The sequence below is a fragment of the Shewanella sp. A22 genome, from assembly GCF_053850585.1.
Map to the genome: position 1 here is coordinate 1 of NZ_JBSQBN010000025.1, position 41,981 is coordinate 41,981.

The 41,981-nt window shown below is 42.1% G+C and carries 36 protein-coding genes; 14 read left to right on the plus strand and 22 right to left on the minus strand.

Annotation, left to right across the window (positions count from 1 at the left end; translation table 11 throughout):
* Positions 1-410: 410 nt before the first annotated feature.
* The 3 genes from ACWXWT_RS06650 to greB all read right to left on the minus strand — a co-directional run bounded on the left by ACWXWT_RS06650 (position 411) and on the right by greB (position 3,619).
* Positions 411-1,727: an anaerobic C4-dicarboxylate transporter gene (locus ACWXWT_RS06650; RefSeq protein WP_456040835.1), complete on the minus strand. Its 1,317-nt coding sequence runs from the start codon at positions 1,725-1,727 to the stop codon at positions 411-413.
* A gap of 287 nt (positions 1,728-2,014) precedes the next feature.
* Entirely contained in the window at positions 2,015-2,872 is an 858-nt protein-coding gene (locus tag ACWXWT_RS06655; RefSeq protein ID WP_456040866.1) for a DMT family transporter, read from the minus strand.
* Between the two features lie 267 nt (positions 2,873-3,139).
* On the minus strand, positions 3,140-3,619 hold the full coding sequence (gene greB / locus ACWXWT_RS06660; protein WP_456040836.1) for a transcription elongation factor GreB: 480 nt from the start codon (positions 3,617-3,619) through the stop codon (positions 3,140-3,142).
* A 217-nt stretch (positions 3,620-3,836) separates the two neighbouring features.
* On the opposite strand from greB, the gene ACWXWT_RS06665 reads away from it, so the two are divergent.
* The 6 genes from ACWXWT_RS06665 to ACWXWT_RS06690 all read left to right on the plus strand — a co-directional run bounded on the left by ACWXWT_RS06665 (position 3,837) and on the right by ACWXWT_RS06690 (position 13,159).
* Entirely contained in the window at positions 3,837-6,209 is a 2,373-nt protein-coding gene (locus ACWXWT_RS06665) for a Tex family protein (RefSeq protein WP_456040837.1), read from the plus strand.
* Positions 6,210-6,413: 204 nt separating this feature from the next.
* Positions 6,414-8,081: a phosphoethanolamine transferase gene (locus ACWXWT_RS06670; protein ID WP_456040838.1), complete on the plus strand. Its 1,668-nt coding sequence runs from the start codon at positions 6,414-6,416 to the stop codon at positions 8,079-8,081.
* Positions 8,082-8,181: 100 nt separating this feature from the next.
* Complete coding sequence (locus ACWXWT_RS06675) at positions 8,182-8,520, plus strand: diacylglycerol kinase (RefSeq protein ID WP_456040867.1); 339 nt, start codon at positions 8,182-8,184, stop codon at positions 8,518-8,520.
* A 137-nt stretch (positions 8,521-8,657) separates the two neighbouring features.
* Entirely contained in the window at positions 8,658-9,332 is a 675-nt protein-coding gene (locus ACWXWT_RS06680; protein WP_456040839.1) for a response regulator transcription factor, read from the plus strand.
* Complete coding sequence (locus ACWXWT_RS06685; RefSeq protein ID WP_456040840.1) at positions 9,332-10,765, plus strand: sensor histidine kinase; 1,434 nt, start codon at positions 9,332-9,334, stop codon at positions 10,763-10,765. Before ACWXWT_RS06680 ends, ACWXWT_RS06685 begins: the two co-directional genes overlap by 1 nt.
* Before the next feature lie 357 nt (positions 10,766-11,122).
* On the plus strand, positions 11,123-13,159 hold the full coding sequence (locus ACWXWT_RS06690) for an LTA synthase family protein (RefSeq protein ID WP_456040841.1): 2,037 nt from the start codon (positions 11,123-11,125) through the stop codon (positions 13,157-13,159).
* Here the strand turns inward: ACWXWT_RS06690 and ACWXWT_RS06695 are convergent.
* Together ACWXWT_RS06695 and bioH are read right to left on the minus strand one after the other, a co-directional pair.
* Entirely contained in the window at positions 13,151-13,660 is a 510-nt protein-coding gene (locus tag ACWXWT_RS06695) for a hypothetical protein (protein WP_456040842.1), read from the minus strand. The genes ACWXWT_RS06690 and ACWXWT_RS06695 overlap by 9 nt on opposite strands.
* A 67-nt stretch (positions 13,661-13,727) precedes the next feature.
* On the minus strand, positions 13,728-14,525 hold the full coding sequence (bioH, locus tag ACWXWT_RS06700; protein ID WP_456040843.1) for a pimeloyl-ACP methyl ester esterase BioH: 798 nt from the start codon (positions 14,523-14,525) through the stop codon (positions 13,728-13,730).
* Between the two features lie 42 nt (positions 14,526-14,567).
* Between bioH and ACWXWT_RS06705 the strand changes: the two genes are divergently transcribed.
* The gene (locus ACWXWT_RS06705; RefSeq protein WP_456040844.1) at positions 14,568-15,374 is read left to right on the plus strand and encodes a ComF family protein; all 807 of its coding nucleotides are present in this window, start codon (positions 14,568-14,570) and stop codon (positions 15,372-15,374) included.
* Positions 15,375-15,624: 250 nt separating this feature from the next.
* The gene (gene nfuA / locus ACWXWT_RS06710) at positions 15,625-16,203 is read left to right on the plus strand and encodes a Fe-S biogenesis protein NfuA (RefSeq protein WP_456040845.1); all 579 of its coding nucleotides are present in this window, start codon (positions 15,625-15,627) and stop codon (positions 16,201-16,203) included.
* Between the two features lie 363 nt (positions 16,204-16,566).
* Here the strand turns inward: nfuA and ACWXWT_RS06715 are convergent, their stop codons facing one another.
* Both ACWXWT_RS06715 and ACWXWT_RS06720 read right to left on the minus strand, forming a co-directional pair.
* Positions 16,567-16,896 carry an FKBP-type peptidyl-prolyl cis-trans isomerase gene (locus ACWXWT_RS06715; protein ID WP_456040846.1) on the minus strand — a complete coding sequence of 110 codons (330 nt, stop codon included), beginning with the start codon at positions 16,894-16,896 and terminating at the stop codon, positions 16,567-16,569.
* 208 nt (positions 16,897-17,104) lie between these two features.
* On the minus strand, positions 17,105-18,448 hold the full coding sequence (locus ACWXWT_RS06720; RefSeq protein WP_456040847.1) for an MATE family efflux transporter: 1,344 nt from the start codon (positions 18,446-18,448) through the stop codon (positions 17,105-17,107).
* 14 nt (positions 18,449-18,462) lie between these two features.
* Here ACWXWT_RS06720 and ACWXWT_RS06725 point away from each other — a divergent pair, with 14 nt between their 5' ends.
* Positions 18,463-19,521: a polysaccharide deacetylase family protein gene (locus tag ACWXWT_RS06725; RefSeq protein WP_456040848.1), complete on the plus strand. Its 1,059-nt coding sequence runs from the start codon at positions 18,463-18,465 to the stop codon at positions 19,519-19,521.
* 17 nt (positions 19,522-19,538) lie between these two features.
* Here ACWXWT_RS06725 and ACWXWT_RS06730 read toward each other — a convergent pair whose 3' ends face one another.
* From ACWXWT_RS06730 to ACWXWT_RS06750, 5 genes are read right to left on the minus strand one after another with little or no spacing between them, the layout of a single operon-like run.
* A complete protein-coding gene (locus ACWXWT_RS06730; protein WP_456040868.1) occupies positions 19,539-20,165 on the minus strand; it encodes an SCO family protein in 627 nt (208 codons plus the stop codon).
* A 15-nt stretch (positions 20,166-20,180) separates the two neighbouring features.
* Complete coding sequence (gene cyoE / locus ACWXWT_RS06735; RefSeq protein WP_456040849.1) at positions 20,181-21,092, minus strand: heme o synthase; 912 nt, start codon at positions 21,090-21,092, stop codon at positions 20,181-20,183.
* A 13-nt stretch (positions 21,093-21,105) separates the two neighbouring features.
* Positions 21,106-22,086, minus strand: coding sequence for a COX15/CtaA family protein (locus tag ACWXWT_RS06740; RefSeq protein ID WP_456040850.1), 981 nt, complete (start codon positions 22,084-22,086; stop codon positions 21,106-21,108).
* Entirely contained in the window at positions 22,086-22,637 is a 552-nt protein-coding gene (locus ACWXWT_RS06745) for a hypothetical protein (RefSeq protein ID WP_456040851.1), read from the minus strand. Before ACWXWT_RS06745 ends, ACWXWT_RS06740 begins: the two co-directional genes overlap by 1 nt.
* A gap of 56 nt (positions 22,638-22,693) precedes the next feature.
* A complete protein-coding gene (locus ACWXWT_RS06750; protein WP_456040852.1) occupies positions 22,694-23,521 on the minus strand; it encodes an SURF1 family protein in 828 nt (275 codons plus the stop codon).
* Between ACWXWT_RS06750 and ACWXWT_RS06755 the strand changes: the two genes are divergently transcribed.
* Positions 23,469-23,687 (plus strand): DUF2909 domain-containing protein, encoded by a 219-nt coding sequence (locus ACWXWT_RS06755; RefSeq protein ID WP_137223730.1) that lies wholly within the window; start codon positions 23,469-23,471, stop codon positions 23,685-23,687. The genes ACWXWT_RS06750 and ACWXWT_RS06755 overlap by 53 nt on opposite strands.
* A 7-nt stretch (positions 23,688-23,694) precedes the next feature.
* Here the strand turns inward: ACWXWT_RS06755 and ACWXWT_RS06760 are convergent, their stop codons facing one another.
* From ACWXWT_RS06760 to lexA, 6 genes are all read right to left on the minus strand, one after another.
* Complete coding sequence (locus ACWXWT_RS06760) at positions 23,695-24,570, minus strand: cytochrome c oxidase subunit 3 (protein WP_456040853.1); 876 nt, start codon at positions 24,568-24,570, stop codon at positions 23,695-23,697.
* Positions 24,567-25,130: a cytochrome c oxidase assembly protein gene (locus tag ACWXWT_RS06765; RefSeq protein WP_456040854.1), complete on the minus strand. Its 564-nt coding sequence runs from the start codon at positions 25,128-25,130 to the stop codon at positions 24,567-24,569. The genes ACWXWT_RS06760 and ACWXWT_RS06765 overlap by 4 nt, the downstream gene beginning before the upstream one ends.
* Position 25,131: 1 nt before the next feature.
* Positions 25,132-26,727: a cytochrome c oxidase subunit I gene (gene ctaD, locus ACWXWT_RS06770; RefSeq protein WP_456040855.1), complete on the minus strand. Its 1,596-nt coding sequence runs from the start codon at positions 26,725-26,727 to the stop codon at positions 25,132-25,134.
* Positions 26,728-26,736: 9 nt separating this feature from the next.
* A complete protein-coding gene (coxB, locus tag ACWXWT_RS06775; RefSeq protein ID WP_456040856.1) occupies positions 26,737-28,323 on the minus strand; it encodes a cytochrome c oxidase subunit II in 1,587 nt (528 codons plus the stop codon).
* A 395-nt stretch (positions 28,324-28,718) separates the two neighbouring features.
* On the minus strand, positions 28,719-29,225 hold the full coding sequence (locus tag ACWXWT_RS06780) for a cell division inhibitor SulA (protein WP_456040857.1): 507 nt from the start codon (positions 29,223-29,225) through the stop codon (positions 28,719-28,721).
* Positions 29,222-29,836, minus strand: coding sequence for a transcriptional repressor LexA (lexA, locus tag ACWXWT_RS06785; RefSeq protein WP_456040858.1), 615 nt, complete (start codon positions 29,834-29,836; stop codon positions 29,222-29,224). Before lexA ends, ACWXWT_RS06780 begins: the two co-directional genes overlap by 4 nt.
* 263 nt (positions 29,837-30,099) lie before the next feature.
* Between lexA and plsB the strand changes: the two genes are divergently transcribed.
* The 3 genes from plsB to ACWXWT_RS06800 all read left to right on the plus strand — a co-directional run bounded on the left by plsB (position 30,100) and on the right by ACWXWT_RS06800 (position 34,705).
* A complete protein-coding gene (plsB, locus tag ACWXWT_RS06790; protein ID WP_456040859.1) occupies positions 30,100-32,523 on the plus strand; it encodes a glycerol-3-phosphate 1-O-acyltransferase PlsB in 2,424 nt (807 codons plus the stop codon).
* A complete protein-coding gene (gene mtr / locus ACWXWT_RS06795; RefSeq protein ID WP_456040860.1) occupies positions 32,523-33,779 on the plus strand; it encodes a tryptophan permease in 1,257 nt (418 codons plus the stop codon). The genes plsB and mtr overlap by 1 nt, the downstream gene beginning before the upstream one ends.
* Positions 33,780-33,925: 146 nt before the next feature.
* Positions 33,926-34,705: a VOC family protein gene (locus tag ACWXWT_RS06800; RefSeq protein WP_456040861.1), complete on the plus strand. Its 780-nt coding sequence runs from the start codon at positions 33,926-33,928 to the stop codon at positions 34,703-34,705.
* Positions 34,706-34,952: 247 nt separating this feature from the next.
* On the opposite strand, the gene ACWXWT_RS06805 is transcribed toward ACWXWT_RS06800, so the two are convergent.
* The 4 genes from ACWXWT_RS06805 to ACWXWT_RS06820 form a co-directional block, all read right to left on the minus strand.
* On the minus strand, positions 34,953-38,087 hold the full coding sequence (locus tag ACWXWT_RS06805; RefSeq protein ID WP_456040862.1) for an efflux RND transporter permease subunit: 3,135 nt from the start codon (positions 38,085-38,087) through the stop codon (positions 34,953-34,955).
* A 12-nt stretch (positions 38,088-38,099) separates the two neighbouring features.
* Entirely contained in the window at positions 38,100-39,854 is a 1,755-nt protein-coding gene (locus ACWXWT_RS06810; protein WP_456040869.1) for an efflux RND transporter periplasmic adaptor subunit, read from the minus strand.
* 96 nt (positions 39,855-39,950) lie between these two features.
* Positions 39,951-40,265 (minus strand): heavy metal-binding domain-containing protein, encoded by a 315-nt coding sequence (locus tag ACWXWT_RS06815; protein ID WP_456040863.1) that lies wholly within the window; start codon positions 40,263-40,265, stop codon positions 39,951-39,953.
* Positions 40,266-40,358: 93 nt separating this feature from the next.
* A complete protein-coding gene (locus ACWXWT_RS06820; protein WP_456040864.1) occupies positions 40,359-40,802 on the minus strand; it encodes a hypothetical protein in 444 nt (147 codons plus the stop codon).
* A 415-nt stretch (positions 40,803-41,217) separates the two neighbouring features.
* Between ACWXWT_RS06820 and ACWXWT_RS06825 the strand changes: the two genes are divergently transcribed.
* Positions 41,218-41,781, plus strand: a complete 564-nt coding sequence (locus ACWXWT_RS06825; RefSeq protein ID WP_456040865.1) for a NapC/NirT family cytochrome c — start codon at positions 41,218-41,220, stop codon at positions 41,779-41,781.
* Positions 41,782-41,981 lie beyond the last annotated feature (200 nt).

Consider the following 41,981-nt stretch of genomic DNA (forward strand, 5'->3'; position numbering starts at 1 on the left):
TCTCAGGTATTCCACTTCTGTGTTACATCGATTTAAAAGGGAACAACCATTTCTACATCAATGTGCCTTGAATTGAAAAACCTGAGAGACTCTGAACTGACCAGATATTTAATGGGATTGGTATAACTTGCAATAGGCTAGCTATTGACGCGTTAATTCGCCTTGATTAGTAAAAAAAATTACACGCTTGAAAGTAGGTTGAGTTTAATATATTGATTTTTATCATTATAAATGCATATCTTATCCAGGGTTCAGGTTAGATAATCTTAGTTTTATAAGTCTTAGAACTTAGCTTCTCAATAATTAAAAACAAAAATGGCAGCCATATTGGCTGCCATTTTTATGGGGGCTAGTGAGTCACTAGCGGTTTATCACTTTATTCAAAGCCCAAATCAAAACATAAGTTGAGATTAGTTAATGGCCATCGATATAAAGTAACCCACAAATGTTGCGGTTACTACGCCAATAAAGCCAGGAATAATAAAGCTGTGGTTGAGTACGTATTTACCAATGTGTGTGGTGCCGGTTCTATCAAAACTAATCGCAGCTAAATCGCTTGGATAGAATGGGAAGAAGAAATAGGCATAACACGCAGGCAGCACACCAATTAATACTGGTGCAGGGATCCCGAGTGAAAACCCTAATGGCAACATAATGGTTAATACTGCAGCCTGACTTTTTAAGAATATAGATGACACAAACATCGCGATTGCAAATGTCCATGGGTACACGCTGACAATGTCGCTTACCGCGCTAACCAGATAGCTTTTATGGTGACTAATAATGGTGTCACTCATCCATGCAATACCGAAGATGATAATCACTGCGGTCATACCGGCTGTAAATACATTACTGGTGGCGATTTTTTTCGGTGACACGTTAGTGGCTAGCAGTATTATACCGCCCACTGACAACATCATAAACTGAATGGCGACCGACATTTTTACGCCCGCTGGCAGAATTTGCTTACTAAACATTGCCACCATGATGACAGCAAATATACCGAGTAAGAATACGATTAAGCCTTTCTTAGCAGTGGCTTTGGCTTCAGGTGTTTGAGCTTTGTCAGAGGTTGGATCAATTAATGATTCACGAAACTCATCATCGGTAAGGCGGGCTTGAAATTCTTCATCTTTATCTAAATCTTTGCCGCGTTTTAAGCTCCAAGTACACGCTAGTAGTAACCCTGCTAATGTTGCTGGAATGGTTACCATTAATACATCAATTAAACTAATATCGAGATTGTTATCAACTGCTGTGGCAAGTACTACCGCTGCCGCAGCAGCAATAGGACTGGCGGTAATGCCCATTTGTGATGCTACCGTCGCCATTGCCAATGGACGCTCAGGTCGGATGCCTTTTTTGTATGATACATCGTAAATAACAGGAAGTAGTGGATAAACAGAATGGCCTGTACCAACCAATACCGTTAACGAATAAGTACAAAGAGGGCCTAAAAAGACGATATGTTCAGGATGCTTACGTAACAGTTTTTCAGCAAACGCTACCAACAGCTTTAAACCACCAGTGGCTTCTAACGTTGCCGAGGCTGCCACTACCGCTAGAATGATTAACATTACGCTGACTGGTGGTGTACCAGGGGCAATGCCAAAAACAAATGCGAGTACCGAAACACCTAACCCACCCAGCAGACCAAAGGCGATACCGCCATGGCGTATACCAACAAATATTACCGCTAATAAAAGCAGCATGTGTATATAAAACATTGTGTTTTCTCCCCATGGATTTAGGCAATTGTTTTTTGTCATTCGCCATTGGAAGGTATATCACAATGTATTTTCTGTTAGTGACTTAACTCAAGCTATTGAGTTACATGTTATTGCAAATGTTAAAAATGTGAACGATATGACAAACCTTAACGAAGTTTAACTTGTACTAGATTGTTATAGGCCTTGACGGTTACCTGAGTAAATGCAAATTACACCAGTGAATAAGTGATTGATGTTGGCGTATCACTGGCTTTTCCCATTCGATGTTAACTATCTTGCCAGCATTATGCACCATGTTTGCCCACACTCGTGGCAACGGTTTTACGTGTTTGAGTGAGTGTGTAGCCACCACTTAATACCACCAGTAAGCTGCCCAATAGGGTCATTAAATCTGGCGATTCTCCAAATATAAATATCCCCAAGGCTAAGGCGAATAATAAACGGGTGTAACGAAACGGTGCAATGACCGAGACATCGCCAGCTCGCATCGCAATCGTTAGCGCATTGTAGGCAGCCACACCAAAAATGATGGCTCCAACAATCTGTATTGCAGCCGCAGAGCTAAGTTGTAATGGTTCATGTTGATATATCAGTATGCCTAAGCCTGCTGGAATTAATACAAAAAAGCCATATACCCCAAGTTGCATGTTAGATAATCCTGGTGGCGCAGCTCGAGTGGCTAAATCGCGACCTGCAAAACCTAGCGTTGCGATAACCGCCAATAACGATGTGGCCTCAAAACCTTCAAGTCCGGGGCGAATGATCATCAACACACCGACAAAGCCAACTAATACCGCAAGCCATCTTTTTACTCCTACTTGTTCGCCGAACAATAATGCCGCGCCTACCATAGCAATTAACGGAGTCGCCTGTAAAATAGCGGATGCACTTGATAATGGGGTTAAGGTGATTGCTAACGCAAAGCTAAAACGGCCGACAATCTCACAAATAGCGCGAAGTAATATGGGGGCAGACAATATGGCTGGATGGAAAATCCTTTCTCTTCTGCGCAGGATCAGTAACATAAAAATCAACATGCCACCTAGGCCAAATAGCGCGAGAATTTGCCCCAAAGACGTGGTTTCTGCCGCCGATTTAATGAGCATATCTTCAATGGCAAATGCCGCCATTGCCGCAACCATATAAAGGCTACCTTTAGTGTTATTCAAAATAGCTCCAACATGTCGTTTAATTTTAAATAAAGAAGCCGCTTGGAAACTGACATTCAATTTGCCATTGTAAGGACTCATGCTGGTTGAGCATCTCTGTTCGCTCTGAATTAGACCGACAATATTGGGGCTTGCTCAGTGATTTTTTACGCAATGTGATGGCAAAAAATTTACAAGCAAGTGATCCAAGGGTAAATACAGCAAGATTTGCGACCATTCAATGGCACTGCATATGTGTTGTTAATCTTTAGCGTAAACAATCTTATTGATATACCAAGTTTTATCACCTTGGGGCGTGCTGACTACCGCTTCGTCGTCGACTTCTTTTTTGAGTAACGCGCGAGCCATGGGCGAGTCGATAGAGATGTAGTCTTTATGTTCGTCGTAAATCTCTTCTGGGCCGACAATTTTAAAGGTTTTAATGTCACCAGCATCGTTCTCAATTTCTACCGTTGCACCAAAAAACACTTTGCCTTCTTGCTCCGGTGCGTAATAAACGATTTTGAGTTCTGGCAATAACTTGCGTAAATAGCGAACTCGGCGATCAATTTGCCTTAATAAGCGTTTGTTGAAAGTGTAGTCTGCGTTCTCAGAACGGTCTCCGAGGCCGGCAGCCCAAGTGACAATTTTAGTGACTTCAGGGCGTTTCTCTTTCCACAAATAGTCGTGTTCAAGCCTGAGTTTGTTGTAGCCTTCTAAAGTGATTAGCTTAGTTTTCACGCGGTTTACTCTTTAATGTGGTCGAAGAACAGTGAGGTTTTATATCATGCTGTAAAATATTAACATCTGTGTTTTAGCACTTCATGCCAGATGATACATTCTTTTTGTCGATTATCTATAAAGTCATCATAAAGCCTTTCGTACTAGCAGCGAACTAGTGGTCTTTATGGTATCTTTGGCATAATTTTATTTTAAACCATGTCGAATTCGATTGATTATGCATAATATTGCCCAGATTATCGCTCAAGAACTGAATGTTCGTGAACAACAGGTCACAGCGACCATTGCACTTTTAGATGATGGTGCAACCGTACCGTTTGTGGCGCGCTACCGTAAAGAAGCCACTGGTGGCTTAGATGATACACAGCTGCGTAACTTGTTTTCTCGCTTAGGCTATTTACGAGAGTTACACGACCGCCGCCAAGTGATTTTGTCGAGTATTGAGGCGCAAGGTAAGTTAACGCCTGTGTTATCTCAAGCGATTAATGATGCAGACAGCAAGACCCGCCTTGAAGATTTATACCTGCCATACAAACCAAAGCGTCGCACTAAGGGCCAAATAGCCATCGAAGCCGGTATTGAGCCGCTAGTCGATGCCGTGTTAGCCAATCGCCAATTAGATATAGATGCTAAGGCTGCTGAGTTTCTTAATCCACAAGCAGGATTTGCTGACGCTAAAGCGGTACTTGATGGAGCTCGTTATATCTTAATGGAACGCTTTGCCGAAGATGCAGAGTTGCTACGTAAAGTACGCCAGCATTTATTACAGCAAGCGGTGCTTGAAAGCCGCATGGTGAAAGGTAAAGAGAAAGAAGGCGCTAAATTTCGCGACTATTTTGAACACAATGAGTTAATGAGCAAAATCCCATCTCATCGTGCTTTAGCCATGCTGCGCGGTCGTAACGAAGGCGTGTTAAGCCTGTCGATGAACGCCGATCCTGATACTCAGGCAACAGAAGGCAGTTATTGTGAAGTGATTATTAGTGATCACTTTAACTTGGCCCTAACTAACTCTAGTGTTGATGAATGGTTAAAAACCGTAGTGACCTCGACTTGGCGGATTAAAGTTGCCTTGCAAATGGAAACCGAGTTTATTGCTAAAATGCGTGAAAGTGCGGAAGAAGAAGCCATTAAAGTGTTTGCCCGTAACTTGGGTGATTTATTAATGGCGGCACCTGCGGGAGCTAAAGCGACTATGGGACTCGATCCTGGGATCCGTACAGGTGTGAAAGTCGCGATTGTAGACAACACTGGCAAACTCGTGGCACACACCACTATTTTCCCTCATGCACCGCAAAATTTGTGGGATAAATCAATTCGCACCTTGAGTAACTTAGTGACGATGCACAAGGTTGAAATTATTGCGATTGGTAATGGCACTGGCTCACGTGAGACCGACAAGCTGACTGGCGAATTAATTGCCGCAGTAAAAGAAACCAACCCGACATTAACCAAAGTGATTGTCAGTGAAGCGGGGGCATCTGTGTATTCGGCCTCTGAGTTTGCTGCAAATGAGTTTCCTAACCTTGATGTGTCAATTCGTGGTGCAGTATCGATTGCCCGCCGTTTACAAGATCCGCTGGCAGAACTGGTAAAAATTGAGCCTAAAGCGATCGGCGTAGGCCAATATCAGCATGATGTAAGCCAAAGCCAGCTATCGCAGTCGCTCGATGCCGTCGTTGAAGATTGTGTTAATGCTGTCGGTGTTGATTTAAACATGGCATCGGCACCGTTATTAACGCAAGTGGCAGGGTTAACCAAAACGTTAGCAAAAAATGTGGTTGATTTTCGTGATACCAATGGTCAATTTACTAACCGCAAACAGCTATTAAATGTGGCACGTTTAGGGCCTAAAGCTTATGAACAAGCGGCGGGTTTCTTACGTATTCGCAATGGTGATAATCCTTTAGATTCGTCATCTGTTCACCCTGAAGCCTATAGTTTAGTTGAGTCGATTGCTGGCGCTAAGCAATTGCCATTAACTGAACTGATTGGTAATAGTGATTTGTTAAAACAGATTAATGCTGCCGATTTTGTTACCGACGCATTTGGTGTACCAACTATTAATGATATTTTGGCCGAGTTAGATAAGCCAGGGCGCGACCCTCGAGGTGAGTTTAAAACGGCGAGTTTTAAAGACGGTATAGAAGAGTTAAAGCACCTGAAAGTTGAGATGATTTTAGAAGGTGTTGTCACCAACGTAACTAACTTTGGTGCTTTTGTTGATGTAGGCGTACATCAAGATGGTTTAGTGCATATTTCATCGTTAACCGACAAGTTTGTCAGCGACCCTCATACCGTGGTTAAAGCGGGCGATGTGGTTAAGGTGAAAGTGATGGAAGTGGATATTGAGCGTCGTCGTATTGCGTTAAGCATGCGTCTTGATGAAAAAATAGATACTGAAAAAGCAACTAGACAGTCGCAGGGTAAACCACAAAATAGTTACCAGAAAAAACCTGCAACGGGTAAATCTGCAACTAATACCAAGAGTTCTGCTCATAATAAACCGGCTAATAAGCCTGTTAAAGCGCCGCAAAATGCCGCCATGGGTAATGCATTTGCAGATGCTTTTGCCAAACTCAAAAAATAACCGATAGATGATGTGCTAACACGCATCAAGCTAATAAAGTGATGATAAAGCCCTTGAACGTAAGTTTAAGGGCTTTTTTTCAAGTTAATGTTTGTATTTTGAAACTGAATAACGCCCTGCAGTAATAATTCAGTTTTTATTCAGTAAACCTTAAGTTTTTTAGCCCAACATCAGCGCCAGTCGAGTTTATTGCGAGTGGCAACATTGAAATTATTAACGCAAACATTATCCCGTATTACCCCAAAAAACATCAGTTATGAGGTGATGACTTGTATTATTGCCGTGTATTTTGGTGTGGTGTTAAATTTTCCGTTAATTCGTAAAATCTATCAATTATCGGCAGATGGTCATGTATTATTTTCTCTGTCGCCAGCTATTTTGCTAACAAGCTGTTTTATGGTGATATTCAGTTTGTTTGCTTTTAAGTTTGTGTTTAAACCCGTGATGATCATATTACTGTTGACATCATCTGCGGCTATGTATGCCATGTTAAAATACAATGTCATGTTTGATTACGGCATGATTGAAAATATTTTTGAGACCAATTCGGGAGAAGCCATTTCATACATCAATTTGCATTCTATTGGGTATGTATTGGTGTTTGGGGTGTTACCGTCGGTATTACTGTATCGGAGTAATGTAACCAGCGGAACCTCATTGGCTAAAGCTGTGTTGCGTCGTATTGGGTTTATGGTGATCAGTTTGGCGGTACTGGGGATGTTGGTGCTGTTTTTTTACAAAGATTACGCATCGGTTGGCCGTAATAATAAATATCTTAATAAAATGATAAACCCTGCACATATTTTCAATACCGCTAAGTACCTTAACCAGCGCTATTTTACAGAAAAGTTAGTTTTTAATCCTATTGGTCAAGACGCGCAGCTTACGCAGAGCACAAATGGAAAGCCAACGCTTATGGTGCTTGTTGTCGGTGAAACTGCGCGGGCACAAAATATGGCTTACAACGGTTATCAACGTAATACCAACCTTTATACAGAAAAGCTTGGCATGATTGCCTTACAAAATGTGTCGTCATGTGGCACCGCAACAGCGCATTCATTACCTTGCATGTTTTCCCGTTTAACCCATAGCAATTACAACCGTGAAGTTGCCGATGCGCAAAACAATGTACTTGATGTGATTAAAGCCGCTGGGGTTGATGTGACTTGGTTTGAGAATGACGGTGGTGATAAAGGCGTTGGTGCTCGTATTAGAAAAAGTGATGTTTCACCGAGTGAACCAAATCCATTGTGTGATGGTTTAAGTTGTTATGACGAAATTCTAGTCGAAAAACTCAGTCAAAAATTACAACAAAACAGTAAAGCCAGTGCAGCATCTGGTAAGGGGTTAGATAATCAATTTATTGCCTTACATACAATAGGTAGCCACGGACCAACATATTGGCAGCGTTATCCTGCAGACAAAGCGCTGTTTGGTCCAGCTTGTAGCCGCAGTGACATCGAAAACTGCAGCGACCAAGAAATTGTCAATGTGTATGACAACACCATTGCCTACACCGATTTTGTACTAGCCAAAACCATCGATGTACTGAAGCAGTATCAAGACAAGTATAACGTTGCGCTGGTGTATTTATCTGACCATGGTGAGTCGCTGGGTGAAAGTGGTATGTATTTACACGGCACCCCTTATAGCATTGCGCCAAGCCAACAAACCCATGTGCCATGGTTAATGTGGTTACCGCAAGATTATACACAAGCCAAAGCAGTTGATCGTACATGTATTGTAGAGCATGCAAGGAATGGCGAATATTCACATGACAACTTGTTCCATACATTGTTAGGGCTTTACGGCGTCAGCAGTTCGGTGCGCGATCCTAAGTTAGATATCACCACAGATTGTAAAATTAGCTAGGGACATACCCATGACATTAGTTTCATCATCCACATCTGACGATAGTGCAACACATAATGTGACCACAAAGCAGCCTAAGGTTGTGGTTAAACGCCATGGAATGATGCGGTTATTATACACCTGTAAGCATACCTTTAATGGGCTAAAGTGGATGTGCCGTAATGAAGCGGCATTTCAACAAGAGTTATTGTTGTTTATACCGTTAACGATATATGCATGCATGGCGAATATTGCTGCGACGCAATCAGCCATACTTGTGTTGGCATTATTATTTGTTTTGTTTGCTGAACTGGTTAACACTGCCATAGAAGTGGTGGTTGATCGTATTGGGCTAGAGTTTCATGCACTGTCGGGCTTAGCCAAAGATATTGCCTCTGCGTTTGTGTTTATCAGTATGTTGATGGCAGCGATTGTTTGGTGGGTGATATTATGGGCATAGTGAAACGCTGATCACTTAATTGACTTTACCTGCTCTCGGGTTACGTACTGCAAAAACTATGCACCTTATAAGGTTTTCCATTTAAGCAACGTCAACCGTGACATGGATATAGGCGTCATTATGATAAAGGACACTCAATGAAAGTGTTGTTAATTGAAGACTCTGAAGCGCTTCGTCGTGGCATTCGAGTCGGGTTGGATCATTTAGGTTATACCGTTGATGAAACCGGTGATGGTTCAGAGGGATTAAGCATGGCCCTTACGAACCAATATGATTTTATTATTTTGGATCTTATGTTGCCTAATGTCGATGGGCTGAGTTTACTTAAAAGTGTTCGTAAATTAGGCAACCAATCTAAGGTGATTATTTTATCGGCTAAATCGCAAGCAGAAGACCGAGTCACGGGGCTGCTGGCTGGAGCCGATGACTATTTGTGCAAACCTTTTTCATTCGATGAATTACAGGCTAGGCTAGTGACTCTTGGTCGCCGTGGCGGCTTGAATCAACAGAGTAAAACGATTTGTGTTGCCGACTTTGTGCTTGATACCAATAATAAGTCACTGCATGTCAATGGTCATTATATCGACCTCACTAAAAATGAGTTCAAAATAGTGGAGTACTTATTTAGTCATCCTAAACAAGTGCTCAATCCTGAACAAATTAGTGAGGCGGTGGTTGGGTCATTTAATCATTTATCTAAAAATACGATTGAGGCGCATTTATCGTCAGTGCGTAAAAAAGCTAAGGCAGTTGGGGCGACATTACCGGTTAAAAATAAACGTGGTTTTGGCTATTTTGTGGGTGAACATTAATGCAATCGTTAACCAATAATTTAGTTAATACCATGACTTATGTGGTGACGGCCATTTTGATCTTGGTATTTTTGGCTATTGATATCAGCATTGATAACTGGGTTGATGTTGAATTTGATAGTGCATTGACCGACAAATCTAATTACCTAAAGACATTAGTTAAAGTGACGCCAGAAGGCACTGAATTTGATTTTGCTGGCGAATTTATGCCTGAATTTGGCACTTCCACTAAAGCGAGTTTTTTCCAGTTATGGCAAGGCTCGAGCGTATTTGAGCGTTCAGAATCGTTACGTGCTTTTGTGGGGGTAGATTTACTGAAAAAAGACATACCGCTTAATAGCACCTTTTTTGCAGATGTGGTGTTACCCGACGGAAGAGACGGACGGGCGATGGTGGCGTATTTTGAGCCACAGGTGCTGAAAGCTAATCGGTTAACGGCAGATAAGGTTGAGCCCATGTGGTTAACCGTGGCAATTACCACTGAAGATTTAACTCAAATTTTGGTGATTATTGATTCGAGTTTAACCATAGGGTTGTTGTTGGTGATCGTGTTGATCCGCTGGGCTGTAGTGAAGGTGATATACCGTGGTTTAACGCCTTTGAATGACCTCAATATGTCGTTAAAAAGTGTCGATGTCACCCAAAAACACATTCCTTTGTCTACTGAATCAGAACGCTATCTTGAAATAGAGCCTATTCGTAATGAGCTTAATAAGTTTGTCAAAATCAGCCAGCAATACTTACAAACGGAAAAGCGTATTACTGCCGATATTGCTCATGAGCTAAAAACACCTATTAGTGAATTGATTAGTTTGAGTGAAATTTATATTCGATATCCAGACGATCAACGTATTGGCGCAAGCTATAAACAAGATGTACTTAATATTAGTTTACGGATGAAGACAATAGTTAATAACCTATTGTTATTGCAACAAGCCTCGTCTGAGAATATTAGCTTGCACCGACAAGATATCAATATCAGTACATTATTGGAGCAAGTTATTGGAGAGCTAGCATTTAAGTATGCAACGATTCATTCTCGTTTACATGTCGATAACCGTGTTGGTGAAAAAAGTTACCATATTGATGAGTTTTCTTTGCACTTGATCCTAACCAACTTATTCGACAATGCGTTATATTACAGCCCGCCCAAATCAGCAATTCACATTAAGTTAGTGGCTGATGATAACGGTTTAAGGTTTAGCATTGAAAACCAATTAGTCACCAGTATCAATGTGAATGATTTAGAAAAGCTCACATTACCGCTATTTCAAGCGGAACAGTCACGTTCAAATAGTGATCGCCACGGACTCGGTTTGGCTATCGTTGAAAACATTGCCAAAGTGAATGGGTTTGAGTTTATGTTTGAATTGGTGTCTACAGACAAAATCATGTTTAGTTTGCTTATTCCGCAGTGCAAAAGGGCTACTTAATAACTCGATGCAGCGACTTAATTAAGCAAAGTGAGATTTAACATGTCTGTAAATAAAATGTTAAAATACGGCCTTGTGCCCAGAACTTTATCCCCTTACAAGGGTCTGAAGCATAGAGGCATTTTGTTACCGTATCTTTCTATTGTTAAATCACAATAAAAAGTATTGAAAGTATTACCATAATTTGGTTTCTAAACGGCTGAAAGAACAAGGATTATAGTAATACTCTAAGCTTAAGCTATCCATAAGATACACATAGTAACCTATATACCCAATAACAGTGTTGTCACATTTGGGACGGATTGTTGCGCATTACTTTCATGAAAGTATAAAAATAATAATAATTTTGGAGTACAAATGGCGGTTAATTTCTTTGGGCATAGTGCTAGTTCGAGAGGGCTTTATATAAACAACACTCAGCGAAACTTATTTCAAGCAATTGCAATATTCAGCATTATTTCTCTTATTGTGATGAGTTTAAGTCGGATTGGTTTGTCTTTATGGCAAGCCGATCGCGTGTCTGATGCCCAAGGATGGAGTTACATTTTATTACAAGGTTTACGGGTCGATTTTGCCTCATTATGCTGGCTTTGGGGAATAGCAGCTCTTGGAACCGTCGTGTTTTCTGGTGAGCATCTTGTTGGCCGAGTTTGGTTAGTGGTGTTACGCGTGTGGCTCACCTTAGGCTTATGGGTGGTAGTTTTTCTTGAAGCATCATCGCCGTCATTTATTGCTGAATATGGCTTTAGACCCAACCGTTTATATGTTGAATATTTGGTGTATCCCAAAGAAGTGTTATCAATGTTATGGTCTGGACGTAAAGCGGAACTGATATTATCTGCAGTTATTACCATGGGTACCTTATGGGGTGGCTGGTGGCTTAGCGGTAAGCTTACTCAGTATATTCGTTATCCAAAATGGTATTGGCGCCCAGTGCTTGGCGTTATCGTGATTGTTATTACTGTTTTAGGTGCTCGTTCATCGTTAGGACATAGACCGCTTAATCCTTCGTTGGTGGCATTTTCAGATGATCCTTTAATTAATTCTTTAGTACTTAATTCCTCATTTTCATTAATTTTTGCAATTAAGCAGATGGGGAATGAAGCCGATGCATCTAAAGTGTATGGCAAGCTCGCCGACGATAAAGTCATTGACATTGTTCGCCGTGAAAGCGGCCGTCCGCTCAGCGCATTTACCTCTTCGACAATACCCTCGTTGTCATATAATCAAGCCAGTTATACCGGTAAGCCAAAGAACCTTGTGATCATTTTGCAAGAAAGTTTAGGTGCCCGTTTTGTTGGGAGTTTAGGGGGCTTACCATTAACGCCCAATATCGATGAGTTATCCACGCAAGGTTGGTTTTTTGACAAACTGTATGCAACCGGAACGCGCTCTGTGAGAGGGATTGAAGCTATTACAACAGGTTTTACTCCAACACCTGCAAGAGCAGTGGTTAAATTAGGTAAGAGCCAAACGGGTTTCTTTACCATTGCAGATTTATTAAAACAACATGGCTACACCACACAGTTTATTTATGGCGGTGAAAGTCATTTTGATAATATGCGCAGCTTCTTTTTAGGCAATGGTTTTACCAATATTGTTGACCAAGGTGATTATAAAAACCCTGCGTTTGTGGCGTCTTGGGGGGTGTCTGATGAAGATTTATTATTTAGAGCTGATGAAGAATTTTCACGTATGCATAAGGAAGGTAAACCATTCTTTAGTTTAGTATTTAGCTCTAGTAATCATGATCCTTATGAATTTCCTGATGACCGTATTGAGTTGTATGAGCAACCGCAGTATACCATGCGTAATGCGGTTAAATATGCTGACTATGCGGTGGGTGAATTTTTTAAGAAAGCAAAGAAGTCAGATTATTGGAAAGACACTTTATTCTTAATTGTTGCCGATCATGACAGTCGAGTTGGTGGCGCTGCGCTGGTGCCTGTATCACGTTTTCGTATTCCTGGGCTTATCTTAGGTGAAGGGATTGAGCCCAAAAGGGATAATCGCGTTGTTAGTCAAATTGATATGGCGCCGACGTTAGTGTCTTTATTGGGTATTTCAGATAACTATCCGATGTTAGGACGTGATTTAACCAAAGTCGCTGACTCTTGGCCTGGTCGAGCGATGATGCAATATGATAAAAATTTTGCGTTATTAGAGGGGGATAAAATGACAATTTTACAACCCGAATTACCAGCCGAAAGCTGTAAATATGACTTTGCTACCGAAACATTAACACCGACAACATTGGATGAAACACAAGCGGAAACGGCTTTAGGTTGGGCATTGTGGGGTAGCCTAGCATATAACAAGATGCTATATCGAACAGAAAATACGGTGGTTAAGTCGACACCTCTTGATAAGGCTGCAACAGAAGGATCACGCTAATATTTTTAGTTGGGATTCGTTATTTGGGGCGGATTGCTGTTGATAAAACTGACCAATCCGCTGGCCAAATTGCTGATAAGTTGCTGTGGGAGCGCTAGTGTCTAATGATTGGCGTTGACGAGGTTCTGGTGTGGTTTTAGGTGTTGCAGCCTGTGTTTTTATCTGGATGTCTTTACGCTGCAATGCAGGTGTTTGGCTGGCGATTATTCTTAATGCTTGAGGCCTAATCGCTGCAGGAGCAGCAATGGCTTTAGATTCTACCGCTTGTTGGGTGGCACTTTGTTGTTGTCGTTTAGCTTGTTCTTGCTGTTGTTTTTTTTCTGCGACAACGTAAGCCGTAGCCCGTTCATTTTGTGGATTTAAAGAACGCTCTTCATGACCTTTGGTCGGCTCTTGAGGTGGGATAATCGGTGGTTTTTGCTGATTGTCCACTCGTGCAAGATCCGTCGCAACATTAGATGTTGCTAAAGGTACTTGTGGATAATGAGTAGTAACTATCATGCGGACCTTACCCATTCGAAATCTTGACTAAATTATAGCCAATATTTATTCAAGGCAAAAGTAAAATTCAGTTATTTTTTAGCCGTTTTGCCAGCCAAGGTAATAAATGATGTAAAAAAGCATCTGGATGCGAAATAAACGGTGCATGGGATGCTTTATTTATTACGACATCTTCTATGTTGTCACGGCTGGGCAATGACGAAATGATTTTTCTCGGCACTAAACTATCTAATTTACCCCAAATACGCAGCCAAGGTTGCTGTATTTGAGCGGTCGCAGGGCGTAAATCCACCTCTGCCAACATATCTAACCCTTGAGATAAACCTTGCTGTGTTGGTAATGGTTTACTCAATACTAGGTTTTTTATTTGTTGAATATCGGACTTGGGGTTATCACTTCCCATGGCTTGAATGGCTAAAAAACGTTCAACGGTTCGAGATAAATCGCGACTCAATTGTGTTGAGAATTGCGCTAATACTTCTGGCTGGATCCCTGACCAAGAAGGGCTTGAGACGCTTTGTTTGCGGGCCATAAAACAAGGTGATGAGGCAATGGTGACTAATGACGCCACAGATTGTGGGTAGTTAATGGCAATTTGACTAGCAATTAACCCTCCTAACGACCATCCAATCCAAATTGCTTGTTGTGGCAGTTGCGCTGCCAGTGCTTGCGACCATTGATCTATGTCGCCGTCGATATTGGGGCTGAGGCCAAAACCCGGCAAATCAACGTAATGCACTCTATACTGATGTAATGCATTTTTTAATGGATTGAAAACTTGATTGTTCACTCCCCATCCGTGAAGTAACACAACTTCAGGGCCTTGTGACCCAACAGTTTCAATATGCAGCGCAGGAAAACTCACGGTTACCCTCTTTTTGAGTCTATTTAATGGAATGAATAGCCAATGACGCCAATGAACGTTCCAATCAAGATCATTCAGATATTGCGCTTATGTATCAAGCGTATTCAGCGTATTAGAGTGGCTTTATTCAGTAGTTTACCCAACCGTTGCTTGCTGTGCCAGCAAAGGATAGATCAAACGGGTTATCAGCAGTTGTTTCCTAATCAAGTGCTCACAGGTGTTTGCCAAGTATGTTTAGCGTCGAGCTTGTATCAACATGAAGTGTGTTTGGGTTGCGGCCGAGAAATCTCGCAGTTGCAGACTTATTGTGGTTTATGTCTTAAACATACACCTAATGTGGTGGTAGCCCCTTGCAGCTATCATCAAGGACTCGGGCCTCTCATTGCGGCGATTAAATATCAACAACAATGTGCACCGCTTAATGCAATCACTCAGCAATTAGCTTGCCGAATTGCATTATTAATTAAGCATGGCATTATCAAACGGCCACAGGTATTAATTCCAGTGCCTTTGCATCCACATCGTTTACGGCAACGGGGTTTTAATCAAGCTTGGCTAATTGCGAAAGAGTTAAGCTTATTGACAGGTATTCCCCTTGACGATAGTTGTTTAATTCGGGTGGTTGATACTGCGCCCCAAACCGGTTTAGCAGGCAAACAACGGCGTAAAAACTGTCATAATGCATTTACATTACAAAAAACAATACCGTACCAACGTGTTGCGTTAATTGATGATGTGGTTACTACCGGAACAACGGTTGATGAAATAGGATTATTATTTCGATCACAATATGTCCACGTGCAAACGTGGTGCCTCGCTCGTGCTGAGGCTCCGGGATTGTTAGATTAAATTAATTTGAGGTTAGATTAATTCGATTTGAGTAATAAAAATATTTTTTATAAATAAAAACAACTAACTATGATATCTCGCAACGTGTTCGATATGGCGGCTAGTCGATTTTTTAAGTGGTAAAAATGGTGCACTGGATCATTTTTTTGAGATCAAATGGCACTGACACTACAAAGCAAATGCAACACAGAGTATCATAGGCCTAATTCTTACTAAATTGGTCAGGTATACCCTGACGGAGCAGGTTTTTATGATTACCATTACCGATACAGCTCAGGCCCATTTCGTCAAATTATTGGCCGACCAACCTGAAGGCACTCACATTCGTGTGTTCGTTATCAGCCCAGGGACAGCACAAGCTGAGTGCGGAGTGTCTTATTGTCCACCTGATGCCGTTGAAGCCGATGATACTGAATTACCTTTTAATGGTTTCAGTGCCATGGTGGATGAAAAAAGCGCACCTTTTTTAGATGATGCCAGCATTGATTTTGTTACCGATCAGCTTGGTTCACAATTAACCTTAAAAGCACCTAACGCTAAAATGCGTAAAGTGGCTGGTGATGCGCCACTGGTTGAACGTATTGAGTATGTTATTCAGTCTGAAATTAACCCACAACTTGCCAGTCATGGCGGTAACATTATGCTGGTAGAAATTACCGAAGATGGTGTTGCAGTATTACAGTTTGGTGGTGGTTGTAACGGTTGCTCTCAAGTTGATATCACTTTAAAAGATGGTATCGAAAAACAACTATTAGATATGTTCCCAGGCGAGTTAAATGGTGTGCGTGATGTGACTGACCATCAACATGGTGAGCATTCATACGCTTAATCATGTGATAGTTTGACGCTGTAATACAACAAACGCGACCTTATTTAGGGTCGCGTTTTAGTGTCTATTGATATTGAACTCTGGCCTGACTTATCACAAGTGCATTTAACGCAATTAGGGCCTGTTGATCTTTCAAGGTTGTTTTTGCAGCGAATGGTTGGTCATTTGTACAAGGCAGAGACTTTGTGGTGTAGTTATTCTACATAAAAAGTCGATAACGCAGTAAAAATGACCAACAAACGCTGCCCGAAGGGTTCGGCTAAAAACGTTTTTATCTCGAACAAAATTTAACCTGCAAAGATCAACAGACCCTAGTAAGGCAAGGGCTGTTTTAGAGGAGTTTGTTATCCCTAATGAGGTTATTTAGTCGTCTCGTGTTAGCACTTCAAGTAATGCAATATCAAAAAACAAATCTGAATTTTCTGGGATACGGTCGCCAATCTGGCGATCTCCATAGGCTAGATGAGCCGGAACAGATAGCTTTCGTTTGCCACCTACATTCATACCGATAATACCTTGATCCCAGCCTTTAATGACTCTGCCTGTACCAATAACACACTGAAATGCCTCGGATGAATCAAACTGGCTGCCGTCGGCTAATTGACCGCTATAGCGAGTGGTAATTAATGCGCCTTTAACGGCGGCCTTTCCGCTGCCAACTTCAATATCTGTGATAATTAATTCTTGGGTCATGGTGTTCTCATTTGTCATAATATGGGTTAGCTGGGTTAATGCAATATTACCATTTTAATTTTTACAGTTTACTGGCCTGCCGAGTCTTTCGAAACTACGTATGTTTGCTTATAAGGTTGAATTTCAATGAAACATAATTGAAATTCTCATCAGCCTTAAAGCGAAAAGTGCGATCATTTAGTGAAGCAATTGTGAGCCACAAATACTATTACGTGGTCAGCAGTTGAAACCTGAGCTTATAGTAATAATGCCAGCCAAGGGTAAGGCTGCGGCATAACATAAATACCGACATTGCCGCCCACAGACTATCGTTTCCCCATCCTTGCAATAAGTACCAGCATGGAAAGTAAATTCCAAATGTAGCGATTATCATACTATTACGCATAATATTTCCGCGAGCCGCGCCAATATATACGCCATCAAACAAGTAGCAACCAAATGCCAATATAGGCATAAAAATCAGCCATATTAAATCATTGTTTGCGGCATCTTGTACCGCTTCTATATTGGTTAATAACTGAATGATCCACGGCCCTGCTAGCCAAAATAGCAGGCTGAATAAAACCGCTACTATTGCAGACCAACAAAAAGCTAACACTACGCTTTCATGAAGCAATTTGGGATCTTTTTTACCAAATGCCCGCCCCACTTCAGCTTCGGCATAATAGGCTATGCCATCGAGGGCATAAGATATCAACATCAATAAATTAAGCAGTACCGCGTTGGCGGCGATAATATTGTCGCCTAAACCGGCGCCATAGAAGGTCATAAAACTGAAGGCCGCTTGTAAGCATAGGCTGCGGATAAAAATATCACGGTTTAAAGTGAGTAAGCGAGCGTATCCACGCCATGATAAATGAGCAATGATTTGGCTTATCTTCAGTTCGCCAGTATGTATCAGTTGGCGCTTAACCATGATTAACGCGACAGAAAAAGCACTGATATCAGCAATAACGGATGCTAATGCTGCACCTTGTACATTCCATTTAAATACCATGACAAACACAATATCGAGAATAATATTAGCGCTGTTGGCGATAATAAGCTGCCACATGGCTGCTTTTGGGGCTTGGCGTCCGAGCAACCAACCTAATAATACCAAATTGACAAGGGCAAATGGTAACGACCAAATTCGAATTTCGACGTATTGTCGGCAGTAAAACATGACTTGCTCACTGGCATCACTCAGGCTGAGCGCAAAATTGAGCAGTGGTGATTGCAACAGCACACATGTAAAGCCTAAGATTAATGCTAGGCTACAGCCTTGTATCAGTAATTGATGTTGAGTTGAGGTATCATTAGCACCATAGGCTTGAGCGACTAATCCTGTGGTAGACATGCGTAAAAAGCCGAGTAGCCAAATCATCAAGGTGATAATGGTACTGCCAAGCGCGACACCACCCAGATAATAAGCTTGTCCTAGGTGGCCTATCACCGCAGTATCCACTAAACCTAGTAGCGGGATGGTGATATTAGACAGTATCATTGGTGTTGCTAATGCCAATAATTGCCGGTTTTTCTGACGATTTAACAGTAGTGTGCTAACTGACATAGGTATGAATAATCATGGTTAAGAGAATTGCGTTAGTGTTGATGGTATTCAGTTTGGGTCTATTGCATTGTGATGCTAATGCAGTGGTCATTTTACAATATCATCATGTATCTGAGAACACGCCTAAAAGTACCAGTGTCACGCCTAGTCAGTTTACCGAACAGATGCAGTACCTAGCGGATAATGATTTTACCGTGATTTCATTAACTGAAGCTGTTGATTCAATAAAGCATAACACGCCCATAGCCGATAAGCGTATTGTGATTACCTTCGATGATGGATATGACAGCATAATCAACAATGCTGCACCCATTTTAGCTTCTCATCAATTTCCATATACGGTGTTTATTTCTGTAGCGCCCATTAATGCAGGTTATAAAGGCATGATGAGTTGGCAAGACATTAATGCACTGTCCGAACAAGGGGTGACGATTGCAAACCATAGCTGGGGACACGAACATTTAATTCGTCGTCAAAGCAAAGAAACCCAAGACCAATGGCGAGCTCGCATAGAAGCTAATATTTTGTCGACGGAAGCTGAGATATTAAAACGTACAGGCCAAAGTGTAAAAATGTTTGCCTATCCTTATGGTGAATACACCAGCAAATTGGAAGCTATATTGGCTAAGCATGGTTTTGTTGGTTTTGGTCAGCAATCTGGTGCAGCGGGAGAATATTCTTCATTAACAGCGTTGCCGCGTTTTCCGGTGGCCAATGCGTATGCAGACTTAACCAGTTTAATGGTTAAGTTTTCCAGTTTACCGATGCCGGTTATGAAACAAAATATAAGCGATCCATTACTGGCTACAGGGAAATGGCGACCAAAATTAATGTTAACTATTGATATTAAAGATATTTATCCTCATCAGGTTATGTGCTTTATCCAGGGGCAAGGGCCTAAAAAGCCGATTTGGTTAAGTGAAAACCGCTTCTCAATTCAAGCATCATCAGATCTAGCCCCTGGACGCTCGCGCTATAATTGCACTGCACCGAGTAAAACAAAAACGGGCTATTATTGGTTTTCACAGGCGTGGATCCGCCCGCAAGATAATGGCCAATGGCCCGTTGAGTAAGGGAATAACGTGAACGGCTAGCGCCAAGATTGAACGATTTGGCTAAAGTCTGCAATGAGTTCAGCATTAAGAATTTGTGCGAGTTGACCAGGTTGTGGTTTGGGTTTAAATACTGCTATCTTTTCTGCCCTTGGTGAAACCAACACATATGATGCACTATGGTCTACTTGATAATCGCTGTCGTCTCCAACCATGGCATACACAAAGCCTAAATCGCGGCTAAACGGAAATAAGTCGGCGTGTTCTGCACTTACTGCTTTAAACTCTTTATTAAAAAAGTTTATGTAATCTAAACGTTTAGCTTGAGAGTCACGTTTGGGATCGGCTGACACAAACACTACTTGAACATTGCTGGCAATTTTTTGCAGTTGTGGATAAGCGGCAGCAAGTTTATTCAGCGTGGTAGGGCATACATCTGGACAAGCAGTGTAACCAATAAAGAATAAGCTCCATTTGCCTTGCAAGGTTTGGTTAGTAAATGCATTGCCGTATTGGTCTGCCAATCTAAATGGTGCTAATGCGCGCTGTTGTTCAAATACATAACTGGTCGCCAGTGGCATAGGTTCTGTCTGCGTCTGTTGATAAACGACGCCTCCCGCCAAGGCTAATAATATTAGCCCCACCGCTATTATTATTTTCAATATCTTTTCCTTTCTAATTTAAGTGTTTACCCAAAAATAATGGTCTACTAATAAGACAATAAACAATATCATTAAATGATAAATGGAGAATTTAAATACTTGCATGGACAGTTCTGGGTAGTCATGAAATTTTAACTGCCACGCCTTATAGATAAAACCACAACTCAATAATGTTGAACCCACCAAATATATTGGACCACACATACCGACTAAAACGGGTAGCAGGCAAGCAATGGCTAATAAGATGGTGTAAAGCAAAATACAGGTTTTAGTAAATTCAACCCCATGAGTAACCGGTAACATTGGAATATCGACCTTGGCATATTCTTTACGGCGATGAATGGCTAACGCCCAAAAATGAGGAGGGGTCCAAGTGAAGATAATAATAACCAGCAACAGAGCGTAACCATGCAGTTCATTAGTTATTGCTGTCCAGCCTAACAGTGGTGGCATCGCACCGGCTAATCCACCAATGACAATATTTTGTGAGGTCGCCCGCTTAAGGTAGGCGGTATACACCAAGGCATAACCAATTAAACTGGCAAAGGTCAGCCAAGCCGTGAGGGGATTAACTAAGGTATATAACACCACAAAACCGAGCGCTCCGAGCGACACCGCAAATGTGGTCGCTTTGGTGGTTGATATTTTGCCTTTAGGTAGCGGACGATTATAAGTTCGGGCCATCAAGCCATCGATTTTACGATCAATTAAGTGATTAAACGCTGCCGCGGCGCCTGCCATCATTGCAATGCCTGCCATCCCAGCAACCAGAGGTTGTAGTGGCACTATACCTGGGACGGCTAAACACATACCGACCAATACAGTCAGTAGCATAAGTGCTACGACTTTAGGTTTGGTCATTTCAAAATAAGCGCGCCATTGCAGGGTTATTTTAGGTTGAACCTGACTCATTGTTAGAGGTTTTGTCATGGTCGATCCTCACTCATGCTTTACGCCATAGGGCGTAATTAATAAAGACTAAGGTAAGCAGCAACAAGGCTGCGCCTCCATTGTGTGATACTGCTATGCCTAAAGGTAAATTCATCACTACATTGCTAATCCCCAATCCGACTTGAGCGATGACGAGAAACAGTAATAAATAACCACTGTTGCGCATAATATGTGATTGTGCGAAGCGTAATTTTAGTGCAAGGATAATTAGGGTTATGGCTGTGACAACCGCCCAAATTCGGTGGCTAACATGGATGGTCATTCGTGTAGCATAGTCCAAAACACCAAATTCAAAACTGGGGTGGTCGCCTTGAAATGGTGAAAATGCATCGGCAAAACGTAAGTTATCGACCCAATTACCTTCACATATGGGCAGGGCGGTACAGGCAAGCGCGGCGTAATTTGATGAGGTCCAGCCACCCAATATGATTTGAATAACTAACACACCAAAACTGGCTAATGCTAACGGAATGAGCTTACGCGCATAGGCATCACCTCCGGGGATCCTTAAAGGTTTAAGCCGCAGATATAACAGCAGTAATAAGGCAAATAAACTAAAACCACCAATAAGATGCGCCATCACTACTATTGGCATTAATTTCATCGTGACAGTCCACATACCTAGTGCAGCTTGAAACACAATCAGTGCCGCAATAAAAATGGGCAGTTTTTTGGGGGCTTGAGGCTGTTTTAGGCATAAAATTAAAATCGCTAAAACCATTAAGCCCAAAGTACCAGCGATATAGCGATGGATCATTTCCAGCCACGCTTTTTCTGGCTCAATTTGAGCATCAGGGAAACGAGTTTCTATTTTGGCTAAGTCATGGCTTGCGCTTGGCACCGCTAAATGGCCGTAACAACCCGGCCAGTCTGGGCAACCTAATCCAGCATCAGACAGGCGTGTGTAGGCGCCCATTAAAATAACCGCCAAGGTAAACACTAAGGTGAATTTGATTAATCGCTGTATTGCCATTAGCCTACCCTCGACAACTTAAGCATTTTGCGTAAGTCAGCAATCATGGCTTTGCCCTGAGCAATATTAGCGTCGTGGCCTATCACGTTGTCATACTGCATCACTAAGCTTCCGAGAGGATCGACAATGATCAGTTGTTGATTGGCCAGTAGCGCTGCAAGTGCTTTATTGGTGTTTACTTGGTCAAAAGCGATATTTAATTGTTTGAGTATTTGGGTGTCACTGTGGCTATTGACCAAAATAATAGGCGTAACACGATCCCGATTTTTTCCTAGGGCAATATAGCTCTGGTGCAAAATGTACAGCCGTTCTTGGCATTGCTCATTGCAGGTTTCTGGTAGAAAAAACAATACTTGCCATGCATGAGGTTTTGGGTTTTCCATGGCTAAATTGGCATAGTTAATTTCTGGTGCGATTAACGCCCCTTTGTTAGTTGCTCCACCGTTGTATAGTTCTAGGCTTAACACTAATTTGGCTAAGGCCACTGGTAAAAGAAATACCAGTAGTAAGACCATTAATGCTTTATTGCTCTTTTTCGGTTGGGAGTTCATTCTATCTCCTCTTTATCATTTTAATATTATGTTAAGTTGATGATTAACGACGAGGTTTAACGTCGATACTGTCGAAATGCTATCCAGCCCATGAGTCCTAAAAATACCGCTGCCATGGTGAACCATTGCAAGGCATATCCTTGATGCTTTTGTGCCGATAATGGAATTGGTACCCAAGGTTGAGGTAGATGATAATTGGGAACATTGTCGGGTTGCAGCACCACAGGAGCTAAGTCATGACCAAGCAGATCTGTGAGTGCGGGGATATTGATATTTTGAAAACGTATTGGTGTATCAATATTGGTTGACTGCTCTGCATCAAGTTGGTCACTTAATGGATTGGGCTGTTTCTGATAAATGCGCCCAACCAATTTGTAGTAAGTATTTTTTAATGGTGTTAGCTCGGGTAAGATGCGGCGATCTTTGCTTGCTGGCACAAAACCTAATTCGACCATTATCCAAGGTTGCTCAGGAGTGATTTCAAACACTTGGTAAACTAAATACCCCACTTGTCCTTGATACACTTGATTGTCTAACAACAACATCATGTTATTTGCCGGTTTGGCTGAAATCGATAGACGATAGCCCGTTAGTAGTCTCGCTTCTGGCTGAGAGATGGTTGATGCTTCAGATGATTTAACGATTGCCAACAATGCTTCATAACTAAGTGCTTGTTGCTGTTGGCGCTCCAGTAGGGTGTTTTGCCACTCTTGTTTAAAGCTTGCTCGTGATAGCTGCCATAATCCTAACTTGACCAATAAGCTAAACACGACCAAAGTAATGATAACCAATAATACTCGAGACACACTCACACTATAAAAAGGATTGCCTGTGACAACACCTTTCATCGTTAAGTTAGTTTTAGTCTCGTTGCTTGTATTCATATTATTTAACTTAGCTAGAGCCTTATTTATTATGGTTAAAGGGCAGCATCAACAATCAATGAGTCGTTTTTTAGGCCGGCGAGTATTGTTTTCTGTTGTCGTTATTATGGTATTGCTGGTGGCTCTGGGGCTTGGCTACATTCAACCTAACCCCAGACCTTATTAGTGTTGATTTACAATACATATACAAAGATGAATAAGCATAACCACACCACATCAACGAAGTGCCAATACCAACTCCCAGCTTGAAAAGCGAAATGCTTATCGGGCGTAAAGTGACCCTTCACAATTCTGAGTAATAAAATCATCAAGAACAGGGTACCAATAGTGACGTGCATGCCGTGAAAACCAGTCAACAGAAAGAAGGTGTTGCCGTAGACACCAGAAGATAACGTTAACCCCATTTCTTGGTAAGCATGGCTATATTCTTCAACCTGTAAACAGAGAAACACAATCCCCAGAATCACCGTTAACGCTAGCCAGATTATCAAGGGCTTACGATTGGCTTTTTCGAGATTTGTATGAGCAAAATGCAAAGTAACTGACGATGTTAGCAATATAATGGTGTTAATTAACGGCAAACCAGTCCATGGCATGGCTTCGGTTGCAGTACCATCGGGTGTTTTCACCAATGGCCACATGGCCTCAAATGCAGGCCATAACACTTCATGGGTCATGGCATTGTTAGATGCGCCACCAAGCCAAGGCACTGAAATCATACGGGCGTAAAATAGCGCGCCAAAAAATGCACCGAAAAACATAATCTCTGAAAAAATAAACCAGCTCATTCCTTGCCTAAATGAACGATCCATTTGCGGAGAGTATAATCCTGCCATTGATTCATCAATAACGGTTTTAAACCAGCCAAAAATCATGAAGATAATTACGGCAAAACCCGCAAGTAATATGTAACCTCCAGAGGTTTTTTCTGTGGTTAACTGTTGGACGTAATTTCCCGCTCCGAAAGCGATTAAAAATAATCCTATAGCGCCGATTATTGGCCAAGCACTTTGGGCTGGCACATAATAATTTTGATACTTTGTTGTCATTTTGCTGCTCCTTGCTCTATAGCTATCGCCTGTCTGTCGGTGATGTCATAAAGGGTATAAGAGAGAGTCAATGTATTAATGGACGCTGGTAAGTCAGGGTCCACGTAAAAAATCAATGGTAGTTCCGCTGTTGCCGCTGCAGCTAATGGTTGTTGATTAAAGCAAAAACATTCCGTTTTATTGAAATACGCCGCCCCTTGTCCAGGTGATACCGAAGGAATTGCTTGGCCTACGGTATCGTGTTTAGACAGGTTTTTAACCAGAAATTGCGCGTGAGTGAGTTCACCTGGATGCACACTTATTTGGTTAACCTTAGGGCTAAATTCCCACGGCATACCTGATTGAACTTGAGTGACAAATTCAATGGTAACGGTTCGGTTTTTATCAACCACTACCGCTTCATAACTACTGGCGCTATTTTGGGTTTTGCCATTAATCCCCAATGTGTCGCAAAGCACGTCATAAAGCGGTACCAGCGCAAAACCAAATCCAAACATACCAATTGACCCAGCAATCAGAATGATTAATAACTTACGATTTGATTTTGTTGGTTGTGTCATCTCATTTAATCTCCGGTGGAGTGGTAAACGAGTGATATGGTGCAGGACTGGCAATAGACCATTCTAATCCTTCTGCGGCTCCCCAAGGGTTATCTCCAGCAGGTTTTCCACCTTTAATGCATTTGAGCACAACGGCGAGAAATATCAGCTGAGACAAACCAAATGCAAAACCTCCAATAGACACAATTTGGTTAACATCGGCAAACTGTACCGCGTAGTCAGGGATCCTACGTGGCATACCTGCTAAACCTAAAAAGTGCATGGGAAAAAACAATACATTGACGGATATTACCGAACACCAAAAGTGCCATTTCCCCAAGGTTTCGTCATACATATGGCCAGTCCATTTAGGTAACCAATAATAAGCGGCAGCCATAATGGAAAATATTGCCCCGGTGACGAGCACATAATGGAAATGAGCCACGACAAAATAGGTGTCGTGGTATTGGAAATCAGCAGGCGTAATTGCCAGCATCAGGCCAGAAAAACCACCTATGGTAAACAGAATAATAAACGCTACAGCAAACAGCATTGGTGTTTCAAATGTCATGGAGCCGCGCCACATGGTTGCCACCCAATTAAATACTTTTACCCCCGTGGGGACGGCGATTAACATGGTGCAATACATGAAGAATAGTTCGGCGAACACTGGCATCCCTGTTGTGAACATGTGATGCGCCCACACCAAGAATGACAACACGGCAATACTGGCAGTGGCGTAAACCATTGAGGAGTAACCAAACAGCTTTTTACGGCTAAAGGTTGGCACTATTGCGGAGATAATACCAAATGACGGTAAAATCATAATGTAAACTTCTGGATGACCGAAGAACCAGAAGATATGCTGGAACATTACCGGATCACCGCCTCCAGCCGCATCAAAAAAGCTGGTACCAAAGAACTTATCGGTTAATACCATGGTGACCGCTCCCGCGAGTACCGGCATCACTGCTATCAGTAAGAAAGCGGTAATTAACCAAGTCCACACAAACAAGGGCAACTTCATCCATGTCATGCCTGGAGCTCGCAAGTTTACAATGGTGACAATGACGTTAATTGCGCCCATTATCGAACTTATGCCCATGATATGAATGGAGAAAACAAATAGGGCGGTACTGTCAGGGCTGTAGGTGGTTGATAGCGGGGCATAGAATGTCCAACCAAAGTTAGGTCCGCCGCCTTCCATAAATAACGAACCCAGTAACATGGCAAAGGCAAAAGGTAAAATCCAAAAACTCCAGTTGTTCATCCGCGGCAGTGCCATATCTGGTGCACCAATCATCATTGGTATTAACCAGTTAGCTAAGCCCGTAAAAGCGGGCATTACGGCACCAAATACCATGATGAGACCATGAACAGTGGTCATTTGATTAAAAAAGTTAGGTTCTACTAGTTGTAATCCGGGCTGAAATAACTCAGCTCGAATGACCATCGCCATTGCGCCGCCAGTAAGAAACATAATGAAACTAAACCATAAATACAGCGATCCGATATCTTTATGGTTAGTGGTGAGTAGCCAGCGCATTAGCCCCTTTGGAGCGCCGTGATGATGATCATCATGGGCGGTAGTAATTGTATCGTGCGTTGTAGTGCTCATTGTTTTCCCCTACTGTCCATGGCTCGCGACATCGGCTGGTTGCACCGCTTCGCCAGAATTATTTCCCCACGCATTGCGCTCATAAGTAATCACCGCCGCCATCTTTCGAGGGCTTAGTTGACTACTAAATGCCTGCATTGCGGTACCTGGTTTTCCGTGCATAACGATATCGATATGTTCGCTAACAGGTCCGCTAACAATAGGGCTGCCAATAAGTGAAGGGAAAGCACCTGGCAAACCTGCGCCAGTGGCTTGGTGACATGCGCCACAAGTCGTGGCATAAACTTGCTCACCTTCAGCCATTAACTGCTCCAAAGTTAACGTGGGCAGATCTTCAGGGGCCACCACTTCTGCAACCGCTTCAACGGCTTGAGTGGCTTTTTCGGTGACGGTATCGGTAATATCAGTTGCCGTTGTTGCAATAGTGTTTGCTGCATCGGTGACGGCTTTATTTGCTTCGGTGCTTGCCTCGTTACTGCCTAAAAAGTTTCCTATATCAGCCGCTTGTACAACATCACCACTATTATTGCCCCACGCATTACGCTCAAAGGTAATTACAGCGGCAATTTCTTGGGCGGTAAGTTGCTTAGCAAAAGCCTGCATTGCAGTACCAGATTTACCGTTTAAGACGATATCGATGTGGCCTTCAACAGGACCTTTGATAATAGGGCTGCCAATCAATGAGGGGAACACACCAGGTAGTCCTGCACCATTAGGTTGGTGACAAGCGGCGCACCTAGCAATATAGATTTGTTCACCTTGTGTGTTTAGCTCTTCAATAGACAAGGTTTGGGACATTGATGCCGCCGCCTCTGAAGCTGCATTGCTTGCTAGTTGTTTTTGCTCAACCAACCAATTTTCAAAATCGCCCTCCGACAAAGCTTGTACCACAATCGGCATGAAACCATGGTCTTTACCGCATAATTCTGCACATTGACCTCGGTAAATACCGGGTTTATCGATACGGGTCCACGATTCGTTAATAAATCCAGGATTAGCATCTTTTTTAACGGCAAAAGCGGGTACCCACCAAGAGTGGATAACATCATCGGATGTCATCAAAAAACGGACTTTTTGGTTAATGGGTAGAACTAATGGCTTATCGACCTCAAGGAGATAATGCTCACCTTTGGCTTCACTGCCTTCAATTTGCTCTCTTGGAGTAGATAATGAGCTGTAAAACTCAATGTCTTTGTCAAAATAGCTGTAATGCCATTTCCACTGTGACCCAGTAATTTTAATGGTGAGGTCCGCATCGCTGGGGTCTTCCATGGCAATTAAGGTTTTGGTGGCTGGAATAGCCATTGCTATTAAGATGATAAAAGGAATGATGGTCCAAGCAATTTCCACTTTAGTACTTTCATGGAAATTGGCCGCGACTGCGCCTTTTGATTTGCGGTGGTAAATCATTGAATAAATCATGATCCCAAACACCACTAACCCAATAGCACAACAGATATAAAGAATCGTCATGTGGAGGTGATAAACCTGCCCACTGATATCTGTCACGCCTTGAGTCATGTTGAGGGGCATTTCTGTTGCCCCAAGCGGAAGTGCTATAAACACAACCAATAAACAATACAACCATTGCTTCACAAGACTACTCCTCTGCTAATTGCAAATAGCAACTACAAAGAAGAGTCACACAGTAATTCTCTGCTCTATGCAAACTCTTCGGTTCCCGAAAAAAGTTTGATGACTTCAAAGTACCTTGGTGGTTGTAAACAGACTGTCTACGGTTTTATTGTTCGCTGTACTCCACACTTGTACCTACAACTGAACTAATCAATTTCTATTTGGCTCATTTGTATGACAGTCATCTTAATTTCTGTCATACACGTCCAATTAAAGACAAAAATGTTTCATCCTTGTTAACCACATTACTTGTAGATTAAATATTGATCAAGATCACTTTGTTGGCTAATTGGCTGAAAAAAGATGAAAAAAAAGCCCTGAATTCAATGCAGGGCTTGGTAATTAAGGGTTCGTGCTTAGTGAACTGAGCTAAAATTACTTATTCTATTTGTTACTGCATGGTTAACAATTTGATGTTTTTGAGGTAAGTGAGTATTTACATCTTCAATTACGACACCTAAAGCACGTGCGCTTTTGGCTACTATTTCTAAACGGCGGCTATCGCGAGCATCAAGTGAGCTTGTCCAAGTGACTACAGCACTAGAGGTACCACTTATGAGTGCTTTTTCCATGGCCCATAATGTTTCGACTTCATCTTTGGTGTGCACCAGTAAAATGCGATCCATTCTCACTCCTGCACTTGCTAGCATATGTTTATAGCCAATATGAGGCGGGCTAATTAATACTATCCATCGTCCTTGCTGGCTTAATATTGCTAGCTGGCTACACAATTGACTGAGTTCTTTTTCACCTTGAGTGACCGTTTGTAATGTTTGAATGGTTTGGCTGCCATGCAATTCTGTTTGTGTTAAATCTACCCATAAGCCTGGGTGGCGCGGCGCGGTGCCTATTAGTTTGTTCATAACCAATCTCCATTACGGATAACGCCAACTGCAAGCCCTTCAATTGTTAGGCTTTGGCAACTTAAATCAACTTTTATTGGGTTGTAATCCTCATTTTCGGCATGCAGAAAAATCATATTACCTTTTTGTTCAAATCGTTTAACAGTGACGTCATCATCAACCCGTGCCACGACAACCTGACCATTACGTGCCTGCTGCATTTTATGCACAGCGAGTAAGTCGCCTTCTAAAATACCGATATTTTTCATGCTGTCGCCACGAACCCGTAACAGAAAATCTGCGGCAGGTTTAAACATACTTGGGTCGACTTGGTAGTATTGTTCAACGTGCTCCTGAGCTAAAATAGGCTCTCCAGCAGCGACTTGACCAATAAGTGGCAAACCGGTTTCAATCTGTTCTTCATGAGGTAGGCGAATCCCCCTTGATGTACCAGGCATGATCTCGATAAAGCCTTTTTTGGCCAATGCTTTTAAATGCTCTTCGGCGGCATTAGCACTTTTAAAGCCAAGACGATTTGCAATTTCAGCTCGAGTGGGTGGCATACCTGTTTCGGCGATATTGTTTTTAATTAAGTCTAAAATTTCTGCTTGGCGCGGCGTTAACGGTCTCATGATGATTCCTGTCTTTTTATACAGTGGCTGTCATTATATACAGTGTTTTTGTTCGTGCAAGTATTAACCAGCTATTTTTTGTGCGTAGCTTGTTTGGGTTTGTGTAAACTATTGTTATATATCTATATTTGTTATTTATTCTTTATGTTATTTCTTCTGGAAAAATCCAGAAAGTAAAGATAAATAAGCCAGATAGTGTAAGCGGGGTGGTTTCTGGTATCCTATGCGACAATATTACAGTGGCTTATGTTGCGAAAATAACCATGTCAAAACCAAATTCAATATTTTTACGAGCATTAAAATGGATTCAAAAATGGATGGTGCAGACCATTGTGGTTCCCCACGATCCTTTTGATGACCTCAATATAGATCCAGCCAAACCTTTGGTTTATTTAATGAAAACGGAATCTATCAGTGATATCGCTGCTTTAAGCGAAATTACAGAGGGTTTTGGTATGCCCAGTCCTTATGAACCATTACAGCTTGATGGTTTAAGGGTGCCTAGAGTTGTGTGCCTAGAGGGGCGCAAACCTCTCTTTGGTAAACGTGAAAGTGGCGAAAAATTTCTTAATTACTTTACTAGTTTGTTGTCTCTTCATAGTGAAAACGCCGAATTAGATATTCAGTTGGTTCCTGTTTGCCTTTATTGGGGACGCACTCCTGGTAAAGAAGACGACAGCATGAAAGCAGCTGTATTCGAAAGAGAAAATCCAACATGGTTACGTAAATGGTTAATGATTTTATTTCTGGGAAGGCATAATTTTGTACAGTTTTCTAATGCATTATCGCTTCGTTATATGGCTGATGAGCACGGAACAGACAAACGAATCGCTCATAAATTAACCCGAGTCGCTCGAGTGCATTTTCGTCGCCAACGTAAAGTAATGACGGGGCCACAATTACCTAATCGACACGTTTTATTTGCCTCTCTATTAAAATCAGAGTCAATTAAGAAAGCTATTGAAGAAGAGTCCGTAAACAAAAAAGTGTCGGTCGAAAAAGCACGTGAAACCGCCATTGAATACCTCGATGAAATTGCGGCTGATTATTCCGATAGCTTAGTGCGCATAGCAGAACGTTTTCTGACTTGGCTATGGAATAAATTATACAGTGGCATCAATATTAGAGGTGCTGAGCAGGTTAGGCAGTTACACCATGATGGTCACGAAATTGTTTATGTGCCTTGTCATCGTAGTCATATGGACTATCTGTTGTTGTCGTATATTTTGTATTATCAGGGAATGGTACCACCGCATATTGCAGCAGGTATTAACCTTAACTTTTGGCCTGCAGGCCCAATGTTCCGCCGTGGCGGGGCATTCTTTATTCGCCGCAGTTTTAATGGCAATAAACTCTATACCGCAGTTTTTCGTGAATATTTAGACCAGTTATTTGCTAAAGGCTATTCGGTTGAGTATTTCACAGAAGGTGGCCGTTCGCGTACCGGACGTTTGCTCGCGCCTAAGACGGGCATGTTGGCGATGACAATTAACTGTGTTTTACGTGGAATAGAGCGCCCAGTGACCTTAGTGCCAGTGTATTTAGGTTATGACCATGTGATGGAAGTGGCAACGTATCATAAAGAATTAAGTGGTAAGAAAAAGAAAAAAGAGTCAGTGTGGCAGGTGTTTGGGGCCATTCGTAAGTTAGGTAATTTTGGCCAAGGTTATGTGAACTTTGGCGAGCCAATTAACCTACAACATTTTTTAAATCAGCAAGCTCCAGCGTGGCGTGACGAGTTAGCTAAAGACCCAGATCAAAAACCGTCGTGGTTTACACCATCAGTTAATTTGTTGGCTAACCGTGTCATGACAAACATTAATGGTGCAGCTGCAGCAAGCTCGGTGGCATTGACCAGTTTAGTGTTATTGGCATCAGAACAAAATGCGCTAGAGAGAAGCCAATTAGAGCGTCAGCTTGATTTATATTTAGCCCTGCTTAAGACCGTGCCTTATACCGATTACACATCTGTTGCAGAGGGTGATGGCAAATCAATTGTTGATCATTGTTTGTCGTTAGATAAGTTTGTTAGCACCAAAGATCCTATTGGTGAGATCATTTCAGTTGATGAGAAAATAGCCATAACCATGAGCTATTACCGTAATAATATTATTCATTTAATGGCGCTACCATCATTAGTTGCCAGTTGTTTAGTGCATTACGACGTGTGCGACCGTGAACGAATTCATGCCATTGTATTGGATTTTTATCCATTACTAAAAGCGGAGCTATTTATGGCTATTGATGATGTGCCTAGTCATGTTGATAGCATATTAGATTTTATGGTTGAACAAGGTTTATTGACAGGTAAAGATCAATTTACAGTCACTCCTCGCCATATTACGCAAATGTTATTGCTAGCCGAAACCATCAATGAAACCTTGCAGCGCTATGCCATTATCTTCAATTTACTAGCGATAAAACCCGATATTGAACGTTCGGAGCTGGAAAGAGATAGCCATTTGTTAGCACAGCGATTAGGTGCACTGCATGGGATTACGGCACCAGAGTTTTATGACAAAAAGCTGTACAACACCTTGAGTGTAAAACTCAAAGAGTTAGGTTATTTATGCAGTGACGAGCATCGTGCTGAAGTGATCAGAATTCGAGATAATGCTAATAAATTACTGAGCTCATCAGTTAGACAAACTATTGTTGATAGTGTGGAAGCGGAGCACGGACAATAATGGCTAATCATATGAATGCGGCTAAGCATCGAACTCACGGTAAGTCTGTATTAGGTGGGGCGATGATCATTGCTGGTACCACAGTGGGTGCCGGGATGTTTTCGTTACCCGTGGTTGGGGCCGGTATGTGGTTTGGTTATTCTATTGCCATGTTGCTGGGTGTTTGGTTTTGCATGCTAATGTCGGGTTTATTGTTATTAGAAGCCAATTTGCATTTTGAACCGGGAGACAGTTTTGACACCTTAACGCGGGTGACACTTGGTCAATTCTGGCGGGTGATCAATGGCGTATCGATTGCTTTTGTGCTGTATATTTTAACCTACGCTTATATCAGTGGCGGTGGTTCAATAGTGAATCACAGTTTATCTGCTTTGGGCGTAAGCTTACCCCAGAGCATAGCCGGATTAGTGTTTGCGGTAGTTTTAGCACTCGTAGTATTGATTAGTACTAAGGCGGTCGATCGTATTACCACAATCATGCTTGGCGGCATGGTGATTACTTTCTTTTTGGCCATTGGTAACTTATTAATCGACATTGATACATTAAAGCTTGTGTCGCCTGATGGTGAATCGCGTTACCTACCTTATTTGCTTGCCGCCATCCCATTTGGACTGGCTAGTTTTGGTTACCACGGCAATGTGCCAAGTTTAGTCAAATATTATGGTAAAGATGCCAGAACAATCGTTAAAGCGATTATTACTGGAACCACTATCGCGTTGGTTATCTATGTGTGTTGGCTAGTCGCGACCATGGGTAATATTCAGCGAAGTCAGTTTGCCGACATAATTGCCCAAGGTGGCAATATAGGTGTATTAGTTGCCGCGTTATCTAGTGTGATCACCAGTCAATGGCTTGATAGTATGTTGACATTATTTGCCAACCTTGCGGTGGCCTCATCATTTTTAGGGGTGACATTAGGCTTGTTTGATTACCTTGCTGATTTATTTGGTTTTGATGACTCGCGATCAGGGCGAATTAAAACGGCCGCGGTAACGTTTGTACCGCCAACAATCCTTGGTTTGTTATTTCCAAATGGATTTATTTTAGCGATTGGTTTTGCTGCGCTAGCTGCCACTATTTGGGCTGTTATTGTGCCAGCGTTATTAGCCTACAAAGTAAGACAACAATATCCAGACTCACAGGGATTTAAAGTACCTGGTGGAACTCCGCTAATTGCTATTGTGGTGTTGTTTGGGGTTATCACTGCCACGTGTCATTTGCTGGCCATGGCCGATATATTGCCAGTGTTTAAATAAACGCAACAATTTCCAGTGAAACAACTTTTTAGCCAAAAAGCCTTCGTTTGAAGGCTTTTTGCTTTTCTGCTGATATCGACTTAACTTATGAGACAAGTTTCATGTTGGCTATATCAAGGCAACTATTTTTATGAAGGATTAGGATAATGCAGGTACAACAGTATCAACAAGGGCAGCCTTGCTGGATTGAATTAGCAACTCATGATTGGGCGGCAGGTAAAGCATTTTATCAGGCGCTATTTGGCTGGGGAGCAGATGATATGCCCATGCCTGAAGGACATTATACAATGCTGCAAATCGATGGTGATGACATTGCGGCTATCTACCCAATGCCGTCAGAAATGGAGGCATTACCTACTCATTGGACAATTTATTTTGCGGTCGATGATGTTGATGCTGCCTCTCAGGCTGTGACTCAAGCAGGTGGTGAGATTATTGCAGGGCCTCATTCTGTTGGAGATGCTGGCCGAATGGCACTATGCACAGATCCAGAAGGCTGTCGATTTGCATTATGGCAAGGCCAAGACCACATTGGCATTAAGCGAGCACAAGAACCAAACACCCTATGTTGGGTTGAGCTTGCTTGCCGTGATACCGCTGCTGCGAAACAGTTTTATAACCGAGTATTGGGTTACCAAACTAAGGTTAATGATGTGGCTGATTTTGAATACATCGAATGGTATGTGGGTGAACAAGCCATTGGCGGACTGATGGCAATGACTGCAGAGTGGGGTGATACTCCTGCCCACTGGATGAATTATTTTGCCGTTGATGACTGTGATGTTTCAGTAGCTAAAGCACTAACCTTGGGGGCTACTGTTTGTGTGCCAGCAACCGATATTCCTAGCGTGGGTTGTTTTTCAGTGCTCAATGATCCACAAGGTGGGGTGTTTTCAATTATTGCGTTATTGGATCCTACAACATAATCATGGGTAATCATGTCCCTCGGGCAATTTCAGTCAGTGATCCATACAAATATGGGCATCCTGACGATATTGCGACATGTCGTAAAAAGAAACAAGATGAAGCGGATCGGCGTAATGACTTAATTAGTAACAAGACCAAATCTAATTAATTTCCTGTCCCGAGGTCAGATTAAGTAACCCTGTCCAACCAGATGGAAAACATCCCTAAGCTATTAAATAGCTTAGGGATGTTGTTATTCGTAATGTATTAATGTTTAGGCAGTTTACGGCCATATATCAGCAAGTAAATTGCTGGAATAACAAATAGCGACAGTAGTGGCGCTGTGACCATTCCTCCGACCATAGGCGCGGCAATTTTTTGCATCACTTCATTACCCGTACCGCTGCCCCACATAATTGGCAGTAAACCAAAAAAGATGGTGGCGACTGTCATGGCTTTAGGTCTAATTCGCATCACTGCACCTTCAACTAAAGCAGCCGTTAAATCCGTTTTACTGTGGTAATTGTCGGCTTCTTTATAGGCCTTAATACTATTATTAAGGTACACCTGCATCACTACGCCAAACTCAGCGGCGACCCCAGCTAAGGCAATCATGCCGACAGATACAGCAACTGAAAAATTAAAATCGAGTCCATACAGTAGCCATGCGCTACCCACCAATGAAAAAGGTAAACTTAACATGATCACCGATGCTTGTATTACTGAGTTGAAAGTCATCATCAGCAACATAAAAATCACCGCGATCATTAATGGAATCACCATTTTCATTTTTGCGTCTACGCGTTGCATGTACTCGTATTGCCCTGCAAAGCTATAGTTGTAGCGTGGAGGAAGGGTAATTTGTTGGTTAAGTGCCTTTTCTGCAGCAACGATATATTCACCGATAGAAATATCTTTCAGATCGACAAACACCCACGAGATAAGGCGACCGTTTTCACTGGCTAGCATTGGCGCTCCATCGGTTATGTTCAGTTTGGCTAAATAACTTAACGGTAAGTACTTACCCGTTTTAGTCAGTACTGGTAAATTTCTGAGCTTCTCAATGTTGTCACGTAGCTCACGCGGGTAACGAATGTTGATGGGATAGCGTTCTTGACCTTGAATAGACTCACCTATTGTCATACCACCAATGGCAATTTTTACCACATCTTGGATGTCTTTTAAGGTCATGCCATAACGTGCGGCATTTTTAAGATCTGGCGTGATATCAATATAGCGGCCGCCGCTACTGCGTTGTGAAAATGCTGATTCAGTACCCGGTAACTGGCTTACTACAGCTTCTATTTCAGCACCTATACGTTGTAGTTCTTCAACATTCGCACCCGATATTTTTATGCCGACAGGCGTTCTCACTCCGGTAGATAGCATATCTATACGGGTTTTAATCGGCTGCACCCAAGCATTGGTCATCCCTGGAATACGCACGGTTCTTTGCAGTTCTGCAATAATACTTTCTAAGGTTACGCCGGCGCGCCATTCGCCAGGCGGTTTGAGCATGATGGTGGTTTCTAGCATCGTTAGCGGAGCGGGGTCTGTTGCTGTCATGGCTCGGCCCACTTTGCCAAACACGCGTTTAACTTCGGGGACTGTTTTTATCAGCCGGTCTGTTTGCTGCAATATCTCTGCTGCTTTGCCAGCACTGACACTGGGTAGCGTGGTGGGCATATAAAGTAGGTCACCTTCTTCTAAGGTGGGCATGAACTCCGAGCCCATTTGGCTTAATGGGTAGTAAGCACTGAATAGCACAATAATGGCTAATCCGATGGTTATTTTAGGAAAATGCAGTACCCATTTTAACAATGGTTGATATATGGCAATTAATATTCGGCTAATGGGGTTTTTACGCTCATCAGGGATTTTTCCTCGCACAAAATAACCCATTAACACCGGAATTAAAGTGATAGCTAAAATAGCAGATGCCGCCATAGCGAAGGTTTTGGTAAAGGCTAGCGGGTGGAATAAACGTCCTTCTTGCGCTTCAAGGGCAAATACTGGCGTAAAGCTTAGGGTGATAATCAATAAGCTGAAGAATAATGCTGGGCCAACTTCAATAGAGGCTTCTTTAACAAGTTGCCAATGGTCATCTCCCTCAGGAGCTTTGCCGTGTTTTTGGCGATAATGCTCCAAATGTTTATGGGTATTTTCGACCATAACAATTGACGCATCTACCACCGCGCCAATGGCAATGGCAATGCCGCCTAAGCTCATGATATTGGCATTGACACCAATGATGTTCATGGCGATGAAACTGACTAAAATAGAAATCGGTAAGGTAATTATCGCGACTAACGTTGAGCGTGCATGCAGTAAAAAGAGTAGGCAAATAAGCCCGACAACTAGCATTTCTTCTAGCACTTTATGCTTAAGATTATCGACTGAGCGTAAGATTAACTCTGAGCGATCATAAGTGGTGACTAATTCGACCCCATCAGGTAATCCATTACTGATTTCTTGGAGTTTTTGTTTAACATTATTAATGGTTTCAAGGGCATTTTCACCATAGCGCATCACCACAATACCGCCGACAACTTCGCCTTTACCATCGAGTTCGGCAATACCACGACGCGCCGCAGGACCGGTTCTTAGTTGGGCAACGTCTTTCATTAATACTGGCGTACCCGTTTCAGATAAAATGCCCAATGGTATTTCTGCAAAGTCGGCAATGGTTTGGCGATAACCACTTGAGGTGATCATGTACTCGGCTTCGGCCATTTCAATCACTGAGCCGCCAGTCGAGCTATTGGCGTTGTCTAAGGCGTTTTTAATGGTCATTAAGTCGATTTTATACAGTGCTAGCTTATGTGGGTCGACGACCACTTGATATGTTTGTTCCATGCCGCCAACAGTGGCAACTTCGGATACTCCGGCAACACTTTGTAATTCAAGTTTTAAAAACCAATCTTGTAATGAACGCAGTTGGGCTAAATCATACTGTCCGCTGCGATCGACTAAGGCATATTGGAAAATCCAACCCACTCCAGACGCATCTGGGCCAATACTGGGTGTAACTCCGGTTGGCAGTTGATCTTGGGTTTGCGATAAATATTCAAGCACGCGCGAACGTGCCCAGTAGATGTCGGTGCCATCTTCAAATATGACATACACAAACGAGTCACCAAACATTGAAAAGCCACGTACTGTTTTGGCTCCCGGTACGGCAAGCATGGCCGATGACAATGGATAGGTGATTTGATCTTCAACTAATTGTGGTGCTTGGCCTGGGTAAGAGGTTTTTACAATAACTTGTACGTCTGATAAATCAGGTAGTGCATCCAGTGGGGTCATGCGCATGGCTTGATAACCTACTAACGCGATAACAGCCGTGAATATCAACACCATGACACGTTGTTTTATTGCAGCACTGATAATTTTTGCTAACATTGCCGTGCTCCTTTAGTGCTGGTGAGCATTGGTTGTTGTCGCGTTTGAGGCATTGCTTAAGCGCTGTAAACTGCCTTGAATACTGGCTTCTGAGTCTAGTAAGAACTGCCCTGAAATAACCACTTTGTCATGCTCGTTCAGTCCTTCTAAAATTTCCGCTTTACCGCCTGTCATCATGCCTATTTTTACCGGTACGGATGCAAAACTGGTATCACTGCGTTGTACCACCACGCGGTTTTCCCGTCCGGTCAGGATCAGTGCTTCTGTCGGTATGGTGAGGACATTGTCTTTCGGATGACCAAATAAGGTCACATCAACTAAACTGCCTGGCCTAAGCTTATCTTTGAGATTGTTCAGCTTTATCCGCACCCGCATTGTTCGGGTGACAGGGTCTAATTCTGGGTAGATATAGTCAATTTTTGAGTCAATATCAAACAGCCCTTGTGCTGCAGCGCTAACAGTGACTTTACGACCTTGTTGTAGCCAACTTTGTTCGTTTTCAAAAACATCTGCAATGACCCATACGCTGTCTAAGTTGACGATTTCAAACAAGGTATCTCCAGGCTGGATATACATACCATGACGAACCGTTAACTTACTGATAAAGCCATCTTGTGGTGCATAAAAAGGCACTTTAAAAATGGTTTCACCGGTTTTTTCTAAGTGATTAATAACAGAGGCATCGACGCCAAGCAACTCCAAGCGTTTACGAGCTTTACGTAATAAGCTGCTACCGCGTTTTTTATCTTGTTTAAGGTAATCTTTAGCTTGTGAATAGTCATCTTGAGCATTGACGAGTTCCGGCGAGTAAAGCTCGTATAAAAGTTGGCCCTTTTTTATTTGTTGGCCTACGTTATGTACCGTAAGTGTCTCTATCCATCCGGTTGCACGAGTATGGACATGGCCAATTGCATTTTCATTATATTGCACCGTGCCGATGGTATTGACTTGGCGTGACAAACTGGTTTTTTCAACGACATGACTACGCATACCCAATGCTTGTTGCATGCCGCCAGACACACCGACAACAATTTCTTGGCTTGCATCGGTAACGGTGACTTTTTCAAGGTTCATCCCGCAAATAGGGCATGTCCCAGGAGCATCGGACACCACGTGTGGATGCATTGGGCAGACATATTTTACATTAGTGCTATCGTTTTGATTTGCAGTGGGGACTAATGTGGATTTAGGCTGATTAAATACCTTATCTGCTTGGCTTTTTTTGATTGGAATCGCACTTTGCATGTTAGTCATGGGGTTTTGAGTGTCACCAGATGCACCGATGGCAATGTCTTGGTGTGTCATGGTCGTTGTGACTTTTTCAAGATTCATCCCGCAGATTGGGCAGGTGCCAGGAGCATCAGATATAACATTGGGATGCATTGGACAAACATATTTTACATTGGTGCTGTCGCTACTATGTGCTGTCGAACGAAAAGCGGACTTAGGTTGACTCGCTGTCTTGTCTGCTAGGCTTTTATCTACTGGCGTTACGCTTTTTATGCTAGCCATTGGATGGTGGGTATTGTCTGCTGTGGGTTCTTTTGGTTGATCTTTGACAACTAAAAACATATTGCAAATAGGACAAGTGCCCTCTTTATCACTCATCACCTCAGGATGCATTGGGCAAGTGTAGGTTTTACTGGTTTGCATCAGATGCTGGGCGTGATCGTGATCTGCCCCATAAGCTGCTGGTACGATAGCTGCGGGGAATATGACTCCAACAAACGCGCCTAAAAGCACATTGGAAAGTGGAAACTTCTTCATGAGAACCTCGATATTCATCATGACAATACTGACGATTGCCATGATGATAAACACTAAAAATACAATAATATTGAATGGGCTAATGCTCAAAAATAATCAATTTATCTTATTTTTGTCAGCTACACTTTTTTCAACCGGAATAGCACTTTGCATATTAGCCATTGGATGTTTAGTGGTGGGATCTTTATGCTCATCTTTGACGACAAGAAACATATTACAGATTGGGCAGCGCCCTTCTGTATCACTGCTTACTTCTGGGTGCATTGGGCAAATATAGGTTTTACCCGTTTGTGGTTGATGCTGGGCATGATCATGTTCTGCCGCATAAACACTAGATGAAGTTAGACTTACAGGTAGAATTACGCCAATAAATACGCTAAATAATGCACTAAAAAGTGGAAGTTTTTTCATAATAACCTCAATATCCATCATGTTCACCATGATGATAAATACTAAAAAACAATAATATTAGATGTGCCCAAGGCACAAGCATGGTCAATTGAATTAAGCGATAGGAGGTCGGAAAGCTGGAGGAAACGCGATTGAAATATGATTGGCAATCATAGTGGTTGGTGCCGAATAAACTGGAATATGGGTTATCGGCAATTGAACATCAATAAGGTTAGCGGTAAACGAAATAGTTAAGCAGTGGTTACAATCCAGACTACAAAAGCCTGAGCCATTACAACAGCTCGATTGCGGTAATGATGCGGTTATGGCCTCATCTACATCGCTGATAATATTTGGCATATTATCGTGGCAATTTTTCATCGATTGGTGTGACATGGCTGTTTGGTGATGGCTGTCGTTATTTGTGGATATTGTCTGCGGGGTCATTTCTGCATGGGACATAGGCACCATCAAACTGTCATTAGTCATCAATCCCTGTCCGACTAGTGCGAACAAAGTGATTGCGATAATCCAATACTTTGACAGTTTTACTCTCATTTACCCTTAACCAAGTCATTTATTCGGTGCTAGCTTAACAGACCTTTTCTGTAGCGAACATCTTTCAAGTTACAATACATTATATGCATTTACTTAAAAATAATGATAATACTTTTATAATAACTAACGTGTGATGCACATTCCATTTAAATTAATTTAGGACTATTACTCTTACTTTAGTGTGGGGAGCGATAGATTGTAAATATTCACAGGTGTAATGAGTGTATCCAGTACTTTAATCGAAGTGTATCTGTCGTGGCACATGCAAAAGTCGAGATCTGGCTCGCATTTTTAACATATTTTAGATATTTAATTCTCAAAACAACGACAAAATCAATTTTCTTATTCCTAATAATCCTAAACTACGCATATAAATAATTAGAAATTCCATTTTTGCTATTACGGAGATTGAACAATGAACTGGCGTGCACTATTTAAACCAAGCGCGAAGTACTCGATTATTGCCCTTATTGTGGTTGGTGTAATTGTGGGTGTCGTAGGTTATTTCGCAACACAACAAACTTTACATGCAACAAGTAGTGATGCTTTTTGTATGACATGTCACCGTGACCATTCGCTAAGAGATGAAGTGATGGCGTCGGCTCATGGTGGTGGTAAAGCCGGTATTACAGTGCAATGTCAAGACTGTCACTTACCACATGGTCCATTTGATTATTTAGTGAAAAAAATCATTGTGTCTAAAGACTTGATTGGTTTAATGACCATTGATGGTTTTATGACTCAAGAATGGTTAGATGAAAACCGTAAAGAACAAGCGGACCTGGCCTTAAAATACTTCCGCAGTAATGATTCAGCTAACTGTCAGCATTGCCATACTCGTATCTATGAAAACCAACCAGATACGATGAAGAAAATGGCTGTAAGAATGCACACAATGAATTTCAAGAAAGGACCAGAAAAAAGAAAGACTTGTGTTGATTGTCATAAAGGTGTTGCGCATCCTTACCCTAAAAAGTAATGCGTTAACGTGATGAAATAAAAACCTCGTTCTATTAACGAGGTTTTTTTATACCAATTTCTCAAGTACTAAGTAATACCAATCCTATTAAATATGTGATCTTTCAGCGGGAGTTCAACGTGCTGTAGGCAAGGCAGATGATTGAAGCGAATAGTGATCCTCGGTAACAAGCTCCTGCGTTACTCTACCTCCAGCATCTG

Coding starts and splice junctions, on each gene's coding strand:
- ACWXWT_RS06685 (WP_456040840.1), top strand. CDS start 9,332: ATGCAATCGTTAACCAATAATTTAGTTAATACCATGACTTATGTGGTG.
- ACWXWT_RS06780 (WP_456040857.1), bottom strand. CDS start 29,225: ATGAACAAACTAATAGGCACCGCGCCGCGCCACCCAGGCTTATGGGTA.
- ACWXWT_RS06820 (WP_456040864.1), bottom strand. CDS start 40,802: ATGAGAGTAAAACTGTCAAAGTATTGGATTATCGCAATCACTTTGTTC.
- ACWXWT_RS06665 (WP_456040837.1), top strand. CDS start 3,837: ATGCATAATATTGCCCAGATTATCGCTCAAGAACTGAATGTTCGTGAA.
- ACWXWT_RS06680 (WP_456040839.1), top strand. CDS start 8,658: ATGAAAGTGTTGTTAATTGAAGACTCTGAAGCGCTTCGTCGTGGCATT.
- ACWXWT_RS06675 (WP_456040867.1), top strand. CDS start 8,182: ATGATGCGGTTATTATACACCTGTAAGCATACCTTTAATGGGCTAAAG.
- ACWXWT_RS06825 (WP_456040865.1), top strand. CDS start 41,218: ATGAACTGGCGTGCACTATTTAAACCAAGCGCGAAGTACTCGATTATT.
- mtr (WP_456040860.1), top strand. CDS start 32,523: ATGGCTAATCATATGAATGCGGCTAAGCATCGAACTCACGGTAAGTCT.
- ACWXWT_RS06750 (WP_456040852.1), bottom strand. CDS start 23,521: ATGAATACAAGCAACGAGACTAAAACTAACTTAACGATGAAAGGTGTT.
- ACWXWT_RS06810 (WP_456040869.1), bottom strand. CDS start 39,854: ATGAAGAAGTTTCCACTTTCCAATGTGCTTTTAGGCGCGTTTGTTGGA.
- cyoE (WP_456040849.1), bottom strand. CDS start 21,092: ATGACAAAACCTCTAACAATGAGTCAGGTTCAACCTAAAATAACCCTG.
- ACWXWT_RS06705 (WP_456040844.1), top strand. CDS start 14,568: ATGACGCCAATGAACGTTCCAATCAAGATCATTCAGATATTGCGCTTA.
- ACWXWT_RS06815 (WP_456040863.1), bottom strand. CDS start 40,265: ATGAAAAAACTTCCACTTTTTAGTGCATTATTTAGCGTATTTATTGGC.
- lexA (WP_456040858.1), bottom strand. CDS start 29,836: ATGAGACCGTTAACGCCGCGCCAAGCAGAAATTTTAGACTTAATTAAA.
- ACWXWT_RS06745 (WP_456040851.1), bottom strand. CDS start 22,637: ATGAACTCCCAACCGAAAAAGAGCAATAAAGCATTAATGGTCTTACTA.
- ACWXWT_RS06655 (WP_456040866.1), bottom strand. CDS start 2,872: ATGGTTGCGGCAATGGCGGCATTTGCCATTGAAGATATGCTCATTAAA.
- ACWXWT_RS06765 (WP_456040854.1), bottom strand. CDS start 25,130: ATGACACAACCAACAAAATCAAATCGTAAGTTATTAATCATTCTGATT.
- ACWXWT_RS06760 (WP_456040853.1), bottom strand. CDS start 24,570: ATGACAACAAAGTATCAAAATTATTATGTGCCAGCCCAAAGTGCTTGG.
- nfuA (WP_456040845.1), top strand. CDS start 15,625: ATGATTACCATTACCGATACAGCTCAGGCCCATTTCGTCAAATTATTG.
- ACWXWT_RS06740 (WP_456040850.1), bottom strand. CDS start 22,086: ATGGCAATACAGCGATTAATCAAATTCACCTTAGTGTTTACCTTGGCG.
- ACWXWT_RS06725 (WP_456040848.1), top strand. CDS start 18,463: ATGGTTAAGAGAATTGCGTTAGTGTTGATGGTATTCAGTTTGGGTCTA.
- ACWXWT_RS06805 (WP_456040862.1), bottom strand. CDS start 38,087: ATGTTAGCAAAAATTATCAGTGCTGCAATAAAACAACGTGTCATGGTG.
- ACWXWT_RS06715 (WP_456040846.1), bottom strand. CDS start 16,896: ATGACCCAAGAATTAATTATCACAGATATTGAAGTTGGCAGCGGAAAG.
- ACWXWT_RS06690 (WP_456040841.1), top strand. CDS start 11,123: ATGGCGGTTAATTTCTTTGGGCATAGTGCTAGTTCGAGAGGGCTTTAT.
- ACWXWT_RS06800 (WP_456040861.1), top strand. CDS start 33,926: ATGCAGGTACAACAGTATCAACAAGGGCAGCCTTGCTGGATTGAATTA.
- ACWXWT_RS06695 (WP_456040842.1), bottom strand. CDS start 13,660: ATGATAGTTACTACTCATTATCCACAAGTACCTTTAGCAACATCTAAT.
- ACWXWT_RS06650 (WP_456040835.1), bottom strand. CDS start 1,727: ATGTTTTATATACACATGCTGCTTTTATTAGCGGTAATATTTGTTGGT.
- ACWXWT_RS06720 (WP_456040847.1), bottom strand. CDS start 18,448: ATGTCAGTTAGCACACTACTGTTAAATCGTCAGAAAAACCGGCAATTA.
- ctaD (WP_456040855.1), bottom strand. CDS start 26,727: ATGAGCACTACAACGCACGATACAATTACTACCGCCCATGATGATCAT.
- plsB (WP_456040859.1), top strand. CDS start 30,100: ATGTCAAAACCAAATTCAATATTTTTACGAGCATTAAAATGGATTCAA.